Source organism: Streptomyces sp. SID13031 (genome assembly GCF_010548305.1).
Taxonomy (GTDB): Bacteria; Actinomycetota; Actinomycetes; order Propionibacteriales; family Kribbellaceae; genus Kribbella.
On sequence record NZ_JAAGLV010000030.1, the window covers coordinates 1 to 56607 of the forward strand.

Genomic DNA, 56607 nt, shown 5'->3' on the forward strand with positions numbered 1-56607 from the left:
AAGCCCTACTGCTGCATTTTGCTGCTGCACTCGACGACAAAGGCCCTCCCCGATTACTCGGAAAGGGCCTCTGACCTGGGTGGAGCTGAGGGGATTCGAACCCCTGGCCTCCTCGTTGCGAACGAGGCGCGCTACCAACTGCGCCACAGCCCCAGGTTGTCGCTGTGTTTCCTTGCGACCGCGAAACTCTAACACGCGATCGGTCGCTGTCTGAAACCGGGATCACCCCGGCCCGGGAAGGGGCTTGCGAGCTGCTCTGGCAGGTAAAAGGACGCAGCCCCGAGGCTGGCTCGGGGCTGCGGTCGAGCGATGGGCAGGCGATAGTCCAGCGGTCGATCAGTCGCCTACGGCGCGGCGGATTTCGGGTTCTTCGATCGGGGCCGGGGCGGGCTCCGGTACGACGGGGGCCGCTTCCGGCTCGGGGTCTGCGGTGCGGGCTGAGGAGAAGACCTCGGGGCCGGACAGGCTGATCGTGCGGACCGTCCGGTCGGGGGCCTTCTCCTTCATCACGTACGTCGGCAGGGTGACGGGCACCGGGTCCCACAGGCCGTCGGTGCGGGGCTCGGGCCTTGACGGCGCGACCTCGGGCTCCGGGGCGACCGGGAGCTTCACCTCGATCGTCAGCTCATGGTCCTGGGCCGCGAGCGATGGTGCTGTCGCGGGGCCGCGATCGTGGTGGGCATCCGCCCGGGCCCGGGCCTCGGCAGCGACCGACGCACGCTCGCGGGCCTGGCGACGGAGTTGCACCCGGGTGAGTACGACGAAGCCGACGATCAGTGTCGCCGGTACTGCGAGAGTCCACCACCCGACCATCTGGAAGCTCGCCAGCGCCGTGACTGTCAACAGTGAAAGGGTCAGGATCGACAGCACCCGCCGGCGGCGCATAGCGGCCACCCGGCGGGCTCGGTTCGGGACGTGCCGCGCAGGCGGCGACGGATCCTCAGTCCCTATCTCAGAAGGCACCGTGTCAGTGCCTGTGTCAGGCGACGCTGTGCCAGGCGAGCCTGGGGGTCGTACGACGTACCGCGAGCGCGCCTGTACGTCCGACTGCCGCGACAGCACGCGGGCAGCCGACGACGAGTACTTCTCCGCCGAGCGGCGCGCGCTCGCCTCGTCGTTGCGCTTCAAAAGCATCGGGACGAGGTATGCGGCCCACGCGGCGACGATCGCCACGTAGATCAGCCCTGTCGTCCCCATGCGACGACGCTAAGACCCCGGGCGGGTCAGGTCCGGTACGTGAGCCGGTGTGTCGCAAGAAGACTCGTGTGACTGGTGTGAATAAGCACGCAGCGTGATCAGGGCAGACGTGCTACCAGGCCGGGACCGACTTCTTCGGCGTTGAGGGCGAAGATCCGATGGTCGCGCCACTCGCCGTCGATGTGCAGGAAGCGCGGCCGGTCTCCTTCATAGCGGAAGCCGAGCTTCTCCACCACCCGCAGACTCGCCTTGTTCTCGGGGCGGATCGCGACCTCGAGGCGATGCAGCCCGAGGGTGAACCAGCAATGATCGGCAGCGAGAGCAACAGCGGCCGGTACGATCCCACGGCCGGCGTACTGCTCGTCGACCCAGTAGCCGAGGTTCGCCCAACGCGCTGAGCCGTAGGTGATACCCGACACCGTCAACTGGCCGACCAGCGGCCGCTTCGCGCGAGCACCAGCGCCCGCGGCACCGGCGTACGTGATGACAAAGGGCAGCATGCGCCCGTACCGCGCCTGCCGATTCCAGTCGCGTGCCATGGCCCGGAAGGTGCGAGCACCGTCGTCTGCACCGGGCGGCTGCGTCGCATCCCAGCGCCGGAGCCAGCTGATGTTCCGCTGGCGGGCGGCGCTCCACTCGGGGCCGTCAGTGGCCTTGAGGGGTCTGAGCCCTACCTGCCCGTGCTGGAGTTCCACGGGCCAGTGCACGACGGCCATCAGTCCTGGTCCGTCCGAGGGTGGTCTCCACCGCGTACCTGGTCGACCGCATGCCGCAGTAGTGGCTCCAGCACCGTCAGGCCGTCCTTGACGCCACCACGCGAGCCCGGCAGGTTCACGATCACGGTCTTGCCGGCCAGCCCGGCCAGTCCTCGCGACAGCGCCGCAGTAGGCACGCCCTGCGCTATTCCATAAGCACGGATGGCCTCGGCGATACCTGGGATCTCTGTCTCCAGTACTGCGCGCGTCCGCTCGGGCGTCTCGTCCGTAGGAGAGATGCCCGTGCCACCAGTCGTCACTACGACCTCGTACGCCGCAGCGACCGCCTTCACCAGCGCCTCACCGACAGGAGCCCCATCGGGCACGACCTGCGGCCCGTCGACGGTGAAACCCCAGCTAGCGAGTCGCTCAGCGATCAGTGGTCCAGTGGTGTCCTCGTAGACGCCAGCGGCGGCGCGGTTCGAGATGCTGACGACCAGAGCCCTCACGGCCGCTCCCAGTGCCCGGTCTTGCCGCCCTCTTTCAGCTCCACCCGCACGTCGGACAGCACAGCCGCCGGATCGAGTGCCTTCACCATGTCGATGAGGGCGAGCCCAGCCACCGCGACGGCGGTCAGGGCCTCCATCTCCACCCCGGTCCGGTCAGTGGTCTTGACGGTGGCAACGATCAGTACTGCGTCGTCCACCACCTCCAGGTCGACCTTGGCACCGGTGATGGCGATCGGGTGGCACAGCGGCACGAGGTCGGGCGTCCGCTTCGCGCCCATGATCCCGGCGATCCGGGCGACCGCCAGCGCATCACCCTTCGGTACGCCGTCGCCGCGGAGCGCCGCGACAACCTCGGCCGACACGAAGACCTTGCCAGAGGCAACGGCCCGCCGGGCGCCGGCCGACTTGTCCGAGACGTCGACCATCCGGGCGGCACCGGAGGCGTCCACGTGGGTCAGCCCCCCGGCAGGTTCCGTCATCCGGTCTCCTCGTCCAGCAGCCAGAGCTCCGCTTGGTCGCCGGCCCGGACGGCGGTGACGTCCTCGGGCACCACGATCAGCGCGTTCGAGCGGCTCAACCCACCCAGCAGGTGCGAGCCGTGGCCGCCGACTGTACTGGCCATCCAGCCCTCATCGCCGGAGGTGGCCGCTGCCCGGACGAACTGCCGCCGCCCGGCCGGGGACGAGAACCCGTCCAGTACGACGCCACGGACCGTCGAGCGGCGGTACGGCATCACACCCATCAGCTTGCGCAGCGCGGGCCGGACGAACACCTCGAACGACACGTACGCCGACACCGGGTTGCCCGGCAGCGTGAAGATCGGCACCTCGTCATCACCCATCACGCCGAAGCCCTGCGGCTTGCCCGGCTGCATGGCGACCTCGGGGAAGTCGATGGTGCCGAGCTTGGTCAGCACCTCCTTGACCACGTCGTACACACCCTTGCTGACGCCGCCTGAGGTGATCACCAGGTCAGCACGGACCAGCTGGTCCGACAGGGTGTCCATGATCTTCTTCGGGTCGTCGTCGACGATCCCCACGCGGTAGACGATCGCACCGGCTTGCCTGGCGGCCGCTGCAAGCGTGTAGCTGTTGGAGTCGTAGATCTGCCCGTCCCCCAGCCGCGTGCCTGGCTCGCGGAGCTCGGCGCCAGTGGAGACGACTACTACTCGCGGCCGCGGGCGGACAGTCACACGGGCGCGGCCGACTGCGGCTAGTACGGCGATCTGGCGCGGCCCGAGCACGGTGTCGCGGTCCATCACCTTGTCGCCGGCCTCCAGGTCCTCGCCAGCACGGCGTACAGAGGCTCCTAGCGCCGGCTCCTGCGCGATCCGGACGGTGGCGGTTCCCCCGTCGGTCCACTCGACCGGTACGACGCTGTCGGCGCCGCGGGGCATCGGTGCGCCCGTCATGATCCGCACACAGGTCCCTGGAGTCACCACGATCGGCCCACTCCGCCCGGCGGCGATCTCGCCGACCACAGGCAGGGCAATCGGGTTCTCCTGCGAGGCACCGGCCAGGTCGGCGGCCTGCACTGCGTACCCGTCCATGGCGGAGTTGTCGAAACCAGGGAGGCTCACTGGCGAGACAACGTCCTCACAGAGCACCAGCCCGAGCGCCTCCATCAGCGGCTGCTCGAACGGCGGCAGCGGCCTCACTCTGCCGAGTACTGCTTCTAAATGCTCGTCAACGCTCCGTCTCACGCAGGCGACTCTAGTCGCTTGGCGCAGCCGTCCTGGACGACGCACAGGTTCGTCAGTGCAGGAGGAACTCCGCGACGGTCTGCCGAACAGTGCCCGCTCCGTTGACCTGCAGCGAATGACCACCGTCCGGTACTACGACCAGCCGCGACCCCGGGATGTCCCGTTGAGCCTCACGCGCCCAGACCAGTGGCGTACCGAGATCGCGCTCGCCGTGCAGCAGCAGAGCGTTGACACCGCACAGTGACAGCCCGCGGACCTCGGGGTCCTTCACCTTGGGCCAGTTCTCGCACATCACCATCTCGCCGTTCCCCCGCGCCGCTGCGGCGTTGTAGGGCCACAGCTGCTCGGGAGACATCCTGCTGACGGCCAGATCGGCCTTGCGGGCCCTGCTGTGCTCAGCTGACTGGGCACCACCCCACGGGAAGTCCAGATCGAGGCAGAGGGTCGCCGCCTGGATTCCCTGGCTGTACTGCGATGCCGGCGCGCCGCTGAACTGGTCGACCAGCGCAAAGAGGTCGCGCAGCCGGGTGTTGTCGCCGCCAGCCGCCGCATGTAGTGCCTCAGGGGTGAACAGGAAGCGGGCCGGGTCGACGTAGCTCACCATCGTGACAGCCTCAAGCAGCTTCGGTCCCAGGGCGGGGTCTTGTCGCACTACTGAGGCCAGGTCCGCGGCCGGGTCGCCGGGGCAGTTGCGGCCGGGGGCGGCGCAGACGTCGCGTAGTACTCGCGCGTGGTCGCCGAAGGTCTCCACCAGCTCTCCTCGGAAGGAGCCAACCGGTACTACTGAGTCGAGCACGAGGTGGGTGACTCTGGCCCGGTGCGCGGCGGCGTACCGCTGGGCTGTGTAGGTGCCGTAGGAGACGCCGTTGACCGCCCACTGGTCGACCTTGAGTGCTCGCCGCAGGTCCTCGAAGTCGGCGACCGAGTCGGTCGTCGCGTAGTGCTCACGGTCGGCGCCGAGCGTCGCTGCGCACGCCAATACTGCGGCTCGGCTCGGTACGCGGAGATCGTTGCCGCCGCGCTCGTCCTGCAGCTCAGGGCAATTCAGCGCGTTGGCACCGGTTCCCCGTTGGTCGAGCATCACGATGCGGTAGTCGTTCTTGATCCCCTCGAACGCCCGCAGCACTCGCGGCGCCAGAATCGGGCCTGGCTGGCCAGGTCCTCCGGTGAGCATCAGCATCGTGCGCTGCGCCTGCGGATTGCCTGCCACGAGCACCGGCAGGTCAAGAGTCCTACTCCGGCGGTCAGCTCGATCCAGCCTGACTGTCAAGTCCCCGCACAGATAGGCGGTCAGCTCAGGCTGCACACACGGGCTCAGCCCGGTCCACCCCGGACCACTGGCCTGGGCTGTACTTCCGCCGAGCAGGCCGGCGATCAGCGTCGCCGCCGTCAGCAGGATGGATGTGCGGTGTCGGCGCATCGTTGGGCTCCAAACCGGTCGGCGCTGTTGGCACACCTCACCCCGCCTGCGGCTCCGACCGCCATCTATTCGAGACTTTCGAACTCTCCCGGCCGACCCCACCACGAGCGATGATGTAGCGCGGGAGGACTGAGATGATCCGGCTCGGCCTTAACGACCACCAGTTGTCCACATTGCGTTTCACGGTGTCACCGCTGATGCAGCTCATCCACGCCGTGCTGTGGATCCAGCAGCGCCCACACCTGCCACCGACGTGGCTGCCACAGCGCTGGTCGCGGGTCTCACCAGCGAGCCGCACGCTGCTCCTCGACCTGATCGACCCTGCGACTCACTCCATCCCGGACTTCCTCCTTCCACTCACCGACCGGTACCGCCCGACTATCGAGACCGAACTGGCGGTCATCGCCGCCACCCCGCTCAACGACCTCCGTGCGCATCTACGCCTCACCTACCGCCTAGGCCCGGTCGACGAAGCGTTCGCAGGCCACCTGGGCGTAGTACCGGCTGTAGCGGACAGTTGGCGCAAGGAGCCGACAGAGCTTGTCGAAGCGGCTTGGGCAGGCCAGTGCGATCCGTTGCTGGATGCCGTCCAGCAAGCTCTGGCAGAAGCGTGGCAGGTGCTTCTAGCGCCAACCTGGCCGGTGATCCGAGCAGTGACCGAGACCGACGTCATGTACCGCCTGCATCTCGTGAAGACGGCCGGAATGTCCTCTGCGGCCCTCGAACTCGTCGACGGTGAGGCGTGGGACGGCCAGGCCGCACAGCTCGATTCCCCGCTCGAACTCGATCTGACCCGCTTGCGCCATCGCATCGTGCTGGCACCCGCGGTACTACTCGACCGTGGCCGGGCTGTCATCGTCTCCGGCGACGATCTGGTGGTCGGCTACCCCTGCCGCGGCCGCGCTGTCGTCGTCGGCCCCCACTCAACGGGCGACTCTCCCGAGGAGACCACGTCCGAAGGGCTAGGCACTCGCCACCGACTGATCGCCGCCCTGGAGATCCCCCAACCGGGCCACAGCCTGGCCGCCCGTCTCGGCCTGTCCAAAGCGACCGTGTCCTACCACCTAGGACGACTACACAGCAGCGGCCTGGTAGAGCGCCGCCGTCTCGGCCGCGAGGTGTACTACGCCAGGACCCCCGCCGCTGACCGGCTCACGCCGTCGCTTCGGGATGTGCGCCCCACACCATCCTGATGTCAGGCACCCGCTCCTCGTTGTCCGCGCCGTCGGTACGCCGTACCTCCGTGAACCCGTGCCGGCGGTAGAACTCCTGGGCCTGGGTGTTGCTCTGGAAAGTCCACAACGCGAGTCCACCGGGCCGCAGGTCCTTGGCCAGGTCGACCAGCGTCGAGCCGACTCCCTGGCCGGCCAGCTCCGGCTCGACGTACAGCTGGTCGAGGTCGTCACCGTCCAGCGTGAGTACGGCGACGATCCGCCCGTCGTCCATCGCTACCCAGGTCTGCCCGTCCGGTAGCAGCACCTCGGCGAACCAGCCGCGCACCTGTTCTTCAGAGTGGATCGCCGGTGGCAACTGCGAACCCTCAACATGCCGGGAGCGCCACCAAACCGCTGCGGCCTCGTCCGTGTCGTACGGCTCCAACGGCCGGATCCAGACATCATCCACGGAGCTCGGTCCCGTCGGGGATCTCCCGCCGTTCACCGGCGGGCGCCTCGACCTCGACCTCGCCGACCACCACCACATCCTTGCCGAAGGCAACATCGCCGCGGACCTCGAGCCGGTCGGCCCGGAGCAGCGACGGCGGTCCGGCCGGGAAGTGCTTCTCGAAGTCGGCCAGGATCCTGAAATGCTCCGGGTCGAGGTCGACGTACGGTTCGTCGCCCTCGTGGTTCGTGGTCAGGTCGCCCGAAGCGCTCAGGTCGTACACGTCGGAGCGCAGGACGAGCAGGTCGTTGGTCGTCTTCACCGGCTTGAACCGGCTCCGGTCGACGATCACGGCCTGCGAGCCCTCGAAGGTCTCGATCGCCGTCCCCATCGCCGTCTCCAGCTGGATCACCTTCGGCGAGGACGAGTCGGCCGGGTCGACGGTCTTGCGGTTGACGATGATCGGCAGCCCGAGCACGCCGTCGTGGCCGTCCATCAGCTCGGCGAGCCGGTCGAGATCGATCCACAGGTTGTTCGTGTTGAACGTCTTGTGCCGGGCGACGTCCTGGAAGAACTTGTCGTCGTCGGCGTGCACCTGAGCGCTGTCCCGCAGGATCAGCCGGCCGTCGGCCTTGCGGACGGCGACGTGGCCGCCCTTGCGGTCCGACCTGGTCCGGCGGCAGACCTCCATCCCGAACGGGACGTCGTGCTCGGCCATCCAGGCGGCGATCCGGCCGTCCGGGGTGGCGCCGAGGTTGTCCGCGTTGGAGATGAACGCGTGCCGGAAACCCTTCTCGCGCAGCGCGTCGAGGGTGCCGGACGCGACCAGCGCGGTGAACAGGTCACCATGGCCGGGCGGGCACCAGGCGAGCTCCGGGTCCTCGGGCCACTCGGCCGGAGTGAGGTCGCCGGCGAGGAGCTTCGGCTCCATGTTCTGCTGGAAGTCGAGCGGGATCCCGTCCACCGGCAGGTCGGAGTACTCGCCGAGGATCGCCAGCGACTCCTTCTTGGTGCGGAAGGAGTTCATCAACACGAGCGGCAGCGGTACGTCGTACGCCCTGCGGGTGGCCAGGATCTGCCGGGCGATGATGTCGAGGAAGCTCAGCCCGTCCTTGACCGGCAGCGCCGACTTCGGCCCGGTGACACCCATCGACGTCCCGAGGCCGCCGTTGAGCTTGATCACCACGGTCTCGGCGAGGGCCGCCCGCCGCGACTCCTGGTCGGCGTCGAGGTGTTCCAGATGGGGCAGCTCACCCACCGGCTCGATGTCGTCCTCGCGGATCGTGCCCTGCTGCCCCGACTCGAGCAACCGGTAGTAGTGCGAGAAGACTTTGATGGCGACGTCGGCGGCGCCGGCCGCGCGCATCTTGTCCTGTGCTTGTTGAAGACCTGCCTCACTCATGACCCAACACTAGGGTAGGTCCCATCACCGCGACGTTAGCTGCGTCACTATGCGTCTCTAGGATCACGCTGTGTTCTATTCCAAGGCGGCATTGCGTTCGCAGCTGTTGGCCGCCCGGCAAGCCTCGACCGCTTTGTCCGGACCTGGGTTGCTCGCGGTGGCCCGCGAGCAGGTCGAGGTGGTCACGGCGCGGACGATCGCGGTCTACGTCTCGATGGGCAGGGAACCGCAGACCGGCCCGCTGATCGACTGGCTGCTGGCCTCCGGCCGCGAGGTGCTCCTGCCGGTCCTGTACGCCGACAACGACCTCGGCTGGGGTATCGCGCCAGGCGCGGCCGACCTGGTTCCGGGGCGGCTCGGCCTGTCGGAGCCGCCCGTGGATCTCGGCGCGGACGCGATCGCCGACGCGGAACTGGTGATCTGCCCCGCGCTCGCGGTCGACCTGCACGGAGTACGACTGGGTCGTGGAGGTGGTTCGTACGATCGGGCGCTCGCCCGCGTCTCCCCCGGTACGCCGACCTGGGCCGTCGTCCACGACTCCGAGATCCTCGACTCGATCCCGGCCGATCCGCACGACCAGCCGGTCAGCGCAGCCCTCACCCCGACCCGACTGGTCCAGCTCGGCGGCTGAGGTTCTTGCTTGCACTCCCCCGATTCGGTTAGTTCTCGGGTTTGGTGAAGGTCTGGGTGTGTTCGCGCTTCGCCTCGACCGCGCCCCGGGTGAAGGCCCAGGGCAGCGTCTCGCCGCGCGCCCACAGCTCGGTCTGGTCGGTGTAGTTCGAGCTGAACGCGTGCCCGGAGATCCCGGTCAGGTTGATCCAGCGCGACTTGTCGAAGTCGGACAGGTCGACCACCATCCGCATCGACGGCGCCGACGTCACCGTGTAGTCCTCCGCCGCGTTCCACGAGGTCGCGTCGACCAGCGACGATCCACCGCCCAGCTCGTACGGGCCGCGGTTGAACAGCTTGTCCACCGCGCCGATCCCGGACTTGCCCAGCGTCTGGTTGGTCAGCGTCAGCTTGTGCAGCCGGCCCCACTGCCAGTTCGAGGGCTCGCGGGCCATCTTGGTGGTGATCTCGGACCGGGCGTTGACCAGCGCCTCGCGCAGGATGTCGTCGCGGCTCTCCCGCTGGGTGGTGTTCAGGTTGTCCCACCAGGTGCTGTTCGGCTGCATGATCAACTTGCGCATCACCTCGAACCAGCGTGATCCACCGTCCGGCCAGGCGCTCTCCGGCAGCTGGTCCCGGAAAGTGAGCTCCAGCAGGTTGCGCCAGACGACGTTGAAGTACGCCGCCGGGGCCGAATCGGCCGGCTGGGTGAAGTCCCAGTTGCGCAGCGTGTCCTGGCCCTGCCGGTCGAACTCGTCGTTGATCTGGACCTGCAGCAGGTACGGGACGAGCACCTCGGCGTTGCGGTTCTTGGTGTCGAGCTGGATCGAGGCCATCGCGTTGGCGTCCAGCTTGCCCGCGGCGCGGATCCGGTCGAGGATCTGCTGCGACCGGTAGCCGTAGTCCCAGTCGTCGGTCAGGTGGTACGGATAGGTCTCCGGTACGACCGCCTGGTTCGCCGTCACGATCACGCCGTCGTCGGGGTCGGCCTCGGTCGGCATCGCCTCGAACGGAACGTAGCCCGTCCAGCGGTACCGCGCGTCCCAGCCCGGTACCGGCCAGTCGCCGTCGCCGACGTTGCGGATCGGGACGCGACCGGGGGCCTGGTAGCCGATGTGGCCCTCGCGGTCGGCGTAGACGAGGTTCTGCGAGGGGACCTCGAACAGCGACGCGGCCGCGCGGAACTCCTTCCAGTTCTGCGCCCGGTTGATCGCGAACAGCGCGTCGGCGGTCCGGCCCGGGGTCAGCGCGGTCCATTGGAGGGCGACGCCGTACGCCTCGGTGCTCTTCAGCCGAGTCGCCGCCAGCTCGCCGGTCTCGCGCTCGTCGTCGCCGACGTCGGAGATGATCGGGCCGTGCCGGGACTCCCGGACGGTGATCTTCTCCTCGTTGTCCTGACCGGCGACCTTGAACGTCTCCTCGCGCTTGGACAGCGCACGGACCTTGTTGTCGTAGACGACGGCGTCCGGACCGCTGAACTTCTCCAGGTACAGGTCCATCACGTCCGGGTTGAGGTTGGTGAAACCCCAGGAGATCGAGCCGTTGTGGCCGATCACCACGCCGGGCAGACCGGAGAAGCTGAACCCGGACACGTCGTACGGGCAGTTGGTGCCGACGTTGTTGCAGTGCAGGCCGACCTGGGTCCAGACGCCCGGCATGGTCGCACCCAGGTGCGGATCGTTGGCCAGCAGCGGCTTACCGGTGGTCGTGTGATCGCCCGAGACGACCCACGCGTTCGAGCCGATGCCGTCACCGCGGCCGAGCAGCTCGGGCAGGCCCTTGGCCACCTTGTCGACGGTGTCGAGCGACTTGAGCAGATCCTTGGTCAGCATGCCCCGGCGCGCTTCCTCGTCGACCGGTGTGGCAGTGGTGAACGTGCCGCCCTTGGTCACCGCAGCGGTCGCGATGATCGGCTCGTTGCGGTCGTACGGGTAGTCCGGGTAGAGGCTCTCGATGTTGGAGACCGGGTACTTCGCGGCGAGCTTGGTGCGGGTGATCTCGTCGTCCATGTTGCCGCCGAGGTCCCACGCCATCGCCTTCAGCCAGGCCAGCGAGTCGGCCGCGGTCCACGGCTCGGGGCGATAGTCCGAGCCACCCAGGTCCTTCAGCGACAGTACGGCGTACTCGAGGCTGAGGCCGGAGCCGGCGTGCGTGCTCAGGTAGGCATTGACGCCGCGGGCGTAGTCCTCCAGGTACTGCCGAGTGCTCGGCGTGAGGAGCCCGAGCTCCTGCTCCGCGACCCGGCGCCAGCCGAGCGTGCGGACGAACTTGTCCGTCTCCAGCGCATCCTTGCCGAACAGCTCGGCCAGCCGGCCGGACGTGACGTGGCGGCGGAAGTCCATCTCGAAGAAGCGGTCCTGGGCGTGCACATAGCCCTGGGCGGCGAACAGATCACCCGGTTTGTCGGCGTAGATCTGTGGGATGCCGTTGCCGTCGCGGACCACCTCCACGTCCGCGTCGAGCCCGGTCAACTCCACCGTCCCGCCGTACCCGGGGATGGAGTGGCGGACGACGAAGACGCCGGTCCCGGCCACCACCAGGAGCAAGGCGGCGAACACGATTCCGGACAGGATGATGACACGCAGCAGGCGACGCACGGACCAAACCTAGAGAATGCGGACGCACACCCCAAATGCCGCTCCCCCCGGCTGTGGACAAACCCTCACGAATTCAGCACCGTCTGCGTTCAATACGCATGATCACCGAGCCCAGGTTCGGTCGGTGACTGTGTTCACTCGGGCACGGAACGTGATCGCCGGGGTGCTTGGGCTTCCTTGCGTGGCACAGAGTGGCCTAGACCGGGCGGCCGCCAGGCTGGAGTTGGAATACTTCGGGCCCGTGACGCATTATTAGCAGTCGTGTAGTAAGAGTGCCAGCGGCCTGAAGGGGAATCACGTGCCGACGTACCAGTACAGGTGCACCGAGTGTGGTAACTCGCTCGAGGTCCGCCAGAGCTTCACCGACGATGCGCTGACGGTCTGCCCGGAGTGCCAGGGCGCCTTGCGCAAGGTGTTCAACGCCGTCGGTGTCGTCTTCAAGGGCTCGGGCTTCTACCGGACCGACAGCCGCGCGTCCAACAGCAGCACGGTGCCGGCGAAGAGCGAGTCTTCGTCCTCGTCGTCTTCTTCGCCGTCGGATTCTTCGTCGTCTTCGAAGTCGGACTCCTCGAACGGGTCCTCGTCGTCGGGCTCGTCTTCCTCGGGATCCGGGTCGTCCGGGTCTGGGTCGTCCGGGTCCTCTGGGTCTGGCTCCGGGTCGTCTGGGTCGTCGTCGAGCAGCAAGTCCAGCGCTGCCTGAATCTTTCCTTCGATCTGGCTGGATTCCCTTGTGGACAACGAGGGAACAGCCCTCGAAGGCTCGTACTTTCTCTGGTATGAGCCGACCTTTTCTCCGTGACCTGCTGAAAGCCGTCCGCCGGCACCGCCGCCTCCTGGCCGGGATGTCCGCGGCGGCAGCCGTGTACTGCGGGATGACCGCCCTTTCCCCACCGGCACCACCGACCGTGGCCGTCTTGGCCGCCGCCCGCGACCTGGCCGGCGGCTCACCGCCGACGGCGCGCGACCTTCGAACCGTGCGACTACCCGCAGCGGTCGTGCCCGTGGGCGCTCTCCAGCCGGGCAGCGACCTCACTCGACGCGTCCTCACCGGGCCAGTGCGCTCCGGCGAGCCACTGACGGACGCCCGCTTCCTGACCCCTGGGGCACTTCCGGCCGGGCAATTCGCCTACCCCGTGCGCATCGACGACGCCGACTTCACCAGCCTCCTCCAGCCCGGCGACCGAATCGACCTGTACGCCGCCACGAGTACACCCGGCGACCCCGCGACCCCTTTGGCGAGCGGGGTGCGGGTGATCGCGTTGCCCACCTCAAGCGCGTCCGCCGCCGGATCCTCGGGTGCCTTGGTCGTGATCGGCGCCGGCCGCGACGTGATCGGCAGAATCGCCCAGGCCGCGGCGAACACCCGCATCAGTTTCGCCCTGACCCCCGACACGAGCTGACCGCCTGCCGCCGAGGCACTGACCGGCTGGCCACTGATCGACTGGTCACTTGTCGGACGGGACTGGCAGCGATCCGTGGTGCTGCGGCGCGGTCCCTCGCCATCCGCCGAGCTGGGTCCTACGTTTTGCGGGTAACCCAGCCGAGGGTCCGTCCGGGCCCCGCATCGTGGAGGCAACGCAAAATGCTCGAGGGCTTCAAGAAATTCCTTATGCGAGGCAACGTCCTCGACCTCGCCATCGCGGTCGTGATCGGCACTGCCTTCGCCACCGTGGTGAAGACCGTCGTCGACAACCTCGTGTCCCCGCTGATCGCAGCGATCGGAGGCTCGAACGTCAACGGCCTGGCGGTCCAACTCAACGACAAGAACGACAAGACGATCATCGACTTCGGTGCCATGATCAACGCCCTTGTGGTGTTCTTCCTGACCGCAGTCGTCGTCTACTTCGTCCTGGTCGTCCCGATGAAGAAGCTCCAGGACCGCCGCGCAGCCAAGCTCGGCACCGCCGAAGCGGAGCCCGAGCCCCTCACCATGGACCAAGAAATCCTCATCGAGATCCGCGACGCCCTCCGAGCCCGCCAGTAACCACAGCCTGTTGCCCCGGTCGGCTGCGTCATCTCCACCAGCAGCCGGCCGGCCTGGCCCCAGCCAGGCAGCCGGCCAACCAATCGAGAGCAGACACCTGCCTTGGTACCAGCCGAGAGCAGACCGCTGCCTTGGTACTGGCACCAGGTTGGGTCAGGGCTGGGGTTGGGTTGGGTATTGGAGCCAGGTGTAGTCGATGGGTTGGGGTTCGTTCCATTCGGCTGCGAGGGCTTCGGGGACTGGCTGGAAGCCTGCTCGGAGGTAGGCGCGGATGGCTGGGGTGTTGTCGGGGCGGACTCGGAGGAAGATGTCGGCGTAGCCCGCGGAGAGGGCCGGAGCTAGTAGAGCTCGAACGAAATCGGTGCCGATGCCCTTGCCTCGCAGGTCGGGCGTGACGATGAGCCGGGCGAGTTCCACTTCGTCCTCTTCGCCGTCGAGCCAGAGTTCGCCGTACGCGATCGGGGTGTCGCCGTCGAAGTACAGGAACGCCTGGATGTCGGCGGAGATCGCACGCCAACTGCTGAGGATGTCCGCGGGGAACGGGTGCTCGTCGCGTCCGGTCAGCAACAAGACCTCTTGGGCCGAGCTCGCCCAGCCCGCCACGGCCGCTGTGTACTCGTCCTCGAAGGACCGTAGCTCCATCAGATTCCCTTCAACACCGACACTGACACCGACCGACATCCTGAGCGGTACCACCCACCGTCGCCACCACACCGAGTCCGACGAGCTTCAGTACGCCGTACTTTCCCCGGCTGGATCGAGGAAGGTGGCCAGTGTCGCGACCAGGTCGTTCTTGTGGGGTGGAAAGTGTGGGGTGGGTGGTTCCGGGCAGCCGGAGAGTTCGCGGCTGCGCGGGATGAGGGTCAGCAAGGCATCGACTGTTTTGCGTTGGTGGGAAGGATTCTCCGGCAGCGACGGGAGCACGGCTACCGGCATGCCCAACCGGGCAAGGTCTTCGTCCCGCACGCCGCGCAGGGTCCCGGCGGCCAGCAATTCGTCAGCCACACCCTCCGACGCACCCCTGGAGATGAGGCCGGCCCGGGCGCGACCGTCCACCACAGGATCAGCGCCAGTTGCCGGCCAGGCCAGGACAAGTCGCTCCACCGAGTGCGGGTACGCGACTGCTAGCAGGGCAGCACCCGAGCAGCCGTTGGAGGCGCCGACCAGCATGACGGGCTCGGCCGGGAGGAGCTTGCGCAGTACGGCGACTTCTTCGGACCAGCTCGCCGGCGTCGGCGGGCGGTCGGGTGCGAGGACGGTGAAGCCGCGCAACTCGAGGCCTGCGACGATTCCCGGGGTACGCCAGAAGCGTTGCGCGTTCATCGGGTCCCACAAACCACCGTGGACCAGGAAAACGGTGCCCACCGGACGGTCAGTGGTGTGGCGGAACCTCGCGCAGGATCCGCTCGTCGTCGTCGCTGCTGTCGTTCTCGCCCCAGCTGCGGGGGTCGTCGTCCCGGGTCTGTTCCGGCAGCAGCGGCTCGTCGTCTTCGTACGGGCTCGTCATGCTTCCAGATTACCGAGCCCCGGGGGCAAACCGGAACGGCCCGCGGATCGCCGCGTTCCGGCCGGCAGAACAGGCCGCACGCGTTACAGGATTGCCACTTTTGCGCCTCGATCCGGCTCGTGACCAGATAGACGCCGTGCCGTGACAGTTCTGCCACGACCAGTGAGATCCTCCTCGACCATGATGGGTGTCCTTGCCCAACCGGAAGGACCGAGTCGTGAGTGCATCAAGGACACGGGGCTTCATCGGGGCGACGCTCGTCGTGACAGTGCTCGGATTTACCGCCGCCTGCGGTAACGAGGACTCCACCGGCGCCGGCGCCCAGCCCAGCCAGACGCCGACCCCCACCGGCACAACGCCCGATCAGCCCACCCCCACACCGAGCGGCACCCCCAGCGGTACTCCGAGCATGGACTGCCCGGAGACGATCACCGCAGTCCGCACCGCAGTCGGCAAGGCCGTCTGGGGCAAGGGGACCGCGAAGTCCCTGTTCCAGCCGGTCAGCGTGACGATCTGCCAGTACGACGCGCAGGCGACCGGCCAGGACTATGCGACCGTCACCACCAAGCGGACCGCCCAGCAGGCGACCGACCTGTTCGCCCTGGTGAACAGCGCCACGCCGGTGGCCAAGAAGCCGAACATGTGCACCAAGGAACTGGGGCCGACCTACGTTCTGCGGTTCACCGACAATGACCGCGGTGTGCTCTCGTACACCGCCGAGGTGTTCGGCTGCCGCCAACTGGTGGCGACCTCCCTCGAAGGAGCGGGCAAGCCCGGCGAGCTCGCCGCACCTCGACAGGTTTCTCCCGAGCTCGTGAAGGCGCTCGGCCTGCGCTGACCCTGCCCCGGGCGAGCCCCCGAAGCCGTCCGGGCCGGGGTCACCCCGCCCGTCTTGCGAGTCACCTCCGGGTTCGACCCGCAAGACGGGTGGCAGGGCCTGCCGATCTCAGCAGCGTCCCGCGCCCGCGCAGCCGCTTTGGCGGCCGTAGTACGGGCTCGGCAGCCTCCCGCGCAGCGTTCTCGCCGCGGTGAGATGGAACTGTGTGTGAATCTCTGCAGCACCCTGGGTAGCACACTGCGTCTAATAGGTGTGAGGTGTTGTACGCCCAGTTGGGGAGTTGCGAGTGGAGTTCGAGGAGTACGCGTCCGCGCGCGGGCAGGAACTGGTGCGCCTCGGTTTCACCGTCTCAGGCGACTACCAACGGGCGGAGGATCTGGCCCAGATCGCGCTGATGCAGGCGTTCCGGTCCTGGCGCAAGGTGCAGCGGGCCGACGACCCGCATCACTATGTGCGCCGGATCCTGATCAATTCCTACCTGTCGATGACGCGTCGCCGGTCCTTCACCGAGGCCCCGGCGGCCGACCTCGACACCGATCGCACGGTGCCGGATCCGGCCACGGACATCGTGAACTCCGACGACCTCTGGCGAGCCCTCGCCACGCTGTCGGCCCGGGAAAGGGTCGTCCTGGTGCTGCGCTACTACCAGGACATGGACGACCGGACGATCGCCGACCTGCTCGGCATCAAACCGTCCTCGGTGCGCGCGACCGCGAGTAGAGCCCTCGCCGCGCTCCGCAGGACGAGGCAGTCCCACCGTGTTGATGAGAGGTTGTCGTGAGCAAGACAGAGCTAGAGGCAGTGTTAGAACTAGAGGACGGCCTACGCGCCACCTTCGAGCGCGCCGCGGCTTCTGTACCGCCGACCGCCGACCTGGCCGACCGGGCCACCACAGGCGTGCAACAGGCACAACGCCGTACGTGGCTGGTCTCCGGCGCTGCGGCTGCCGCGGTGGCCGTGATCGCCGCCGTCGGCTTCAGCCTGCACGGCGCCTCACCGTCGACGCCACAACCGGCTGCGGGCAATAACCCTGCGTCTACTGTCGCGACGGCCGAGGCTCGCGCGGCCACGGCGCAAACAGTGGTCGGGAGCTGGCGTCCGGTGCGGCTCAGCGGCTTCACCACGCTCAAGACGGCGCGCCCGGACGATCCGATCATCACCTTCAATGCCGACGGCACCTGGATCGGCTCCGACGGCTGCAACGGCCTGAGCGGCACCTACTCGATCGGCCAGCGCGGCGAGTTCACCAGCAAGTCGAACGGCCAGCGCGAGGCCGGCTGCGAAAACGTCCCGCACACCGCGGTACTGGCGGCCGCCAAGCGGATCACAAGCACCAAGACAGACCTGACCTTCTACGCCGGCGACGGGCGAGAAGTTGCGAGATACGCTCGCGCACGGTAGTCAAATTTGCTTGCGGACGGTGATCGGCTATTGACTATGAGCAGTCCCTAACCGGACGATTCACGGAGGCCGTCCACCGATTGGGGAGCTCAGTGCGACTCTCAGCTACCGTTCCGCTGCTCGCTCTTAGCTCAGTGTCACTGGTTGCCGCATCACTGTCAGCGTTGCCGTCGATGGCTGCACCGACGGCTGTGACAAAGGTCACGGTCTGCAATCACGCGGACCCGACGACGACGTCCTCGGACGCCACGCGACTGTCCCAACCCGTCTCGTCGAAGGACTCCCGGCCACTCGGCCAGGCGATCGGCGAGGGCGTGACGACCGCAGTACGGACGATCGAGGCGCTCGATGCGACCGGGCGGCCGACGTCGGGTCTTCCGTACGGACTGAGCCAGGGCATCGTCGGCGTACTGGGGTCGCCGCAGACCGGCTACAAGGTCGTCGTCGACGACTCGGTGGTCGACGAGAAGAAGTACCAGGCCGCCGTCTCCAAGAACGTTCCGGCCGCGGGCCTGAAGATGCTCGGCCTCGAGCGCAGCTGCCGCTCCGCGCGTTCCATCGCGGACGCCTGGAACCGGGTCGGCGCGCGCTCATGGACCGACGCCGCCAAGACGACCTACAGCGCTGATCTGGACCCGGCTTCCGAAGACGTCGTCGTCGAGTACGACAAGGCGACCACCTCGGACGCCTCGGTCGAGGCGCTGGAGTCGCTGGACGGCGTACGGGCGTCGGCGGGCAGTCTGCAGCGGACGTCACGGGTGAACGACACCCCGACCGGCGGCCACTGGGGTGGCGCAATGATCAAGTCTGCGTCCAAGTACTGCACGGCCGGCTTCTCCGTCGTCAGGCGGTCGGACGGCAGGCGCGGCGCGGTGACCGCCGGCCACTGCGGCGGCGTCGGCACAGTCTGGAATTCAGGCACGAACTACTACGGCACCACGACAGGCCGCACCAACTACCCCGACTACGACCAGTCGCTGCTGACCGGCAGCTCGTACGGCTCGAAGATCTGGACCGATGGCCCCGGCGACTCGCTGGACACCCGTACCGTCAAGGCCGCCGGCGACCCGTCGCTCGGCTCGTTCATCTGCCAGTCCGGCTACAAAAGCCTCTCGATGTGCGGCCTGACGGTCAAATCCCTGAGCGCCAAGTACTGCGACACAGACGGCTGCACCACCTACGTCATCCGCGCCACCCGAGGCAACGCAATCGCCATCCGCGGCGGCGACTCCGGCGGCCCCATGTACACCACCTCATCCTCAGGCGGAGCCACCATCCGAGGCCTGGCCTTCGCCGGCGGCGGCTGCACAGCCTCCAACTGCACCACCCTCTACGCCGAGCGCTACGCCTCCATAGCCGGCCACCTAGGCGTCACCGCAATCACCGGCTAACGTCCGCTACGCTTACCCCGGTCCACAACGTGCGCCCCCGTAGCTCAGGGGATAGAGCGTCGGTTTCCTAAACCGTGCGTCGCAGGTTCGAATCCTGCCGGGGGCACAAACGGCCGCTGACCTGGGATAGACAGACTGTTTCCAGGTCAGGGCCGGACTCCCTCGGCTAGTAACCAAGGCCATGCACACACATTTTCGGGTAAGCGGATCGGTCCGCCGAGACCCGAGGAGCACCAGCGCATGAGCACCGTTCCAAGCCGCGCACCGCACCGACCAGCGCGCACTCTGCGAGCCGTCACCGACACTGCGGGCCAGGCATCCACCCGGCGCTGACCTTTTGGCCGAGCCTGTACGACCTACTTGAAGTCCACGGTCATCTCGGGGCGTCCGAAGTCCGCTGGCTCGACCCGGACCCGTTCGAGGATCCTGCCGGCTCCACGGCCGAGACTTCGCAGTGCCACCACCTGCGCGGCGTGATCGTGAAGGCAGGCAGGCGGCCCATCTAGACCGGCGTGGCTGACGTGCCGGTGCCTTGTAGCCCGCGTCAGCCGCGCCTTCCAACCAATGTTCAGCGGCAGTTCTGGTTGTACTCGATGGCCGCGTCGGTCTGCTCCGACGCGACGTTACCGTTGTTGTTGGCTACCAGCAGTAGCGCGGTGCACGCCTCTGGCGTGTATGTGTCGTCCGGCCCGCTGCTGCTGGACCCCCCAAAACAGGAGCCGATGAGCGCGAGCACGCCAACTCCGATGACAATCAATTTCCACATGACGGTTCCCCCCGTTTGATGAGTCCCCCGGTCTCAGCCTCCCCAACGGCACCAGGGGGCTTGGTGTGGCTGCTAGCGCGGGCAGAACATCGGCCCGACCTGGCAGTTGTAGTTGTCCTGCTCCTGCTGCTGCCGCGCTCGCTCCTCGGCTTGCAGCTGGCGCATCCGCTCCTGCTGGTCATACTGCTGCTGGTTGGAACCGGAGGTGTCTCCACCCTGGTCGTCGGTGACACCCTGCGCCTCGAAGGTCGCGCATGCCTCCACGCTCTGCTGTGCCCAGTCAGGCGCACCCGCACCACACCCCGCGTAACCATCCGACCCGCCCGCATGGTGCTGCACGACCATGCCGGTCATGAAGACGGCGACCGCCGCCACCAGCACCAGGCCATACCGGATCAGTACCGACCGATCCATGAACCAAGCCCTCATCGCGATTCTTCCCCCGTTACTCCCCCCGCGTGTCGCGGCGTGCCATCCCTCGACTGTGAATCGGATCTGACCACGGAGCGTTACAAGGATCGGCTCACGAACGCATCACGATTACGGTGTGACGGTGACCTGCCGGATACCCTTCGTCGGATTCGGCACCCCGAACCCTCGTTGATCCACTGCGCCCCGGACATGCCGGTAATGGTCCGGAACACCGCATTGGTGTTGCCGGGATACACCTCGGCCGGGAACTGCCCCTCGAAAGGCGAGGTCGTCACTACGGCTGGCATGGCTGAAAGTCCTTACGTGCAAGGCAAAACGCTTGCCCTGCACGTGGCTGTACAGCACACCGCTCCGGCCGGTCGGCTCTGTCAGCGCCACCTGTCAGCCATCATGGCAGACAACTCCACGGCCCGATTGCGCTCAAGTACGGGATCCTCGTCGGCCAACAGTCCGAAGTCGTCACTGCACCGCAGCAGCAGGACCGCTACCGCGACGATCGCCGTACGCCGGTACCAATCCCGCTCGGCGCTCACGCGGTGCGCCTGGCGTCTATACCGGCCTTCTCGCCCGTCCGGCGCCTCAGACATCGTCGCCCTCCGCGTCGAAGTGGCCGGTGCTGTCGAGGTGGTGCAGGTTCTCGGCACGGCCATCCGGGTCCACCACCACGATGACGCAGGGGTAGCGATTCGCAGTCATGTTGCCCTGAGCATCGACCTCGATCTCGGTAACGGTTGCCGTCGGCGTTCGGCTCGATGTGGGTTGTCAGCACCTTGGGCTCGTCGCCGGTCACGGTGTCTCCTCGATCATCCGTAGGGGGTGTGTCCCATCTGTCCCATGTGCCCCTTTCGGGCTCATGCCCTCGTCCATTGGGATAGGGGCGTATAGACCGCGTGCCGGCTTCCGGATCGCCCCGCTTTCCTCGGCGCGGCTGAGGTACCGGCGTACGTCGCCGGTCTCCCCGAGTGCCTCCTCCACCTGCTTCAGGCTGATGCCGTCCGGGTGCTGGTTGACCAAGGCGACGATCGCTGCCATCCGGTCGCCCCGGTTCGCGTCGATCACCGGGCCGTCTTACATCTGCCAGCAGGGGCCGAACCGGGTCAAGCCAATCTCGCGCTCCTCGGCCTCGCGGCTGGTCAGGTGCAGAACCGCATCAGCCTGGCCACGAGCACGGCGCAGCGACATGACCACATCTGCCGATCCGGCGAGCCCGTTCGTGCCGGCCACGTCGTCCACGAAGTCCTCACCAACAGCCTTGCGGGTGTGGTGGCAAACCAGGATCGCCACACCATGGTGGGCGAACTCCTGCAAGCTGCCGAGCAGCCGGTAGTCCTCGTCATACCGGTTCTGGCCCGGTGCCCCTCGCGGCCGAATCTTGCCCAGAGTGTCGATACAAATCAGGCCGCACGTCTGGGTAGCGCTCGATGTAGGCCGCCATGAAGCCGAGCACGCTGGTGCCCTTCGGCAAGCGGGTCCCGTAGCAGAACTCCGGGGGCAGCGCCTCGTCGTCGTACACCAACCGAGTCCGTGCCTTCATCCGTCAGTCGCCGTCTTCCAGGGCCAGGTACAGGACCGACCCTTCTCCACCGGCTGGTTGCCCAGAGCAAGACCACCACGAGCCACGGCCCACTCGGAACGGGCCACGATAGACCGGCGAGGCCGGGCGATGCGGGGGCGTCGAGGTCGAAGAAGTAGCTGCGTTGCCGGACCAGGAAGTAGACGGACTCATAGGTCAGGCTGAAGCGGTCGGACACGGAGCTGGGCAGCGAATTGGTCTTGGCCCAGACCAGGTTGTTGCGCACGATTCAGCCATCGTCGGCGAGCGCCAATAGCAAGCGTTCTGGAGCCAGTAGCAAGCCCTTGGCTGGCGCGCCGTACTTCGGATGGCGAGAGAAGCTGTCACCGAGGTTAGGGAACAGGGAGCCGCTGGGGACCAGGACGCGGGCACCTCTTGCATGACCGCCTGGAGGTTGGCGACCCATCCGCCTACATCCGACTCCATGCCGAGCTGACCATCGGCGTGGTAGTCGCGCAGGGCTAGTACGGAGGCGAGGTGACCACGCAATCGACGCTGGAGCTTGCTAGCTGACTCAACTGGTCGCGGGCGTCCCTGATGAGGATGGTGTTTCGAGGTGTCGCCGTCATACATGCGCCCCCTGGGCGATGCGCGACACCGCCTCGTCAACAGGGCGACTCTGAACAGCGACCAACTGACGGCGGGCTACGTCGATGATGGCGTCTTTGCGCCTCTCAGACGGCCACGATTCACGTCGTTCTGCTCGCTCTCGTAAGCGGGCATCTCATATTGGAAACCCGATGAATTTCCCACTCCAAAAACACTTACGACCGCCCATCTGACAGAGCATGATAATCCGCTACCCCCAGCCATCCTGGCTAAGGGTAACGGATTAGAAGTGTGAGCACAAACGCGGCGGGAAATATTGCAAGAGGAGTCGCGGCGACTAGCAGTATGACCTCTAGGCCAATGAATAGAGCTACACCATAGCCAACATCAATTGGCCTCGATGATAGGGCAGCTCTTGCACCGGAGTTACCATAGAAAGTTGCGCTTGATATCTTACCGCACACGCATGCCCTAATAGACCTATCTGCAGTTTTCAACCTTCTTACCTCGCCTTATCGCTTCTTGACGAAGCTTTTAATCAAATACCTGCTTACATTATATAGTCCCCTTGGTCGAGATCTAAGAGGAACTTGCCAGAGTAGGCTGCCGCGCGCGGGGCTTATAAAGCCAGTGATCCCGCAACCCGTTCCTATGACCACTCCACACAGCGCCCCAGATGCAGCGTTCCTAGTAGATCTACCGGCCCATGAGATAGCGCTTCTGGACTTGTAACTTGCATTGCTCGATCCTTTCTGCGCCAATCCGTAATGTGCGGCAGTTCCCGCAACAGCAATTGTCGTCACCGCGAGAATTCCCACTCCAACTCCACATGCTACAGATGCGATACACGCTACTGTTGCCGCTGCAGCTCCTACCCCAATTGCCTTGTCGATGCCTTTATGTGCCCAGCCCTGAACCTTGTCGCTATTCCATAGGTATTTCCACGCCGATCTTCCATCCAAATCGAATTCATTAACTGGATCCGTGACATAGACGTAGTTATTAGGAGTCCCACCCTCCACTGGGTCAACAGATAGGAACCGGCCAATGCTTGCGATATAGACTCTCGCGCCCATCTGGGTTGGGGCGAGAGCTAAGGCCGACTCGGTGTCCTTCTCGTGTTGACCTACCCAGCCGTAGGTGGAGCCGGTAGCGGTGTTGTTGGGGCTGGTTGCTACAGGGTTGCCAAACGGGTCGTAGGTAAAGGTGCCGGTCTGAGCGCCGGAGGCGTCGGTGGTGGCCATGACGTCACCGTGGACGTTGACGAGGGAGAAGACTGTGCTAGCGGATCGCTTGGTGAGGAGGACGCCACCGGGGAGCTGGAAGTACTTCTCGGTGATATTCCAGTTGGAGTCGCGAGTGAAGTCCGGGGTATCGCCTGCACCAGTGAAGCCGTACCAGGTGGAGCTGGTGTTGGTGCCGCTAGTGAACCGAGAGATGATGCGGTTCTGGACGTCGCGGTTGTAGTCGACCTGCTCCTGGCCCCAGTTTTGGCTGATGCGGCTGTTGCGGTCGGACGAGTCGTAGGTGAACTGAGTGACAGTCCCGCCGCCCCAGCTGGTACCAAGTTGGGTGGTGTTGCCGTGGGCGTCGTAGACCGGCACATCGATCTTATTGGTGGAGCTTTGGGCTAGCTGGTCGGCCTGGTCGTAGCAGTAGGTGGTGGTAGCACCGTTGATGGTCTGGCTGGTGCGATTCGAGTTCTTGCCTGCGTTGGCGTTGTAGGCGCCCGAGCAAGCCGTTGGCGTACCAAAGGCGTAGGCGTAGCTATTGGCGCCAATCGTGGCAGCGGTCAGACGACCGGCCTTGTCGTAGCTATAGGCCTTGCTAGCGCCAAGCTCAGTACCAGAGATGATCTGGCCAGACTGGCTGCGGGTGATCGTGTCGGTTAGATGCGTTGTGCCGTTGCCCAGCGTGTAGTCGGTGCCAGTGGTACGGCCAAGGGCGTCCCGAGAGATGGTCAGCGCCTGGGACCCGGCGGTTGGGTATGTGACGCCCGACAGCCGCCCGTAGGCGTCGTAGCCAGGGGTGGCGATCACTACCGAGTCGAGCTTCTGGCTGGTGAGTCGGTTGAAGTTGTCGTAGACGAACACTTCTGCGCCGAGCGGACCGGAGCGGGAGCTGAGGCGTCCGAGTGTGTCGTAGCTGGTCGTGGTGGTGTTGCCCTGGGCGTCGGTGTAGCTAGTAGTGCGGCCCAAGAGATCGCTGGTGGTAGTGATGGTGCCGTTGGCGTCGCTGGAGCTAACCACGAACGGGTTGGCGCCGACCAACCAGTTGTTGGTGACGGTGCGAGCAGGAGCGCCATTGAAGGCCGGGATAGCAACCGTAGTGACGCGGCCGCGGGTGTCGTAAGTGGTGCAAGTCCAGGAGTCTGCGTTGTAGCGGGTAGCTACGACCCGGCCGGCGTCGTCATAGATGGTCTCGGTGGTGCGACCGGTCTGGGCACCAGCCCCGTCCGGGTCAGCTTCAGTCTTGAGCTTGAGCATTCCGGCTTGTCTGTAGGCCTCAGTGGTGCCGGTGGTGCAGGGGTTGTCCTTCGTATCGGTGGCGACGTAGTAGGCGTAGTTGGTGACCGTGCCACCAGGGAGAGTCTTGGACAGCTGGCGGAGATAGCTGCCCGGTCCCGGAGTCTCGTAGGTGCTCGAGCTGGTGTAGTTGAGACCAGTCGAATCGAGCGTGCTGGATTGGGCTAGGCCGAGCTCAGGGTTGGCGCCGTAGTTAGTGGTGGCGGTGACGTTGGTTCCTCCGCCGACGGCCGTGCTTGAGTCATACGTTGTTTGGCTGGTAGCCAAGCCATAGTGCGGCTTCAGGAACTGGCCAATGGGGATGTTGGAACCGCCAGGCGGAATGATGTTGACGTCGATGTGAGCATCGGTCTCGGAGGCTAGCTTGTTGTAGTAGTCGACCCGGATGCGGTGATACGAGTCGCCCTGCGTGTTCACGTAGGTGTGCGAGCCGGGGTTGTTGCGGAGGACGCCATCGTTCCAGTCGCCGACCACGAGCGTGTCATCGACGAAGAGCCTCAGACCGTCGTCTGATGCCGTCGGGAAGGTGTACGTGCCGTTGGCTGTCAGGTGAACATCCGCGGTGATGGTCATACCCCAGCCTTTGCCGGCGTCGACCGTGACGGGACTGGTTGTCCAAGACTTGTTGAGGTCGCCGTTTGCTACGCCGATGCCGGTGGCATGTAGCTTGGGCGCTCCCTCCAATACCTTGGTGGCGACGCCGGTACCATTAGTGGCGGTGCCAACTTGGAAGTACGCGACGGCTGCGGCTTGGATCGATCCGTCATAGCCGGTCTGGGTGTGTGGCATTTGAGCGTCGTTAGCCGCCAACGGCTTCCGGTCTGCGCCGAACCACGCACTGGGGGCCGGACCATACTGATCAGTCGGACGGTCGGCGTAGTCGTAGAGCGTGGCGGATTTGAGGCCAGTCGGATCCGTAGACGACAGCACCAGGTCCTTGCGCGGTGCACCATTGGCATCCACGTCCCAGGCCGTCGTAGAGGTCAAGTTAGCTATGTCGGTATCGGCAGTGGTACGGAACGTGCTGTCGTACGCCACCATCCGACTAAACCCGTTAGGCTCCGTGGCATTTGCAACATGGGTCTTGGTGGAGCCAATTTGGTAATCGTAGGTGTGTGCCTGCCGGGTCGCGGATGCCGTGGCCGCAGGCATAGTGATGCTGGTGGTCCGACCAAGCGCGTCGTAAACGATGTCGGTTTTCTCGTCGGTGTTTTGCGTTCTCAAGCCCGCCGCTATGGCGTCATTGGCCAGAGAGTCACGCATGCTGCTGAGGCAGCCAGGGCAAGAGTTCGTGCCGTTATCGGGTAGGTAGCCGTAGTCGGTGATCTCGCCGCCAGGAAGCTCTACCCGATATAGCCGCGGAATATTGGAGGGGTCGTTGGCGTAAAGGAACTTGGTGTACTGGCCGTCTGAGGTAGAAGCTCCACAGATCATGCCCGCCGGCGGGGCAACGAAGCCGCTTGGCACGCTCGGGCAGCTCGCGTCACCCGAATACCACAGCTTGGCCCATCGGTTTGGATCGACCTGATCGGTGATTTGCGTCAGGTGTGCCGGAGACCCACTGTAGGCGTATTGGAGCGCCGCGGGAGTGCGATCGTCTGCCGGGTTGGTGCTGAGCTTGAGAGTGCCATCGGAGTTAAAGACGTAGGTCCGGCCATCGCTGTCTTGCAGGGTAACCGTGCCATCGCCATTGCGGACCATCTGGCCGCTCTCGTTGACAGGTGGAGTGAACCCGCCATTAGCAAACTTATACTCGTGGGTCTCACCCGTTGAGTCGTTCAATACCACACTGTTCTGACCGATGACGGCGAAGTCGTAGCCCAGGTCGCCATCGGCGTCGATGCCCAAGTTCCAGCCGTCTGGCAACACCTGGGCCTTCGGCAGAAGCCAAGCACTCGGCACCGGAAGGGCCTTGTCGATACCTGGTCCATCGACGTGCAGACCGAGGTTGGCCGCACCGCCAACCTCCTTGAACTCAACGGTGATCGGAATCGTTTGCCCGGCGGTCATCGAGATACCACTGGCCGCCCAGACAGGGCTGGAGGTATTGGTCGACCAGCTGTCCACCTGGGTGCCGCCGTTGTTGGGCGCAATGATCTTGATGCCATCATCTGCCCACCCGCCAAACTTGTAGCTTCCGGCCTGAGGAGCCTTGAAGTACCCCTTCCACCGCACCACGAAGTTGTCCTTGGGACCGTTTGGTACGGGCGAATCGCCACCCCAGTTTGCCGAAGGTGTCGGGTCCGTGCGTGACAAGAACTGGGTGCTTACGTCCGTATCACTGGCCGGGAAGGTGCTGCCGGTGTAGTAGCGGCCGATCAGACCATGAGGCGTAGCGACTGGACGGACACCGGTCTGGAGCCAGTCGGTTGGAATCACCCTCGACGTGATCGAGCCGTCCGTAGTTTTTACCAACATCTGGGTACTTGAGTTGCCCGTCGCTTCGAAGTATTCAAAGGTGACTGGGACTACCTGGCCGGCGGACAGTGCTACCCCCGTGCCAAACGCGTTCGTCTGCGAGCCAGCCCAACCATCGTAGTTGAGTGTGTTGTTCACGTAGATGCGTGAGCCGTCATCGGAAGTCGCACCAAATTGGTAGGTCCCAGCTTGCGGTGCGACGAAGTAGCCGCTCCAGCGCGTCAAGAAGTTGTCTGTGGAGACGACACCGGTGTATGGGCTATTGCTGCCCCAGTTGAAATCAACATTGGGGTCAGCCCGCGTAATGGCTGGCGCTGTGCTCGGGAAGACGCGCGTCGCTCCCGGGTCGTTCCAATACTGACCGACGAGACCGGGCCGTGAACGCTGAGGCGAGTTGTAGTCCAGGCTGACACCAAGACTGCCGCCAAGTGCTGCGATGGAATGGGTCTTTGCGCTCGTCGTCAGGTTGCCCGTTGCCAGATCAACACTAACCGGCCCCATGCCGTCAAAAGCCTGGGTGCTGTCTTTGCCGTTACGCAGGTCGACCTTGAAGGAGTAGACCGGACTAAACGTCGTCGCCGCTCCAGGGTAACCATCTGACGTTTCAACCTGCCAATAGTAAGTGGTCCCGTCCTGGAGGACATTATCCGGCGCAGTCCAGCTCGGTGTGGTCGTAAATCCTGAGTTGGCCAGCTGGCCTCCTAGGCTCGTGCTGGTCCCACCTCCGGTGCCGGTCTTACTCGTGGCGATGGTGTAGCGGTAATTGATCGGCCCAATTCCTTCAGCGTCGGTATCTGTAGCAACCGTCGACTTGAGAGTTGGCTGGTTGGTGACAGAGATCCCGTCATTGGCCGGAGACACAACCGTGCTGGGGTTCGGCAGGCCCTCATAATTGAACCATACCTGGGTACGGTCGTAGGCAAACAACTTATATGAGTAGTAGTTGTTGTAGGCTTCTTCACCGCGCACGATTTGCCAGTTGCTGAGGTCGTTACCCTGGACCAAGTAGCGATACAGCGAGCTGAGGTTGATGTCGTAGCTCGATCCGTTCCACTGGTTAGTCGATGGAGCGTTGGGGTCGATACACCAAAAGCCCATGCAGTTGCCGCGGTTGACCTCAATGTAGTGACCGCTACAATTGCCGTAGCTAGGGGTCGAGCAGTTGGGCATCTCAACGTGGAAATTGGCTTCCACGACGTACTTGTTGGCCATGGGACTCAGATCGACGTGGTACATGAATCGCCACCACTTGTTGCTGACGCTGCCGGTGCTATTCCCGCAGCCTTGTCCCGGCCAGCAAACAAAGCCGTCCGACTTGTAGTTCACGTAGGAACTACTCGGGCCGCTTTGCGATACATAGGTTGGATCAACGATCACAGGGAACTCATCTGTTTTGAGCTCGCTCAACCACTTCTGACGGACGGCAATAGTCAATCGGTTGCCACTCAGTGATTGGATGACATATGGATCGGCTCCTACAACTCCCTGCTTCTGCGTGGCGACGGTTGGGGCAGCGATAGAGAAATCACTCAACTCGCCCGTCAGCTTAAACCAGCCGGGGCGATCAGGATCCGACACAATGCCAGTGCCGCTCATGTCGAAGCTGAAACTAGTGGCGGCAGCCCGGCTCTTAATGATGATCGCTTCTTTTAGTTCGGATCCGGTCACGGTGTAGGCCAGGTCGATGCCTTGCCAGACGTTGCGATAGGTGACTATCTGATCCTTGCCCTCGCCCGACACCACCGGCTTCACCGACTGCCCGCCGACCGGCTTAAAGCTCAATCGCTGCGCGGCCTTGATTAGTTCTACGCTGGCGTCGTCGCCGAATTTGCCCTGCCAAGCATTGGCTTTGCTCTTCCAGGTGCCATCAGCCGTATCCCGCACCAGGGTACTATCAATGTCTTTCCAGTGGCCGTTTTCCCGGTAGCTAGTAGCTTCCTCCAGGCTGTACTCCAGGGTCTTGGTTCCGTCTGCATTGAGATAGGTCTTTCGATTCCCGGTACGGTTTTCGTCTAGCGTTCTTACGTGACGCTTATCTCCAACCTTGCCATTCCGAGAGAGCTGACGATCCAGATCGAGTTGCTTCGCCAGTGCATCCGTGACCGGACTGGCCTTGGTGCCCACATCGACCGACGCATCGGCAGCCGGAGCGCCGGTCACCTGGACATCGCTAGCCAGAGGGCGCGGAATTCGCGCCTGCTGCTCATTGTAGGCACCACTAAGATAAGGAGGACCCAAGGCGAGGGTATGAAGCATAAGGGCGCCGACCATAAACGAATGTAACGAGCGACTGTTGATCGCGCGCCTTACGGCTTTGACAACCATTTGAACCCCCACGATGCAATATTGAACGCTACATGAGACCTACTGCCGAACCGCGGATGATGCTCCCGTCGCTCAATGTCCCGTGGTACGGGGGTTGCCAGCGTGATCCACGGACACGGTGCAGCGCTAGTAGACAGAGGTGGATCTTGAAGCACGGCAGACCTACAACAAAGTCGTATCTCGACGTGGATAGGCGGTCCGAGAAGTCGATGTCAGGCAGTGTGCTGATGTACAGCGACCAAGCCTGGACCGGCCCGGCGACTCGGAACTAGCCGTATGGACGGAGTTTGGCTGCCACCGCTGCGCGCTGCCGTACCCCAAACTTGTCCAGGACGTGAGTTACGTGGGTCTTCACTGTTGGCACCGTGATTCCCAGCTCATTCGCGATCTCCTCATTGGTGAGGTCGTCGGCCATGAGAAGCGCGACCTCCTGCTCGCGTGATGTGAGCTTGTCCAAGAAGATCTGAGCTTCAACTGACGGCCTCATCAACAGCTCGTTCATCTCGCTCTGCGCGCGCTCGCACATGTCCCGCAAGCCGCTGACCTCACGCAGTACAGCCTCCTGGTCGGATAGGTCGTTCTCTGTGATGCCGATGATCTTGCTGCGCAGCTGCTCCAGCCGGTGGCCAAACGCTTCGACGACATCTACGACAGACATAGGCCCAACGCTCAGGTCGCCACCGCCAAACAACCTGGTCTCCTGAGCGACATCCTCCCGTTCTCGCGCTAGTGCCCTGACCACACTCTCGGCTAGCCACTGAAAGGCTCGGGCGATCTCCTCGTTGTAGACGCCAGACTGGTAGCACTGCATCGAGGCGAGCCCGATAACAGTTGGTCCGTCGACGGACGGCTCAAGCAGAGGAACCGCGATGGCGTCACGGGACAGTCGTTCCTGATCGCCGAACGAGTGGCCCCGGTTGAGTAGCTGTCCGTCGTCCATGCCGTACAGATAGGGCTTCGCGTTCTTCTTTATCCAGGCTGCAAGCCGATCCGGTCCATATGTCTGATGCCCTGGAGGTTCCTCTTTCGGCGTGTCGAAAATATAGGGCAGGACCAGGTACTGGTTGTCACGGAAGAACGCCACGTAGAAGCTATCGACTGGCGCAATGGTCCCCATCGTCACCCGCCACTGGTTGTAGAGCTTGCGACGCTGGCCTGCAGGCAGGTAGCTCACCGTCCGGTATGCGTCACGGAGGATCTCGGCCAGTTGCGGCGAGAACTGATTGAGGTCAGACATCGACACCTTCCTCGACGCGCTCGAGGGGCCCGCCGCTGCGGCCCTTCTAGACACTGTGGGGGTGCAAATGGGAGCTGTATGTCAGATCATCCGCCAATGCAGCCGCCGGCGACAGCCCACGGGCACATCGCGGATGCTCAGAGGTCGGTAGCGTCGATGAAGTCTGGCTCATCGAAGTCGAAGGCCTGCGTGCGCTCAGAGCTGCGACTGAAGCGCTGTCTCAAGATCTTCGCGTGCGATGCCTGGCCAATCCTTGGCGGGAGTGTTTTTGGCGTCTACAGGCTTTTTCTGGAGCTTTGGCGCTGCTGGGCGCGCCATACGTTGTAGTGCCCTTGACTGGCGAACTTGCGCCCATGGCCCAGGCTGCGACCACAGCCGCACTGGAAGACAGGGACTTCCGGGCCAGCCGACGCCTCCCTGCCCGAACGAAGGGAAGCCTTGGCGCACGCTCTGTCCAGATCTGACCGGAATTGGGGTGTTCGTAAGACGTTCGGCTAGGGGCACCCACCGCGATGAACCTCTCCATGTAGCTCCTCTGTGGGTGCTCTTGGTCTTTCGGCGTGGTTGCTGCGGCTCAGGTGTGAGGGCCGGGGTCAGAGTGGTTGTCGGGGTGTTGGGGCAGAATTGGGGTGTGAAGAAGCCTGAGGCTGAGCCTGTGGTGGCGCGTAATCGCAAGGCTGCGCACGAGTACCACCTGGGCGAGTCCTGGGAGGCGGGGATCGTGTTGCAGGGGATGGAGGTGAAGGCGCTTCGTGCCGGGCGGGCGTCGCTGGTTGGCGGCTTCGCTCAGGTCGAGAACCGGGAGATCTGGCTGCACGGCGTGCACATCCCGCAGTACTCCCAGGCCCGCTGGTTCAACGACGGCTCACGCCGCAAGCGGAAGCTGCTGCTGCATCGGGCGCAGATCGACAAGATCGAGCGCAAGGTCAACGAGAGCGGGCTGACGATCGTCCCGGTGGTCCTCTACTTCAAGGACGGTCGCGCGAAGGTGGAGATCGCCCTGGGACGCGGCAAGAAGACCTGGGACAAGCGGGACGCGCTCGCCGAGCGCGAGGCGACCCGGGAGACCGAGCGTGCGGTCAGCCGCCGATTGAAGGGTCACCGGGACTGATCAGCGGTGCGCGCGGTCTGCGACAGCTGCGGAAGCGGCGAGTTGCTCACTGGACAGCGGGACGGTGAGCGCCGGCGGAGACCATCTGCTGCGGACGGTGATCTCGCACGTGCCGCGGAGGGCGACCACGTCCGGTGAAGTCGCGGGCGGCGCTTTCGAGCCTGGGCAGGTGAAGCTCAGCAGCTCGATGGTGGTTCGGGCATGGCCGGTCGAAGGACCTGGCGCCGAAGGGTCCAGCCTGACCGGCGACCTCATCATCGGAGACGGGCTGTACTGGACCCACTACGTGTCGGCAGGCACCGGCGCGGCGGGCCCCGACCCGATACGGATCGGGGGTGGTGGGGAAACATAATCGCGTTGGAGGAGGCCGATTACCAAGGCTCGGGCCAGACGCACACGTCACCCGGCGCAACCTCTACGCACTGTGCAACGATGGCGTCCTGCTGCGCTGGACCGTCGTCAAGGGCAAGTTGCTGAACAAGGTGTCCGCTCCCGGGTTCGCCTCGATGAAGCCGATCGTCAAACTGGTCCGCAGCACCGGCTGGCAAGGGTTCGAGGCGATGCACGCCCAGAAGTGCGGCCAGCTCGGCACCATCCTGCTCGGCATCGACCGCGACACCAAGTCCAGCTACCTGTACGCCCTCGGCCACGCCAACGGCAAGGGCACCGTCATCCAGTCCCTCGGCAAGGTCCCCGCCGGCTACACCTTCCCCGGCCCGGTCTACTTCCGCTGGAAGGGTCTCGGCACCCCACTCACCGGAGAGTGAAACAAACGGCGCCACCGGACCTGGGTGGCGCCGTACGCGCGGGAGGCCGCATCGCGGTGACTGGCGACGGTTCGGGAAGATGAGCACATGAACGTAGACAAGGACTCCCTGGCTGAGCAGGCGCGTCTCAGGGAAGCCGAGGCCGAGGCCGAACGCATTCGGCAGGAAGTCGAAGGTGCCGTCTCCGACCCGGCGACCCAGGAGGAATGGATTCGTCAGTCCAACCTGGTCTACGGCGGACTGGCGGCTGCCGGGCTGGTGGTGGTGCAGCCGTTCCTGACTGAGGACTCGCTCGACCCGGCGGCGATGGTTTGTGTCGTTGCGTTCGCCGTCTCTATACCGTTACTCGCCGCGCTTCTGGTGCTGAATCGGCAGGAGGCGTTTCGTCGTCGGGCGAGCAAGTCACCGTTCGTCGGGGTGGCCAAGGCAGTCGCACAGGGCTCGGCGTTCGTCGGCATCACGGCGGCCTTCTGGCACATCTCCCTCGTTGCGGGGATCGTGTTCCTGACGATGGGGTTCGTCGCGGTGGGAGTGCACTCCTCGGGATTCGTGCAGCTGGAGTACGACTCGAAGTTCCGCTCGAGATTTCGTCGCGGCAAGTCACCCGGGGAGTAGCCAACGCTGACGCCACGGATTTAGGTGGCGGGGGTCTTCTTGCGGGTGCGGGAGGCCCGGAGGTTTGTGATGTTGCCGCAGGTGCGGACGTTGTGCCAGACGCCGCTGCCGTTGCGGGAGGTGTCGTAGAAGGCGGAGCGGCAGCCGGGCTCGCGGCACAGCTTGACGCGGGGCCAGGTGCCGGTGCGCTGGGCCAGCAGGATCTCCGACCAGACGGCTGACGCGAGCCAGTCTGCGCCGGTGCCGACGGGGATCATGGCGACCCGGTCGAGTTCGTCGGTGACGAGTTGGACCTGGGCGCGACGGGTGACAACCGATGGTGCGGCGGCCGCGTCGGCGGCGCGCTCGTCGGGAGGGATCGCGAGCATTTCCTGCACACTCGCCTGGAGCTCACGCAGCGCCTGCAGGTCGGACTCGGGCAGGGTCGAGTCGGGTGATTCCAGGCCGCGATCGGCGGCCCACTGGCGACTGGCCTCCCGTAGCCAGCGCTGTGCAGTCGCGTGATCGGCGAGCAGGTCGGCTCCGTCGCGTTCGACGGCATGGGTGTTGACCAGATCCTGTACCAGCGCGAGGCCGCCCGGGCCTGAGCGTGCCTCGAACCTCTCGGTCGCCGTCCATGACATAGCCAAAGACTACTTGACTTCAGTCAAGGAAGCCAGCATGCTTGACAGAGGCAAATAGCCTTACGCCTCGGTCACAATGGGCCGAGCGCGCTCATCGAACGGAGTACGAGATGGCAACCGTCAGCGGAGCGACCGTCCTGGTCACGGGTGGACAGCGAGGCCTGGGCAAGGAGATCGCGCAGGAGCTGCTGCGGGCGGGAGCCGCGAAGGTGTACGTCACCTCGCGCACGCCGTCACCGGACACCGACCCGAGGATCGTCCCGCTGGCGTTCGAGCTGGAGGACCCGCAGGCCGCCGCTGAGCTCGCCCGGGTCGCTACCGACGTCAGCGTCGTCGTCAACAACGCCGGCATCATGACGTTCGGACCGCTGCTGCAGGACGATCAGCAGGAGGTCGAGCGCGTCTTCGGGATCGTGGCGTTCGGGCCGCTGCGCGTCGCGAAAGCCTTCGCGCCCGTGCTGGCCGCCAACGGCGGTGGCGCGCTCGTCAACCTCCACTCACTGACGGCATGGATCGCCGGCTTCCCCGGGTCCGGCGTGTACGGCGCCGCGAAGGCCGCCCTGATCTCGATCACCAACACGCTGCGGGCGGAACTCACCGCACAGGGCACGCAGGTACTCGGCGTTCAGCTCGGCCTGACCGACACCGAGCTGGTCAGTCAGATCGACGGCGCCAAGAACGATCCGCGCATTGTGGCCGCGGATATCGTTGCGGCACTGGAGAAGGGCGACTCCGAGCTGATCGCGGATGACTCCAGCCGGCACTTCAAGGCCGCGCTCTCCGGCCCGGTCGAAGCGCTCAACGTCTCGAGCTGAAACGGCATGCGCAGTACTAGTACGCAGGAGCGCCTGCTGGCCGCTGCTGACGAACTCTTCTACAGCGAGGGCGTCCAGACAGTCGGCGTCGATCGCATCGCCAAGCGTGCCGGCGCTTCCAAGAAGTCCCTCTATACGGTCTTCGGCAGCAAGGAAGCGCTAGTGCTCGCCTACCTCGGGGCACGGCGGACCGCCATCGAAGCTGCCATCACCCAAGGGCTGTCCCGCTTCGGTACTCCGCGCGAGCGGCTGCTGGGGATCTTCGAGGTACAAGGCGACGTGTTCGCCACACCGGGCTACAACGGCTGCCCCTTCCTCGCCGCCAGCGCGGAGGCGGCACCCGGAAGTCTTGTCGAGCGTGCACACGCCGACTACCGCACGTGGGTTCGCGCTCTGTTCACGGAGCTGGCCGCCGAGGCCGGCGTACCGGATCACGAAACGGTCGGGCGCGAACTACATCTGCTGTACGACGCCGCGAGCGTGGCGGCGAGTGCGGACCACGATCCCTCGGCGGCGACTGTCGCTCGCACTGCAGCCGCCGCCATCCTGGCTAGTTCTGGCCGGGCTTGAACTGGTCCGTTGCCTGGTCGACGACGCCCTCCGTGGGGACGTCGATGCCGGTGGTGCCGGCGAGTTGGTCGCCGGCCGTGTCGGCATAGCCCTGGGCGGATTCCGTGAGGCCCTCGGCGGATTCGGTGGCCTGGTCGGCCACGCCGCCGAGGTCCACGCCGGTGGCTTCGGTGACCTTGTCGGTGACGCCGCCGAGGTCTACGCCGGTCGCGTCGGTGACCTTTTCGGTGGCGGTTTGCAGTAGTTCGGACGCCTTGTCTTTCAGGCTGTCGAAGATGCCCATCAGATGACCCTTCAGTCGTCGTCGGCTAGGAGGGAATTACCCACCGTAACAAAGCGCTCCAAACGGTCGGCAAAGAAGTTGCCAACAGCAACGGATTCGGAAGCTTCGGCTGACGGGGAAACTGAGAGTCGGCTAAGGGTTCCGGCCGGAGGTTGCAGGTCCTTGGGTGGTGGGCGTTCGCGATATATCGTCGGATTATCGTGATGGCTCGGTGAGGAGTGATTGGGATGGGTGGATCGGCGTACGTCGGTGGCTGGCCCGGGTTCGGGCGTGGATGTGTGGGATTCGAGGAAATCAAGGAAGAGTTGCGGGCCGCGATGACCGGGCGGCGCGGCGGCGGGCAGCAAACGTTCGGTGGGCAGCATCCCTGGGGCATGTTCGGCGGTCCTGGGTTCGGTGGGCCGCCGTGGGGTGGGCCGCGCGGGTTCAGGGCTCCGAAGGCGCGGCGGGGCGACGTACGGGCGGCGATCCTCGCAGTACTGGCGGAGCAGCCGATGAATGGTTACCAGATCATTCAGGAGGTGGCCGAGCGCAGCGGTGGGGTCTGGAAGCCCAGCCCTGGTTCGATCTATCCGACGTTGCAGCAGCTCGAGGACGAGGGGCTGGTGACGGCCGACGCGGCGACCGGTCGGCGGACGTTCACGTTGACCGACGAGGGTCGCTCCTATGTCGCCGAGCACGCCGACGAGGTTTCGGCTCCCTGGGAAGCGATGTCGGCGCCAGAGGAGGACGAGAACGGCATCAAGCCGATCCTCGGGCAGGTGGCGACGGCGATGTGGCAGATCATGGCCGCGGGCTCGCCCGAGCAGCAGGCGAAGGCGCGCGACGCGCTGATCACCCTGCGGCGCTCGCTGTACTCGATCCTCGCCGATGACGATGACGACACCGGTACGGATGCCCGGGGCCGGTCATGAGCGAACACCTACCGGAGCGACGCGACCCCGCTTGGGGTGGTCCCGTCCAAGGCGGTTCGCTGCGGATCGGTGATGCCGAGCGCGATACGGCCGTCGAGGAGCTGAGTGAGCACTTCGTAGCCGGGCGGTTGACGCAGGACGAGTTCGAGGAGCGCAGCGACCAGGCCACCAGAGCCCGGTACGCCGATGAGGTCGAGCTGCTGTTCGCCGACCTCCCGGAGTTGGTGGCGAAGCAGCAAGGCCGAGGGCGGCGCCATCCCCGCACCCGGGCCGGCGCACCGCCGCCGTTCCTGTGGATCATCCCGGTACTGATGCTCGGGCTGGTCGTGTCGTCCGTGCTCCTGGTCGCTCCCTGGCTGCTGTGGATGGTGTTCTGGGTCGCCATGTTCAGCGGGCCGGTACGCAACGGTCGCTGGCAGCAGGGCGGCCGCCGTGGTTAGGGACGGCGGCTAGGCTCTGCCTGCATGAGCTCCAGAAGACCACGCCGGGCACTCCGTGCGCTGATCGTCATCCTGCTGATCGTGGCCGGCCTCGGTGTCGCCGCCGACCGGATCGGCGAGTCGTTCGCCGAGGACCGGCTGGCGACCGCCGCGGCCGACGAGGCAGCGCAGTACGACGTGCGCGCGGCCGACACGTCGGTGGAGATCGGCGGTTTCGGCTTCCTGCCGCAGGTGGCCAGGAGCGAGTTCGACCAGGTCACGATGACGATGAAGGAGCCGACGATCGAGAAGGTCGCGGCCGAGGACCTGACCGTCCAGATGCACAAGATCCACGTACCGCGGGAGCTGCTGACGGGTGGCACCGGCGCGGCGGTCACGGTGGAGAAGGCCGATCTCAGACTGCGCCTCTCGCCGGCCGCCCTGGCGAAGCTCACCGCCAACACCAGAGGTATCGACGCGCTCACGCTGCAGATCGTCGGCGGGAAGCTGCTGGCGAAGGCCACCATCCAGGGCATCGACGTCTCTGCGACGGTCCGCCCGGAGGCGCGCGACGGCCGGATCGGGCTCGTCGCCGACCAGTCCACCCTGGAGGAGATCCCCGAGGCCCTCCGCGGCGCGGTCAGCGCGGTGCTGGCCCGCGGCATCGTCGTACCGGAGCTGCCGTTCAAGGCGACCATCCAGCAGGTCGCCATCGAGGGCCAGTCGGTCGTCCTCACCGCCGTCGCATCCAACCTGGAACTGTCCGCCTGACGATGATCCTCAAGAACAGCTGAACCACTTCGCGAAAGTGCACGTGAGCTTGTGTATCGGGGGTACGGCGGGCATACGCCGGCCCATGGAAGATGGAGACACAAGTGGCACTTTTCATGGATTCACACACGATCGAGGGTGGCGTCTCGGCGGCCGATGTGGCCGCCGCCCACCAGGCCGATCTGGCCACCCAGGGGGATCACGGGGTGAACTACCTGAAGTACTGGGTGGATGAGGCGGCGGGCAAGATCTTCTGCCTGGTCGACGCGCCTGACGCGGAGGCGGCCAACACCGTCCACCGCGAGGCGCACGGCCTGGTGGCGCAGGAGATCTTCCCGGTCACCGAGCACGAGTGAGTAGCCTGCTGGGAGAGATGCGCAGCTCTCCCAGCAGCGCCAACAACACCAGTAAGGCCCAAGTCAGCTGCGAGCCGCGAGGGCGTCGACCGCAGTGGCGATCTCGCCCGGGTTGGAGATCGGCGTCAGATGATTGGCACCAGGGATGATCGTCGGAGCCGGCGCACCGATCCGGGTGGCCGTCTCGTCCGCGTTGCCACCCTGCGTATCCAAAGCACCGAAGACCACAGCAGTAGCAACCGGTACGTCGCGCAGCCGCGCCAGCCGATCAGCCGGTACTGCGGGGATCCCGTGAGCCGTCATCTCCCAGACAGCCTTCTCGGCGCCGGGCTGACGGAACGGCCGGACCCATTGGTCGACGTCCATCGCCGGGCACGACGGCCCACACGTCGCCTTGTAGATCCGCCGGAGCAGCCAGTCGGAGCCGAGCACCATCCGGAACAAGGTCGTCCGATACGGCGGAACGATCAACGCCGTAGGAGGACCGCCACCCGGAAGCGGCAACCCGTCGCCATCCAGGAACATCAGCCCGCCGACCCGCGCCGGCGCTTCCAAGGTCGCCTCGGCCGCGATACCGGCGCCGAGTGAATGCCCGACCAGGATCGGACGTGGTTGCCCAGGGCCCCCTAAGTGCATGGCATCCAGGAAGCCCAGCAGTTGCGCGGCGAGATGCTCTACCGTGTACGGCGCCTTGCGCTCGCTGTACCCGTATCCCGTGATGTCGTACGCGTAGACCCGATGCTTCGCGGCCAGCAACGGCACGAGTCGCGACCAGGTATCGACCGACTCCACCGAACCGTGCACCAGGACCACCGGCGTACCGGTCGTACCCCAGGTCTCGTAGCGAGTCCTGACGTCTCCCGCCTGCACGAACTTGAGCCCGTCCGGCGCTGAGGCCGTGCCACTGGTGAAGGCGTTGTAGCCGAACGACCCCGCGGTGATCACCACCAGGAACACGACGACCACGATCAGGACCCGCCGGAGGAACCGTTTCACCGGCCAAGTCTGACCGACGCGTCCAAGGCGATCGCCGACGGCCTTCCCGAAGTACCGGCCCAGGGGCGATGCTGACCGGATGGGGATTGTCGGGCGGGGGCGGGAACTCGAAGCGTTGCGTGGCTGGCTGGTCGAGGCGCAGGCGGGCCGGGGCCGGGTGGTGGTCTGTGCCGGCGAGGCCGGGATCGGCAAGACGCGGCTGGCTCAGGAGTTCGCCGGCAACGCGCTGGCGGCCGGCGTCGCCGTCGTCTGGGGGCGTTGCGTCGAGGGTGAAGGAGCGCCCGCGTACTGGCCCTGGCGGCAAGTGCTGCGGGGCCTGAAGGCCGATGCCGACGAGGTACTCGGGGCCGGCGACCGGTTCCGGTTGTTCGAGGCGGTCACCGAGGTGATCGCCGGGGCCGCGGGCGCCAACGGCCTGCTGATCCTGCTGGACGATATCCATCGCTGCGACGAGTCATCCCTGCTGGTACTACGCCACCTGGCCGACCAGGTGGCCGGGCTGCCGGTCCTCGTCGTGGCGACCTGCCGGCCCGCCGAGCCCGGGAGTTCGCGCCGGCTCGCCGAGCTGCACCGGTCGACGGATCGGCTGGAGCTGCACAGCCTCGACCTGGACGCCGTCCGGGAACAGTTGCCCACAGCAACGGCTGAGCAGGTCCAGCACGTCTTCGGCGTCACCGGCGGCAACCCGCTGTTCGTGACCGAGGTGGCCAGGGCGATCGCCGACGGCTCCTGGCAGCCGGACCGGCCGCCGCGGACGGTGCTCGACATCGTCACCAGCCGCCTCGAACGCGTCTCCGGCAACTGCCGGCGGATGGTCCAGGCAGCGGCGATCGTCGGCCGGGACTTCCAGCTCACCACCGTCGCCGCAGCGCTGGGCACCGCGCTCGACGAGTGTCTGCCGCTGGTCGACGAAGCCGTCGCGCACGGATTCGTGGACCAGTCCGGCGGCAGTCTGCGGTTTGTCCACGCGCTCACCCGGGACGCCGTCGCAGCCTCGCTCGGCACCGCTGAGCGAGCTACTCTCCACCGCCGCATTGCGGAGGTACTCGAACAGCAATACGCAGGCGACCTGACCGAACACCTGGCCGACATCGCCCGGCACTGGGCCGAGCTGGCGCCGTACGGCGAAGGCGCGACGGCTCAGCGCTGGCTGCTGCTCGCCGCCGACGACGCCGTCCAGCGCCTGGCTTATGAGGAAGGCGTGCGACTCCAGGAGGCAGCGTGGAAGATCGCGCCGACAGCACCGGAAGAACGTTGCTCCAGGCAAGTAGCGCTCGGCCGCGCAGCCTATCTGGCCGGTGATCTGCAGACCTGCGTGAAGGCTGCGGACGCCGCGGCGGCGGCCGCCCTGACTCCCGAAGACCAAGCGGCGGCAGCCCTCGTCCTCGAGGCCGTCCCCGACCCCGGAATCAACGCGATCGCCAAACGTCTCTGTGCGCAGGCCCTGGCCGGCCAGGTTGACGACGCTCTGCGAGCCAGGCTGAAAGCCCAGCGCAGCCACCTCGCCTTCTACGACGGTGAGCAGGACCGGATCGAGGGGCTCAGCCAGGAGGCGCTCGACCTGGCCCGGCGTAGCGGCGACGACCAAGCCCTCGCCGCCGCGCTCGAAGCCCGGCAGGAGGCCTGCCCCGGACCGAAGGGCCGCGCCGAAAGACTCCTACTGGCAACCGAGATGCTCGAGCTGGCTCAACGGACCGGCAGCCCCCGCGCGGCGATGTGGGGCGAGCTGTGGCGACTCGATGCGCTGATCGAGAGCGGCAGACTCGCCGCCGCGGCCGAGGAACTCCCTGCCCTGGCAGTCGCCGTCGACCGCGTCGGTGGCCCGGTCAGCGCCTGGCACCACGATCGCGTCGCCGCCTGTATCGCCCAGGCGCGCGGCCGGTACGCCGAGGCGGCCGCGATCGCACAGCGAGGTTTCGACCGGATGCGCCCGATCGAGCGAGCGCCCGCAACCGGAGCCCACTTCGCCCTGTTGGCTGCCCTGGCGGGCCACGTCGGCGTCAGCGACGAGGTGGCCAGGCAAGTGTTCGACCCGCCGCCACGTTTCGCCACGATGGCCCACTTGTCCCGCGCCTACCTGCAGAGTTGCCTCGGCCTCAACCAGGAGGCGACAGCCGCGTACCGGCGAGCAGGCCCGATCGAGACCTGGTCGCTGCCCGCGTTCTTCATCCTGCCCGGCTACGTGTACGCCGCTCTCGCGTGTGCCGGCATCGGCCGGTACGACGACCTGGAAGAACTCCTGCGACGGCTGGAGCCGTTCCGGGGTGAGCACGCCGTCGGCAACGGAGTCGCCTATCTCGGCCCGGTCGAGCTGACTCTCGGCCGCGGCGCCGCAGTACTGGGTCGCCTGGACGACGCCATCGAGGACCTGGCCACGGCTGTCCAGCAGGCCGACCGTGCGGGTGCACCTGGGTTCGTCGCCGAAGCGCAGTACCACCTCGCACGGGCGCTCCTCGATCGCAACGAACCAGGCGACCGAGCCAGAGCCGAACCCCACGCCCAGGAGGCGGCGCGGCTGTTCGACTCCCTCAACATGACCGCCTACCTCAGCCGGTCCGGCCCGAAGACCGTCCTGAGCGTGCGCGAGACCGAGGTCGCCGCGCTGGTCGCCGACGGCCTCACCAACCGGCAGATCGCGGGCCGGCTCGTCATCTCCGAGCGCACCGCGCAGAACCACGTCCAGCACATCCTCACCAAACTCGGTTTCGCCACCCGGGCCCAGATCGCCACCTGGGCGACCCGCGAACAGCTGAGTACCGCCATGAGTGATTCGGCGGATTCGCGCTCGCAGGCTGGTACCTAGCGTTGTTCCTGCGGCCGGAAGAGGTCGTCCGAACAGAGGAGACAGTCATGCAATGGATCGCGATCGCCACCCCGCCGTTCGCCTCGATCGACCAGTTCGACCGGGTGATGGACAACCTCGGCACCGAGCCGGACGGCCTCGAGGCCCGGTACGTCGGTTCGGCGGCGGACGGCCTCCGGGTCGTCACCTTGTGGGAGTCGAAGGCACACGCCGACCGCTTCTTCGCCGAACGCCTCGGACCGGCGCTGGCCAAGGCCCTCGGTCCCGAACCGGCCGGCAGCCCTGCCGTCATCGGTATCGACGTGGCCCGCACCTATACCCGGTGATCAGAAGACGAGGGTGATGCCTTCCTCGGCGGCCTGCTCCTTCGTGTAGGAGATGCCGTCGACCTTGAGGCCGGCTGGGTCCAGCAGCGTCAGCGTCCCGCCGCGATTGCCCAGCTGGATAGGGGCTGTGAGGGGGATCCGTACAGCCTCACCGGCCGGCAGGTCCAGAGCAGTGAGCGGCATGCGCTGTCCAAGGCGGTCCAGCAGCGACCAGCCGTCCAGATCGATCAGTGCCGAGCCCGGGTTGAGCAGAGTGACCGTCTCGGGCTCCGGCGAAGGCCCGACCGGGTTCACCAGTGCAGCGACGATGCGGAGCGTGCGGTGCGGGTCGGTCGGGCTGGGGACCGGCCCCGGCTCACCGGGCAGCGCATGGCCGGTGGCGTCATCGGTGTGCCAGGCCTGGCTCTGGAAGGCGAGGAAGATCGCCACCCATTGGTCGCCGAACCGGAATAGCAGCCCGCCGTCCTGCCACACCCCGTCGTCCTTCTTGAAGGGGCCGTTGTTGCCCTGGTTCATGTGGATGTCGTGCACGCCGTTGCCAGGCGAGAACCCGAAGATCTTGTCCGGTACGCCGCTCTCCGGCCCCCACCGCTCGCCGATCGCATAGATCCGCGCGGTGGGGTCGGCGAGCGCCCGAGCGGTGAAATGCTCCAGCTTGTCGGCCAGATCGTTGTCGGGCCCCGGCACCGTCGACGGCATCGGCCGCAGCTCGGACCGGTCGAACAGATTCCCCCGGATGTAGTCGAGCGCCGCTCCCCCGCTGGCACTGTCCACATCGCTGAACCCATCCGGCACAGCCCGCAGCGACTCCAGCACTGGGTGCTTGAAGTCCTCCACCGCCAGATAGAGCAGCTCCGACGGCGCCTGCTGCGACAACACGTTCACAGCCACCCGGTACTCCGTACCGCCGCCGCGCACGTGCAACTGAAAGTGCGGCGACTCCATCCCGCCCTCGGCCCGCCGCCCCACCACGGTCCCCACCAATACGCCGTACCGCTTCAACGCCATCGCGATCCCCTCCCCTTGGCAGCGTGGCCTCGGAAGGCGAACGGCACAAGGGTCAGTCGGTGAAACCGTTGGAGAACAGCATCGCCGTCGTACCAGCGTCGACGAACAGCTCGATGCCGGTGATCGCCCGCGCCTCGGCAGAGACCAGGAAGGCGACCGCATTGCCGATGTCGATCGCCTCAACGGCAGCCGGCAGCATCTGTCGGGTGGCGACGAACTCGTCGAGCAGGTGCTCGTTGCCCCGGACCTCGACCGCGCCCGGATGGACGATGTTGCAGCGAATGCCCCGCCGCCCGTAGTCCCGCGCGGTCCCCTTGGTCAACGCGGCCAGCGCCGCCTTGGTCGCCGCGTACAGGGTGAACGTCTCGGCCGCACCGGCCGCATGCACCGAGCCGATGTTGACGATGCTGCCACCGCCGTTCGCGAGCATGACCGGCAGTACTTCCTTGATGCACGTCCACGGCCCCCGGTAGTTGATCGCGTGCACCCGATCGAACTCCTCAGGAGTCGCCTCAGCCCCAGGCTTTCGCAGCCCGACACCAGCACTGTTGACGAGCGCATCGAGCCCCCCGAACTCGGCAACCGTCGCGGCCACGACCCGCCGAACCGAATCCGCGTCGGTCACATCAAGCACCATCGGTACTGCGCTGCCGCCCGCCGCTCGTACTTCGTCGGCGACGGCCGTCGCAGCCGCCAGGTTCTGGTCGGCGACCACGACCGTCCATCCCTTCACCGCGAGCGCACGGCAGATCCCGCTCCCGATCCGCGGACCGCCGCCGCCCGTGACGATGCAGACCGAATCCTCAGTCATCCCGGCCACCCTCTCCATCGATTGTCTCGATGGAGAGGGTGCCATCAGGTGCCGCCGGGGGAACTACTGGCCCGTGAAGGTGAAGCTCGAGCCTGGTTCCTTGAAGATGTCGCCGTCGCGGGAGTTGGTGACCGTGACGTTGGTGAGGTTGGCGTTACCGCGGGCGCCGCCCATCGCGAGGATGCCGGAGCCGTTGTTGGACTTGTCGATCTTGACGTTGGTGATGGCGACGTTCGGCATCTCGCCACCGCCGGTCTTGAACTGGATTCCGTCGTAGGTCGAGTCGTAGATGTCGGTGTCGCGGATGGTGACACCTGGGATCGGCAGGTTGGACGGGAACAAGGTGATCGCGCCGAACTCCTGGTCCTCGTTCCAGAACGCGCCACCGCAGCGGTACAGGCCGTTGTTCGCGATCAGCGTCGTGCCCGAGAACGGCAGCGGGTCGTGGTCGGTCGCGAGCATGATGCCCGGGTAGTTCATCGTGTCGTAGATCAGGTTGTTCTCGATCTTGTTGCCGTACCCGCCGTAGATCGCGATGCCGTTCGCGCGCCAGGGCAGCTGGACGGTGTTGTTGGTGAACGAGTTGTCGTGGCCGACATCGACCGCCTGGTCCTTCACGTACTTGTTCGCCCAGACGGCCAGCGCGTCGTCCCCGGTGGTCCGGAAGGACGAGTTGAAGACCTTCGAGTTGCGCGAACCGTTGCTGAAGTTGATGCCGTCGGCGTAGGTGTCGCGGATGCGCATCCCGCTGAACTCCAGCCCGTCGGCCGGACCCCACAGAGCGGGGATGTTGTCGTAGTCGCGGCCGACCCAGACACCGACGTTGGCGTGCTCGATCCAGACGTTGGTGATCTTCGTACCGGTACCGAACCGGCCGTTGAGCCCGACGCCGCCTTCCGCGTTGCCGTCACCGCCCCTGATCCGGCCGGAACCGAAGATCGCGATATCCGAGATCTGCGTGTTCTTGTCGATGTCGAAGCCGAAGTTGCCCTCGTGCGGATGGTTGATGCCATTGGCGTTCTGCGGCTCGATCGTGGAGTAGAGCTGCGAGTACCACATGCCGGCACCCCGGATGGTGACGTTGCTGATCCCGACCTGGTTGTACTGACCCCGGTTCAGCGGGTCGTCGGTGAGGATCTTCTTCTCCTGCCGCCACTGGCCGGCCGGGATCCAGACGCAGCTGATCACGCCGTTCTGGTCGTCGGTGACGGCCCGCTGGATGGCGTCCGCGTCATCGATCCCGTCACCGGCGACAGCACCGTACTGCGTGATGCTGGTACAGCCCGCGGGCTGGCTCGAGGGTGCTGCCACCTGCTCGAGGTCGATCGTGTCGATGATGTAGAACGACGCGGAGTCGCCCGAGTCGCGCTGCAACTTGAACTTCGTGCCCGGCGGGTAGGACTGGGACAGCAGTGCGTGCGACTCGTCGAAGAGCCGGCGCGCGTCGCCACCGGGGGTGTTGGTCAGGGCTTCCGGTCCGTCGCTGCTGCCGTAGAGCCAGCTGTAGTGCGAGGACAGGTTGAGCTTCTGCGCGAAGGTGCCGTTGACGTAGAGGCTGATCGTCGCGTCCAGACCCTGGCCGTTGGCCGAGTCCGGGATCGAGTTGCGGACGACGATCGAGTTGGACTGGTTGGTCGAGGTGAACTCGACGAACTGGCCCTGGCTGTTCAGCCGCACCGACGAGCGGCCCGAGGACTCGGTCGCGAAGTTGGTGTGGCCGAAGGTCCGCAGCGCGTCCGTGGTCAGCAACGTGCCTTGGTAGTTGGCGGCCTCGGCCTCGTAGGAGACCCACGGGACCGCTGCTCCCCGTCCGACCACGATCGACCGGGCCAGCGAGTTGTTCGTCTCGTTCGTCTCGGCGATCACGTTGCCCGAGTCGGCCGTCGCGGTCAGAGTCGCTCCACCGCTGGTGGCGGTCCAGCTACCACTGATGGCGACGTTGGCGGTGGCACCGGCGGCGATCGCGCCAGTGGCTCCGGTGAGCGTGGTGCTGCCGACCACGAGCCGCGTAGTACTGGCTGCGGCTGAGGACGTACCCCGGTTGTTGACCGCGACGCTGAAGGTGACCTGGGCTCCGACGGCCGGGTTCGGCGGGTTGGAGGTGATGCTCAGGACCTGCAGATCGGGACCGGGAGCCTGCGCAATCACCAGTTGCGTAGGTGCGGTGAAGGTGTTGTTGGCGTCGTTCTGCTCGACGACGGTGTTGGTCGGGTCGATCACCGCGGACACGCTGTACGTGCCTTCGGCGCGCGTACCGGCGTTGAAGGAGACCGTGGCCGAGGCGCCGGCGGCGAGTGCGCCCACCGGGACGGTGCCGACGACGGTACCGCCGAGGTTGAAGTTGAGCGTGGTCGCGCCCGCTGCTGCCGAGCCGATGTTCTGGACGGTCGCGGAGAGCGTGATCGGGGTGGACTCGCTGGGCGAGGCCGGGGTCCAGCTGGCCGAGGTGACGACCAGGTCCGGGTTCGGCGCCGGCGTACCGATCACCTGGAACTCGGCGGCCTGCCCACCGGGAGCACCGGTGTTACTGAAGACCTGCAGCCGTACGTCGGCGACGCGGCCGGCGACCGGGATCTCGATGCTGTTACCCGAGGCCGGGCTGAAGTCGTAGTTGGCGCGCGCCTTCAGGGTGGTGAAGGTGGTGGCGCCCTGGTCGCGGCCGAGCACCTCGATGCTCTGCGTGCGCGGACCCCAGGCCTGGTCGGGGTTGAGCTTGACGACGACCGAGCTGATATCGGCGTTGGAGCCGAGCTTGACCGTCAGCGTGGACGGGAAGCCGTTGGACTCCCAGTAGGTGGCGGTGTTGTTGTCGTTGGCGTTCGTCGCGACGAAACCGAAGACCGCGGACGATGCCTCGATCGGCTTGCCGTTGGCGAGGTTGGAACCGCCGCCCTGGCCGTTGCGCCGGACCCGGTTGCTGTCGGCCGACTCGTTGCCGGCGGCGTCGCGGGCGCGGACGTAGTACTCGACCGTCGCCGTGGCAGGCTGCGACTCGGTGAAGGTGAGGACGCTGCCGGCGACCGTGGTGACGGCGGCGTTGTTGCGGTAGACGGTGTAGCCGGTGACGCCGATGTTGTCGGTCGACGCGGTCCAGGCGAGCCGGATCTGGCCGGCGGCGGGCTCGGTCAGCGCGAGGTTGCCAGGGACGGTCGGCGCCTGGGTGTCACCGCCGGTGTCCGGGCCGTAGAGCTCGAACTCGGACAGCTGACCCGCGGCCCAGCCGGTGTTGCCGGTGATGTTCAGCCGGATGTAGCGGGCGGTCGCCGGCGCGAAGGTGATGGTGACGGTGTTGCTGCTCGCGGGCGCGAAGTTGTAGCCGGCGCTCGCGACGACATCGGAGTACGTCGTGCCGTTGGTGCTGGTCTGGACGGCGAGCGTCTGGGTCCGTGCACCCCAGCCGGCCGGGAGCTTGAGGACGACGCGGTCGACCGTCTTGGCACTGCCGAGGTCGGCGCGGATCCACTGCGGGAAGGCGTTGTTGGTGCTCTCCCAGTAGGTGTTCTGGTTGCCGTCGCCGGCGTTGCCGACCGGGTAGTCCCCCAGCGAACTGTTGGCGGTCAGCGTCTTGGTCAGGACCGCCGTGGCGGCGGCGGAGGCGACGGTCGGCACGAGGCCGGTGACGATCAGGGCGGCCGCGAGAAGGCCGCCGAGCAGGCCTGCGACCAGCCGCGGGCGTGGCTGCTTTCGTTTCATGAGAGTCCTCAGGGCGGAGGGACGATGGACCTAACCACCGCCTCGAACCTGCAGGCAACTCTTTGTAACTTGCGTCGTTTCTGCAAGCTTTTTGCGAGACGGTAGCCAAAGGTTGCAGCCCCAACAGCTGTTCGTCAACGGCTCGTCACTGATGGAAAAGGGAGGTTGGCGCCAGGAAAAGGGAGGTGGGCGCCAGGTACGGACGGACGAGGGAGGTCAGATACGGGTCGGCGCGGTGGCGGAGTTCGGCCGTGGCGAGGTGGCGGGCGGCACCGGCGAGAAGGTCGGCCAGCTGAATCCTGGGATCGGTCCGCGAGTCCAGCATCGTCAGACCGAGCAGGGGCTCCGGGGCCGGCGACGCGGTCCGAAGGAGGGCTTGCACCTGCGCGACCCGATGGGGAGTCAGCGCACTTTGCTCGTCATGGAGGATCGTGATCGTGGCGCCGTCGGCCGTCCACAGGCGAGCGGTTTCGAAGAGCGCCGGGATGAGCGGTTCCAGCGGCGGCGGCACCATCGAGCGATCGTCCTGCAGTTCGGTGAGTACCTGGAACAACTGCGGGCGCGCATCGCGGAGCGTCTGCAGGATGGGATCGAGCCGCTCCGACCGCATCCCGTCCAGGGTCTGCAGGAAGCCGGCGACCCAGGGACCGTCGATCCCGCGATACCGCTTGTGCCGCATCATCGCGACGAATGTGGCAAGGAACGCGCGCCACCTCGGCGTACCGAAGACCACTGGTCCGGCGCGATGCAGGGTGCGGGCGACCGGGCGCAGGTCGAGCGCGAGGCTGGTACCGGCGGCGTAAGTCGGTTCGCCGATGAGCAGGTCGACCAGGCGGGTCACCGTGAAGTAGGTCTTGTCGGTGAGGTGCACGGTGGCGCGGCCGGACAGCGTTCCGAGCAGCCACTCGACCGCTAGGCGATTGCGGAGGAGCTGACCGGCTTTGTACTCCGTGGCCGAGTAGCGGTGGAACCGCTGGTGGATGACGGCGACGTACTCCGTCGCCGTCTCGTGGTCGAGGTTCAGGCCGACGTGGGTGATGAGCTCGAAGTCGGGATCGAGCATGTTCGTGCCGGTGAAGCCGGACTCGTCACACGCGATCTCGAGGGGTCGAGACATGCGGCCATCATCGACCGCCAGGGCGGGGATCCGCCACCGGTTTACTCAGGGCTTGCGGGCGAGACCGGCCAGGATCAGGTGGCTGGCGCCGGTGGCCGTCGCGGTCGGGGCGGGCCACCAGTCGCCGAGGCTGACCAGGCCCGGATCGAGCAGCTCGAGGCCGTCGAAGAGTGAGGCGATCTCGTCCGGCGTCCGGAAGGTGACGGCCTCGAAGCCGATCCGCAGCTTCTCCTCCACGCCGGTCGCGAACTCGGCCCGCCGGCTCCCGTCGCGCGGGTTGCACGGGTGGGTCAGCGCCAGGTATGACCCCGAGGGCAGCGCGTCGAGGTAGCCGGTCACGATCTCGCGGGCGCGTTTGGTGTCGCGGATGTGGTGCAGTACGAGGCACTGGATCACGGCGACCGGCTGGTCGAGGTCGAGCGCCTCGGTGACGACCGGATCGGCGAGCACCGCGGCCGGGTCGGTCAGGTCGCCGGCGGCGAAGAAGCTGTGCCTCTCGTCGGCGAGCAGCGCCTGGCCGTGCCGGATCACCGTCGGGTCTTTGTCGAGATAGACGACGGTCGCCTTCGGGTTCACCCGGCCCGCGATCTCGTGCGTGTTGTCCACCGTCGGCAGACCGGAGCCGAGATCGAGGAACTGGACCACGGCCGCCTCGCGCAGCAGCCGCTCGACCACCTCTGCGAGCCAGCGCCGGTTCGCCTGGAGCAGCTCGGGCATCTCCGGAGCGACCTTGAGGACCTGTTGGGCGAGCTGGCGGTCGATCTCGAAGTTGTCCTTGCCGCCCAGCAGGAGGTCGTACACGCGGGCGTCGTTCGGCCGCTGCATGTCGACGTCTGGCGCGGTTCTGCGCCGGCCGTCAGCCCCCTCGTCCATCTCCACCGCCCGTAATCCGAAAATCGCGATTACCGGAGGCTATCGCAGCAATTCGCTCCGTACACCGTCAGCACACCCTTACCTGCGATCTGCCCTTGAACTGCCCCGCGCTGCCCCGGTCTCCTACCTGACGGAACGATGATGGAACCAGGTTCCGGCCCACGGGACATCCCTCGCCGACACCCCGGCAAGCGCTTGCCGAGACGCCTGGCGCCGCCGCAGACTGAGCCACCAGCCGGGCCAACCGGCTGCTCAGTTCGTGACACCCGGATCACCGCCCCGACCGGAGGACACCATGGATCGAAGGACCTTTCTCACCAGCACTGTGCTGACCGGTACCGCGCTCGCCGCGCTACCGACCGGCTTGGCCAACGCCTCTCCAACCTTGACGAGAGCCCGCGCCGTCCGCGCCACCACGCTCGACGGCCTGCGGCAGGCGATCGCGGCGGCCAAGCCCGGCGACACGGTCATCCTGGCCAACGGCACTTACGCCGTACCGTCCGGACGGCCGATCGCGATCCAGGGCAAGCACGGCAGCGACGGCGCGTCGATCATCGTGCAGGCCGAGTCGGTCGGCGGCGTGACGCTCACCGGCAGCCAGGGCTTCACGTTCGCCGACTCGTCCTGGGTGACGGTCAGTGGGTTCAAGTTCCGGCAGAGCACGATGATCGACCTGACGACCAGCTGCAACCACCTCCGGATCAGCCGCAACGACTTCCAGCTCGCCAACACCGAGGGCCTGAACTGGCTGATGGTGCGGGCGGAGTACTCGAAGGTGGACCACAACCACTTCCACAACAAGTCGTCGCTCGGCGTCTTCCTGTGCGTCGAGGGACCGGGCTCCGCCGGGATGTCGCGCGGTGTGCACATCGTGCGCAACTACTTCTCCGACCACACCTTCGGTGGCTCCAACGGCGGCGAGCCGATCCGGCTCGGCCTGAGCGGGCGGTCGCTGAGCGACGCCGGCGCGATCGTCGAGCAGAACCTGTTCGAGCGCGCCAACGGCGACCCGGAGGCGATCTCGGTCAAGTCGTGCAGCAACACGATCCGGGACAACACGGTCCGCAACAGCCTCGGCGGGATCGTCCTGCGGCACGGCAGCAGGTCCCGGGTCGAGGGCAACTTCATCCTCAATGGCACCAATGGAATCCGGATGTACGGCAACGACCACCTGGTGGTGAACAACTATGTGGAGAAGGTGACCGGCGCCGGGATCGTGCTCGGCAGCGGATCGGTCCGCGACGACAAGCCGTCGGACTCGCCGGAGAGCCGCAAGGGCAACGACGCTCCGGACCGGGTCACGATCGCGCTCAACACCGTACTGTCCTGCGGTACTGCGATCGCGGGCGAGACGATGCGCACGCTGCCCCCGCTGGGCTGCACGATCTCCGACAATCTCCTGGTGGGTGACTCGGGTCGTCAGCTCGTCGACATGCCGTTCCAGCAGGGCATCACCTGGTCGGGCAACCTCCTCTGGGGCGCTGCCGGCAACGGCAACATCCCCGCCTCGGGCTTCACCCGCAAGGACCCGCTGCTGGCCACCGGCTCCGACGGGGTCCGCCGATTGACCTCCGGCAGCCCCGGGATCAACGCCGCCAGCAAGACCTACTCCACCGTCACCCGCGACCTGGACGGCAACACCCGCTCAGGCAAGGCAGATGTCGGCGCCGACGAATACAGCACGACCGCGCCCGTCAACCGCCCACTCACTCCCGGTGATGTGGGGCCGCAGTCTGCTTGAGCAGCAGTCTGCGTGAGCTGCTCCCGACCCGCTCCCGCCCCGCTTCGGGCCGGGAGCAGCCCGCGGGCCGCGATGACTTTTCCCGGGCTCGCTCGCACCGATCATGCTCGGCGACGGCGTCCGCCTCTTCGACCACCCGGGCGGCCACCTGGTCGAGCTGGAACGCCTCAGCGCCACTTCGGTGCCCTTAGCAACCAATCTGTGGTTCCGGGTTGCCTGAAAAGGTAAAGCGGGCGACTCGGCACCGCCCTGCCGGGTAGCGCGCGCTATCGTCGGACCGGGCCGGTCGACTCCCTGACGACCAACTGCGGCACGAGGGACACCTGCCGGCGCGGGGCCTCGGGGTCGGCGAGTCTCGCCCTGAGCAGCTCGACCGCGGTCCGCCCGACCTCAAGTTTTGCTGGGGAAACCGCGGTCAGCGGTACTTCGGACAGGTCGGCGACCTCGTCGTCGTAGCTGATCACCGACAACTCCCCCGGTACTTCGATACCTCGGGCCAGCGCCGCATTGAGCAGCAGCGTCGCCTCGCGGTCGGCGAAGCAGAGGACCGCGGTCGCCTTCTGGCGCAGTACTTCGTCGAGGAACTCGTCGGCGCCCGCGGTCGTCCAGCGGTCGCGCGACTCCATCAGGACGGGTACGTCGCCGAGCCCGGCTCGAAGCTGCGGGGCGGTGTGCGGGCTGCTGCGTTCGAGGTACGCGATGCGCGTATGACCCAAGCCGCGCAGGTGTTTGAGGGCGGCGCGCGCCCCTGCCGCATGATTGGTGCCGACGAACTCGTGCAGCGTCGCGGGATCCTCCAGGCCGCGCTCGACCAGCACGATCGGGAGCTCCAGGTCCTCCAATTCCGCGAGCCCTGACGGCCCGTCGGGTGCGAGGATGAGCCCGGCCACCCCCGCGCCGATCAGCCCGTCGACGGCCAGCCGCTCTTCGGCCGAGTCCCACTCCGTACTGCGCAACAACATCTGCGCACCCTGCTTGGCCAGCTCGCGCTCGATCCCGACGATGATCCGCGGGTAGTAATACGTCATCGACGGCACCGCGACGCCGATCAGCGGGCCGGTCTCGTTGTTGGCGATGTACATCCCGGAGCCCTGCCGCCGGTAGACCAGTCCGTCCTGGACCAGCAGATCGACCGCCCGGCGCACGGTGTTCAGGCTGACGCCCTGCTCGCCGGCCAACTGCTGCTCGGTCGGCAACTTCCCGCCCGGCCAGCGCAACTCGGCGATCCCCCGCCGCAACTCCGCGGCAAGATGCCGGGCCTTCTGCCCCCGGACCGCCTCCGACGCGCTCATGCAGGGACTCTACCTGGAAAGTCATTCGCATGAATCTCTTGAATTAGAGAATGACTTGCCACAAACTCATCCGAACAGCCCCTCCTCAGTGATCCGCCTCTCTGAAGGAACCCGCCATGCTGAAACGTCGCACCTTCCTGGCCGCCGGTACCGCTACCGTCGCGGCGATGCACCTCGGACTCCCGACCACTGCCGCAGCCGCACCTGCCGACTTCGCCGCGCTGCGGGCCAAGTGGGCCGCCGATCTGACCGGTGGCGAGTCCCTCGACCCCGCCGACCCCGACTACGCCGCCGCACTGACCCGGCTCGACAACGGCGTCAAAGCGTCCCTCGCCAAGCTCGACCGCTCGCCGACGCGCAACGCGGTCTTCACCGACTACCCGCTGGCACAGGACCCGTCGATTGCCAACACCTACGTGCGACTCGAGCAACTGGCGACGGCCTGGGCCACCCCCGGTTCGGCGTACCACTCGGACCCTGCCCTGCTCGCCGACCTGCAGGCCGCGCTGGAGTCGATGGACCAGCTGATCTACAAGCCCGGCACTGTCGAGTTCGGCAACTGGTGGTCATGGGAGATCGGCGCGACCCGCCCGCTCGCCAACACGATGATCCTCCTGTACGCCGAACTGGCGCCGGCCGCGCGCGAACGGTACTGCGCAGCCATCGACCACTTCGTCTCGGACCCGTACTGGATGTTCCCGCCCGAGCGCGGCAAGGTGCTCTCCACCGGGGCGAACCGGGTCGATCTTTGCCAGGCGATCATCGTGCGGGCGCTCGTCACCGACGACGAGGCGAAGCTGACCCACGCGCGGGACGGTCTCAGCGACACCTGGCAGTACGTGACGACCGGCGACGGCTTCTACCGCGACGGCTCGTTCGTGCAGCACACCTGGGTCGCCTATACCGGAACCTACGGCCACGTCCTGCTCAGTGGCATCGGCAAACTCCTTGCCCTGTTGGCGAACTCGCCCTGGCAGGTGACCGACCCCAAGCGGCAGATCCTGTTCGACTCGGTCGCGAAGGCCTACCTGCCCGTCGTCCACGACGCCCGGATGATGGACTTCGTCCGCGGCCGCGCCGTCTCCCGCTTCAACGCCTCCGACCACAACGACGGTTACACCGCGGCCGAGGCGATCCTGCGCCTCGCCCAGGGCGTCGACCCTTTACTGGCGGCACAGTGGCGGTCGGCGGTGGCCGGCTGGCTGCAGCGCGACACCTTCGGGAACATGTTGTCGGGGGCAACAATCCCGCGAGTGGCACTGGTGAAGTCGCTGCGCGGCGTGACGGCGGCTCCCGAGCGCGACGGCCACACGCTGCTCGCGAGCATGGATCGCTCGGTGCATCGCCGCTCCGGCTGGGCGTACTCGATCTCGATGGCCAGCAGCCGGATCGCGTACTACGAATCAGGCAACGGCGAGAACGAGCAGGGCTACCACAGCGGCTCCGGGATGACGTATCTCTACGACAGGGACAACGGCCAGTACGCCGATGCCTTCTGGCCGACAGTCGACCGTACCCGGCTTCCCGGCACGACAGTGGACAAGCTCCCCCTTCCACCGAAGGCAGGTGGCGAGTGGGGCGCCGCCCGCCCGACAGCGACCTGGGTCGGCGGCAGTACCCTCGACGGCTACGCAGCGATCGGCCAAGACCTCCATGGCCCGGTGTCGCCCATGCGGGCTCGCAAGTCCTGGTTCTGCCTCGACCAGTACGTCGTAGCGCTGGGTGCCGGCATCACGGGCACCAGCGGCCACCCAGTGGAGACAGTGATCGAGAACCGCAACCTGCACAGCGACGGGGTCAATGCACTGACCGTGGACGACGTACGTCGCGTCCCCGCGCTAGGCGACTCAGCAACGGTCGACAACGCCCGCTGGGCTCACCTGGACGGCGTCGGCGGCTACATCTTCCCCACTGGCTCGCGTCTGCAGCTCCGGCGCGAAGTACGGACCGGCTCCTGGCGTGACATCAACACCGGCGGCCCCACCACCCCGATCACTCGTCGCTACTTGACCATGTGGCAAGACCACGGCGTCAACCCCAGCGGATCGGCGTACAACTACGTGGTGGCACCCGGAGCCTCGCTGGCGCAGACCAAGCAGCTCGCCCGTTTCCCCAGCTACCTCGTACTACGGAACACCGCTGCGGCTCAGGCAGTGCTCAATGTGCCGCAAGGCCTGACCCTGGCCAACTTCTGGCAGCCCGACCGGATCGCGGAGCTCCAGGCGGAAACCCCGTGCTCGGTGATCGGCCGGCTCCGTGGGCGCGAGTTCGACCTGGCGATCTCCGACCCGACCCAGCTGGCAACCACTGTCCAGCTGACCGTCCTGCTGCCCGGCCTGCGGGTAGTGGACGCCGACCCAGGCATCACCACCGTCCGGACGCTCCTCAGCACCAAGATCACTGTCGACGTCACCGGCGCCGCCGGTGCTACGCGTCGGCTCACTCTGCGGTTCAGATAACGCCGAGGGGACCCGCGCCACACATCACCGGGCGGATCTCCACCGCAAGGCCGTCGATCCGTACGTCGGGGAGCAGGCCGGCCAGTTCGAGGGCGCGCTCCAAGTCGTCCACGTCGACGAGGTAGTAGCCACCCATGTACTGATCGACCGCCCGGGTCGGCCCGGTCGACACCACGGGCCGACCGCCCCGGCTGCGGACCACCGTGCTCCTCGAAGGATCGGCGAGCGCCTGCGTACTGATCAGCTCCCCCGCCTCGGACGCGATCCGCTGGAACTCCCGGTGCCCGGCACTCACTGCCTCGCGCTGCTCGGTCGTCAACTGTTCCAGCGCCCCGTCATCGACCAGCAGAATCAACATGTACTTCATCGCCCTCCTCCGCCCTGGCCGCTCATCGCGACCCTCACCACAGGTACGCGGCAGACCTGCCCTTCTTGACATCGTGTGGCGCGATACTGGGTGGATGATCACCACCGAACGACTGGAGATCCGCCGCTTCCGGCCCGAGGACGCCGAAGCCTTCGCCGCCTACCGGTCGATACCGGAGGTCGCTCGCTACCAGTCCTGGGACGTGCCGGTCACCCTGGACTCGGCCCGGACGTCGGTGGCCCGCTTCGCGGCCGGGGATCCGTTGCAGGCGGGCTGGTTCCAGTACGCGATCGCCCTCGACGGTCTGCTCATCGGCGATGTCGCGCTGAACACCTTCGACAACCTGATGCAGGCAGACCTGGGCTTCACCCTGGCACCGGCGTACCAGGGCAAGGGCTACGCCACCGAAGCGGTCGGCGCGCTGCTCGAACACGTCTTCACCGAACGCGACCTGCACCGCGTCTCGGCCGAATGCGATGCGCGCAATACGTCGTCAGCTCAGTTGCTGGAGCGGCTCGGCTTTCAGCAGGAGGGGTTCCGGCCGTTGAACACCTGGTTCAAGAACGAGTGGACCGACGATCTCCTGTTCGGCCTGCTGCAGAGCAACTGGCGGTCAGCTCGTACCGCGAGCTGACCAGGCACGAGCGGTCAACTCGATCGAGCCGTCGGCCTTGGTCGGCAACCGCGACTTGACCAGCGCCCTGAGCTGCTCCTGAGCATCAGCGTCGAGACTGCGCAGGTAAGCAGGCGCAACCCCTTGCCCACCGAGGAACGGCGTCCAGTACGCGTCGAATGACTCGAACACGGTCGGTACGACGATCGCGCCGGTCTCGATGTCGCTGAAGCCCGCCTGGGCGAAGAGCCCTTCGAGCCCGGCGGGATTGCAGAACGGGAACGTCTTGCCCTCGTCGAGCTCCCGGTCCTGCGGCCGAACGTCTGCGGCCGCATCCCAGAAGTACTTCATCAACTGCATGCCCTCGGCGTAGTCCCAGACGTAGACGGCGACGGTCGTGCCGATCTCCCGCATCGAACGCAGCGCCTCGATCCGCTCCGGAACGAAGTTGAGCACCAGCCCGGACACCACCACGTCGAACTCCCCGCCGAACGTCTCCCGGAACGTTTCGCCGCCCAACTCGGCCGCCGACAGCACCCCGAACCGCACGCGCTCGTCCGTCACCGCGCCCCGAGCGAACCCGAC

At 66.4% G+C, this 56607-nt stretch carries 54 protein-coding genes and 2 tRNA genes (1 of these 56 only partly in view); 25 read left to right on the forward strand and 31 right to left on the reverse strand.

Annotation, left to right across the window (positions count from 1 at the left end; all coding sequences use genetic code 11):
• Positions 1–80: 80 nt before the first annotated feature.
• The 7 genes from G3I17_RS37395 to G3I17_RS37425 all read right to left on the reverse strand — a co-directional run bounded on the left by G3I17_RS37395 (position 81) and on the right by G3I17_RS37425 (position 5523).
• Positions 81–153: transfer RNA gene (locus G3I17_RS37395), tRNA-Ala, on the reverse strand.
• A gap of 183 nt (positions 154–336) precedes the next feature.
• On the reverse strand, positions 337–1197 hold the full coding sequence (locus tag G3I17_RS37400; RefSeq protein ID WP_164603805.1) for a hypothetical protein: 861 nt from the start codon (positions 1195–1197) through the stop codon (positions 337–339).
• A gap of 98 nt (positions 1198–1295) precedes the next feature.
• Positions 1296–1913, reverse strand: a complete 618-nt coding sequence (locus G3I17_RS37405; protein ID WP_164603807.1) for a GNAT family protein — start codon at positions 1911–1913, stop codon at positions 1296–1298.
• Entirely contained in the window at positions 1913–2413 is a 501-nt protein-coding gene (locus G3I17_RS37410; protein ID WP_203591298.1) for a MogA/MoaB family molybdenum cofactor biosynthesis protein, read from the reverse strand. The genes G3I17_RS37405 and G3I17_RS37410 overlap by 1 nt, the downstream gene beginning before the upstream one ends.
• Complete coding sequence (gene moaC / locus G3I17_RS37415) at positions 2398–2880, reverse strand: cyclic pyranopterin monophosphate synthase MoaC (protein ID WP_164603810.1); 483 nt, start codon at positions 2878–2880, stop codon at positions 2398–2400. The genes G3I17_RS37410 and moaC overlap by 16 nt, the downstream gene beginning before the upstream one ends.
• A complete protein-coding gene (gene glp / locus G3I17_RS37420; protein WP_164603813.1) occupies positions 2877–4103 on the reverse strand; it encodes a gephyrin-like molybdotransferase Glp in 1227 nt (408 codons plus the stop codon). The genes moaC and glp overlap by 4 nt, the downstream gene beginning before the upstream one ends.
• A 52-nt stretch (positions 4104–4155) precedes the next feature.
• Positions 4156–5523: an alpha/beta hydrolase gene (locus G3I17_RS37425; RefSeq protein WP_164603815.1), complete on the reverse strand. Its 1368-nt coding sequence runs from the start codon at positions 5521–5523 to the stop codon at positions 4156–4158.
• 164 nt (positions 5524–5687) lie between these two features.
• Between G3I17_RS37425 and G3I17_RS37430 the strand changes: the two genes are divergently transcribed.
• Complete coding sequence (locus G3I17_RS37430; protein ID WP_203591293.1) at positions 5688–6716, forward strand: helix-turn-helix domain-containing protein; 1029 nt, start codon at positions 5688–5690, stop codon at positions 6714–6716.
• Here G3I17_RS37430 and G3I17_RS37435 read toward each other — a convergent pair.
• Positions 6676–7146: a GNAT family N-acetyltransferase gene (locus G3I17_RS37435; RefSeq protein ID WP_164603819.1), complete on the reverse strand. Its 471-nt coding sequence runs from the start codon at positions 7144–7146 to the stop codon at positions 6676–6678. The two genes, G3I17_RS37430 and G3I17_RS37435, sit on opposite strands and share 41 nt — an antisense overlap.
• A complete protein-coding gene (locus G3I17_RS37440; protein ID WP_164603821.1) occupies positions 7139–8527 on the reverse strand; it encodes a UTP--glucose-1-phosphate uridylyltransferase in 1389 nt (462 codons plus the stop codon). Before G3I17_RS37440 ends, G3I17_RS37435 begins: the two co-directional genes overlap by 8 nt.
• A 70-nt stretch (positions 8528–8597) precedes the next feature.
• On the opposite strand from G3I17_RS37440, the gene G3I17_RS37445 reads away from it, so the two are divergent.
• Positions 8598–9158 carry a 5-formyltetrahydrofolate cyclo-ligase gene (locus G3I17_RS37445; protein WP_164603823.1) on the forward strand — a complete coding sequence of 187 codons (561 nt, stop codon included), beginning with the start codon at positions 8598–8600 and terminating at the stop codon, positions 9156–9158.
• Positions 9159–9186: 28 nt separating this feature from the next.
• Here G3I17_RS37445 and G3I17_RS37450 read toward each other — a convergent pair whose 3' ends face one another.
• Entirely contained in the window at positions 9187–11733 is a 2547-nt protein-coding gene (locus tag G3I17_RS37450) for a penicillin acylase family protein (protein WP_164603825.1), read from the reverse strand.
• A gap of 298 nt (positions 11734–12031) precedes the next feature.
• On the opposite strand from G3I17_RS37450, the gene G3I17_RS37455 reads away from it, so the two are divergent.
• The 3 genes from G3I17_RS37455 to mscL all read left to right on the forward strand — a co-directional run bounded on the left by G3I17_RS37455 (position 12032) and on the right by mscL (position 13717).
• The gene (locus G3I17_RS37455) at positions 12032–12433 is read left to right on the forward strand and encodes an FmdB family zinc ribbon protein (protein ID WP_164603827.1); all 402 of its coding nucleotides are present in this window, start codon (positions 12032–12034) and stop codon (positions 12431–12433) included.
• Positions 12434–12509: 76 nt separating this feature from the next.
• Positions 12510–13133: an SAF domain-containing protein gene (locus G3I17_RS37460; RefSeq protein WP_164603829.1), complete on the forward strand. Its 624-nt coding sequence runs from the start codon at positions 12510–12512 to the stop codon at positions 13131–13133.
• 182 nt (positions 13134–13315) lie between these two features.
• Complete coding sequence (gene mscL, locus G3I17_RS37465) at positions 13316–13717, forward strand: large conductance mechanosensitive channel protein MscL (RefSeq protein ID WP_164603831.1); 402 nt, start codon at positions 13316–13318, stop codon at positions 13715–13717.
• A 153-nt stretch (positions 13718–13870) separates the two neighbouring features.
• Here mscL and G3I17_RS37470 read toward each other — a convergent pair whose 3' ends face one another.
• From G3I17_RS37470 to G3I17_RS41915, 3 genes are all read right to left on the reverse strand, one after another.
• Positions 13871–14359, reverse strand: a complete 489-nt coding sequence (locus G3I17_RS37470; protein WP_164603832.1) for a GNAT family N-acetyltransferase — start codon at positions 14357–14359, stop codon at positions 13871–13873.
• 87 nt (positions 14360–14446) lie between these two features.
• Positions 14447–15082 (reverse strand): alpha/beta hydrolase, encoded by a 636-nt coding sequence (locus G3I17_RS37475; RefSeq protein WP_343238548.1) that lies wholly within the window; start codon positions 15080–15082, stop codon positions 14447–14449.
• Between the two features lie 7 nt (positions 15083–15089).
• The gene (locus G3I17_RS41915) at positions 15090–15224 is read right to left on the reverse strand and encodes a hypothetical protein (protein ID WP_275402656.1); all 135 of its coding nucleotides are present in this window, start codon (positions 15222–15224) and stop codon (positions 15090–15092) included.
• Between the two features lie 217 nt (positions 15225–15441).
• Between G3I17_RS41915 and G3I17_RS37480 the strand changes: the two genes are divergently transcribed.
• From G3I17_RS37480 to G3I17_RS37500, 5 genes are all read left to right on the forward strand, one after another.
• Positions 15442–16062, forward strand: coding sequence for a hypothetical protein (locus tag G3I17_RS37480; protein ID WP_203591294.1), 621 nt, complete (start codon positions 15442–15444; stop codon positions 16060–16062).
• A 286-nt stretch (positions 16063–16348) separates the two neighbouring features.
• Positions 16349–16843, forward strand: coding sequence for a SigE family RNA polymerase sigma factor (locus G3I17_RS37485; RefSeq protein WP_164603834.1), 495 nt, complete (start codon positions 16349–16351; stop codon positions 16841–16843).
• Entirely contained in the window at positions 16840–17463 is a 624-nt protein-coding gene (locus G3I17_RS37490) for an META domain-containing protein (protein WP_164603836.1), read from the forward strand. The genes G3I17_RS37485 and G3I17_RS37490 overlap by 4 nt, the downstream gene beginning before the upstream one ends.
• Before the next feature lie 173 nt (positions 17464–17636).
• Positions 17637–18854 (forward strand): hypothetical protein, encoded by a 1218-nt coding sequence (locus G3I17_RS37495; RefSeq protein WP_203591295.1) that lies wholly within the window; start codon positions 17637–17639, stop codon positions 18852–18854.
• Positions 18855–18887: 33 nt separating this feature from the next.
• Positions 18888–18960, forward strand: a tRNA-Arg gene (locus G3I17_RS37500).
• A gap of 462 nt (positions 18961–19422) precedes the next feature.
• On the opposite strand, the gene G3I17_RS37505 is transcribed toward G3I17_RS37500, so the two are convergent.
• The 7 genes from G3I17_RS37505 to G3I17_RS40190 form a co-directional block, all read right to left on the reverse strand.
• A complete protein-coding gene (locus G3I17_RS37505; RefSeq protein ID WP_164603838.1) occupies positions 19423–19620 on the reverse strand; it encodes a hypothetical protein in 198 nt (65 codons plus the stop codon).
• 72 nt (positions 19621–19692) lie between these two features.
• Positions 19693–20034: a hypothetical protein gene (locus G3I17_RS37510; protein ID WP_164603840.1), complete on the reverse strand. Its 342-nt coding sequence runs from the start codon at positions 20032–20034 to the stop codon at positions 19693–19695.
• Between the two features lie 386 nt (positions 20035–20420).
• Positions 20421–20639: a hypothetical protein gene (locus G3I17_RS37515; protein ID WP_164603842.1), complete on the reverse strand. Its 219-nt coding sequence runs from the start codon at positions 20637–20639 to the stop codon at positions 20421–20423.
• Positions 20640–20838: 199 nt separating this feature from the next.
• Positions 20839–21111 carry a type IV toxin-antitoxin system AbiEi family antitoxin domain-containing protein gene (locus G3I17_RS37520; RefSeq protein ID WP_164603844.1) on the reverse strand — a complete coding sequence of 91 codons (273 nt, stop codon included), beginning with the start codon at positions 21109–21111 and terminating at the stop codon, positions 20839–20841.
• A gap of 9 nt (positions 21112–21120) precedes the next feature.
• Entirely contained in the window at positions 21121–21360 is a 240-nt protein-coding gene (locus tag G3I17_RS37525) for a hypothetical protein (protein ID WP_164603846.1), read from the reverse strand.
• A gap of 1326 nt (positions 21361–22686) precedes the next feature.
• Positions 22687–29277, reverse strand: a complete 6591-nt coding sequence (locus G3I17_RS37530; protein ID WP_164603848.1) for a PA14 domain-containing protein — start codon at positions 29275–29277, stop codon at positions 22687–22689.
• Positions 29278–29710: 433 nt separating this feature from the next.
• On the reverse strand, positions 29711–30679 hold the full coding sequence (locus G3I17_RS40190) for a LuxR C-terminal-related transcriptional regulator (protein ID WP_203591296.1): 969 nt from the start codon (positions 30677–30679) through the stop codon (positions 29711–29713).
• Positions 30680–31310: 631 nt separating this feature from the next.
• On the opposite strand from G3I17_RS40190, the gene smpB reads away from it, so the two are divergent.
• The 4 genes from smpB (at position 31311) to G3I17_RS37555 (ending at position 33172) form a co-directional block, all read left to right on the forward strand.
• Positions 31311–31790: an SsrA-binding protein SmpB gene (smpB, locus tag G3I17_RS41405; protein WP_164603858.1), complete on the forward strand. Its 480-nt coding sequence runs from the start codon at positions 31311–31313 to the stop codon at positions 31788–31790.
• A gap of 64 nt (positions 31791–31854) precedes the next feature.
• Positions 31855–32142, forward strand: a complete 288-nt coding sequence (locus G3I17_RS37545; protein ID WP_164603860.1) for a hypothetical protein — start codon at positions 31855–31857, stop codon at positions 32140–32142.
• On the forward strand, positions 32129–32557 hold the full coding sequence (locus G3I17_RS37550; RefSeq protein WP_164603862.1) for a hypothetical protein: 429 nt from the start codon (positions 32129–32131) through the stop codon (positions 32555–32557). The genes G3I17_RS37545 and G3I17_RS37550 overlap by 14 nt, the downstream gene beginning before the upstream one ends.
• An 87-nt stretch (positions 32558–32644) precedes the next feature.
• Entirely contained in the window at positions 32645–33172 is a 528-nt protein-coding gene (locus tag G3I17_RS37555) for a hypothetical protein (RefSeq protein WP_164603864.1), read from the forward strand.
• 20 nt (positions 33173–33192) lie between these two features.
• Here G3I17_RS37555 and G3I17_RS37560 read toward each other — a convergent pair whose 3' ends face one another.
• Complete coding sequence (locus G3I17_RS37560; RefSeq protein ID WP_164603866.1) at positions 33193–33795, reverse strand: CGNR zinc finger domain-containing protein; 603 nt, start codon at positions 33793–33795, stop codon at positions 33193–33195.
• 110 nt (positions 33796–33905) lie between these two features.
• Between G3I17_RS37560 and G3I17_RS37565 the strand changes: the two genes are divergently transcribed.
• Complete coding sequence (locus tag G3I17_RS37565; protein ID WP_164603868.1) at positions 33906–34610, forward strand: SDR family oxidoreductase; 705 nt, start codon at positions 33906–33908, stop codon at positions 34608–34610.
• A gap of 6 nt (positions 34611–34616) precedes the next feature.
• Positions 34617–35180 carry a TetR/AcrR family transcriptional regulator gene (locus G3I17_RS37570; RefSeq protein ID WP_164603870.1) on the forward strand — a complete coding sequence of 188 codons (564 nt, stop codon included), beginning with the start codon at positions 34617–34619 and terminating at the stop codon, positions 35178–35180.
• Here G3I17_RS37570 and G3I17_RS37575 read toward each other — a convergent pair.
• Positions 35161–35463 (reverse strand): hypothetical protein, encoded by a 303-nt coding sequence (locus G3I17_RS37575; RefSeq protein ID WP_164603872.1) that lies wholly within the window; start codon positions 35461–35463, stop codon positions 35161–35163. The genes G3I17_RS37570 and G3I17_RS37575 overlap by 20 nt on opposite strands.
• A 227-nt stretch (positions 35464–35690) precedes the next feature.
• Here G3I17_RS37575 and G3I17_RS37580 point away from each other — a divergent pair, with 227 nt between their 5' ends.
• From G3I17_RS37580 to G3I17_RS37595, 4 genes are all read left to right on the forward strand, one after another.
• Positions 35691–36377, forward strand: a complete 687-nt coding sequence (locus G3I17_RS37580) for a PadR family transcriptional regulator (protein WP_164603874.1) — start codon at positions 35691–35693, stop codon at positions 36375–36377.
• A complete protein-coding gene (locus G3I17_RS37585) occupies positions 36374–36817 on the forward strand; it encodes a DUF1707 domain-containing protein (RefSeq protein WP_164603876.1) in 444 nt (147 codons plus the stop codon). Before G3I17_RS37580 ends, G3I17_RS37585 begins: the two co-directional genes overlap by 4 nt.
• A gap of 24 nt (positions 36818–36841) precedes the next feature.
• Positions 36842–37567 carry a DUF2993 domain-containing protein gene (locus G3I17_RS37590; RefSeq protein WP_164603878.1) on the forward strand — a complete coding sequence of 242 codons (726 nt, stop codon included), beginning with the start codon at positions 36842–36844 and terminating at the stop codon, positions 37565–37567.
• A gap of 104 nt (positions 37568–37671) precedes the next feature.
• Complete coding sequence (locus tag G3I17_RS37595; RefSeq protein ID WP_164603880.1) at positions 37672–37923, forward strand: DUF4242 domain-containing protein; 252 nt, start codon at positions 37672–37674, stop codon at positions 37921–37923.
• A gap of 63 nt (positions 37924–37986) precedes the next feature.
• Here G3I17_RS37595 and G3I17_RS41920 read toward each other — a convergent pair whose 3' ends face one another.
• Complete coding sequence (locus G3I17_RS41920; protein ID WP_164603882.1) at positions 37987–38919, reverse strand: alpha/beta hydrolase; 933 nt, start codon at positions 38917–38919, stop codon at positions 37987–37989.
• 79 nt (positions 38920–38998) lie between these two features.
• Between G3I17_RS41920 and G3I17_RS37605 the strand changes: the two genes are divergently transcribed.
• Both G3I17_RS37605 and G3I17_RS37610 read left to right on the forward strand, forming a co-directional pair.
• On the forward strand, positions 38999–41722 hold the full coding sequence (locus G3I17_RS37605; protein ID WP_164603884.1) for an AAA family ATPase: 2724 nt from the start codon (positions 38999–39001) through the stop codon (positions 41720–41722).
• Positions 41723–41769: 47 nt separating this feature from the next.
• Positions 41770–42048 carry a hypothetical protein gene (locus G3I17_RS37610; protein ID WP_164603886.1) on the forward strand — a complete coding sequence of 93 codons (279 nt, stop codon included), beginning with the start codon at positions 41770–41772 and terminating at the stop codon, positions 42046–42048.
• On the opposite strand, the gene G3I17_RS37615 is transcribed toward G3I17_RS37610, so the two are convergent.
• The 5 genes from G3I17_RS37615 to G3I17_RS37635 all read right to left on the reverse strand — a co-directional run bounded on the left by G3I17_RS37615 (position 42049) and on the right by G3I17_RS37635 (position 49550).
• On the reverse strand, positions 42049–43056 hold the full coding sequence (locus tag G3I17_RS37615; protein ID WP_164603888.1) for a DUF2278 family protein: 1008 nt from the start codon (positions 43054–43056) through the stop codon (positions 42049–42051).
• A 52-nt stretch (positions 43057–43108) separates the two neighbouring features.
• Positions 43109–43867: an SDR family oxidoreductase gene (locus tag G3I17_RS37620; protein ID WP_164603890.1), complete on the reverse strand. Its 759-nt coding sequence runs from the start codon at positions 43865–43867 to the stop codon at positions 43109–43111.
• 63 nt (positions 43868–43930) lie between these two features.
• Positions 43931–47560 carry a CARDB domain-containing protein gene (locus tag G3I17_RS37625; RefSeq protein WP_164603892.1) on the reverse strand — a complete coding sequence of 1210 codons (3630 nt, stop codon included), beginning with the start codon at positions 47558–47560 and terminating at the stop codon, positions 43931–43933.
• 145 nt (positions 47561–47705) lie between these two features.
• On the reverse strand, positions 47706–48677 hold the full coding sequence (locus G3I17_RS37630) for a hypothetical protein (protein WP_164603894.1): 972 nt from the start codon (positions 48675–48677) through the stop codon (positions 47706–47708).
• Between the two features lie 45 nt (positions 48678–48722).
• Positions 48723–49550, reverse strand: coding sequence for an SAM-dependent methyltransferase (locus G3I17_RS37635; RefSeq protein WP_164603896.1), 828 nt, complete (start codon positions 49548–49550; stop codon positions 48723–48725).
• A gap of 295 nt (positions 49551–49845) precedes the next feature.
• Here G3I17_RS37635 and G3I17_RS37640 point away from each other — a divergent pair, with 295 nt between their 5' ends.
• On the forward strand, positions 49846–51291 hold the full coding sequence (locus G3I17_RS37640) for a polysaccharide lyase 6 family protein (RefSeq protein ID WP_164603898.1): 1446 nt from the start codon (positions 49846–49848) through the stop codon (positions 51289–51291).
• Between the two features lie 266 nt (positions 51292–51557).
• Here G3I17_RS37640 and G3I17_RS37645 read toward each other — a convergent pair whose 3' ends face one another.
• Entirely contained in the window at positions 51558–52583 is a 1026-nt protein-coding gene (locus G3I17_RS37645) for a substrate-binding domain-containing protein (RefSeq protein ID WP_164603900.1), read from the reverse strand.
• Positions 52584–52699: 116 nt separating this feature from the next.
• Between G3I17_RS37645 and G3I17_RS37650 the strand changes: the two genes are divergently transcribed.
• Positions 52700–55042, forward strand: a complete 2343-nt coding sequence (locus tag G3I17_RS37650) for a polysaccharide lyase 8 family protein (RefSeq protein ID WP_164603902.1) — start codon at positions 52700–52702, stop codon at positions 55040–55042.
• Here the strand turns inward: G3I17_RS37650 and G3I17_RS37655 are convergent.
• Positions 55035–55409 carry a YciI family protein gene (locus G3I17_RS37655; protein ID WP_164603904.1) on the reverse strand — a complete coding sequence of 125 codons (375 nt, stop codon included), beginning with the start codon at positions 55407–55409 and terminating at the stop codon, positions 55035–55037. The two genes, G3I17_RS37650 and G3I17_RS37655, sit on opposite strands and share 8 nt — an antisense overlap.
• Positions 55410–55503: 94 nt before the next feature.
• Here G3I17_RS37655 and G3I17_RS37660 point away from each other — a divergent pair, with 94 nt between their 5' ends.
• Positions 55504–56043 carry a GNAT family protein gene (locus tag G3I17_RS37660; protein WP_164603906.1) on the forward strand — a complete coding sequence of 180 codons (540 nt, stop codon included), beginning with the start codon at positions 55504–55506 and terminating at the stop codon, positions 56041–56043.
• Here G3I17_RS37660 and G3I17_RS37665 read toward each other — a convergent pair.
• Positions 56023–56607, reverse strand: partial view of a class I SAM-dependent methyltransferase gene (locus G3I17_RS37665; protein ID WP_164603908.1) — the 3' portion only. The gene runs 207 nt beyond the window's last position; only the last 585 of its 792 coding nucleotides appear in the window; its start codon lies off the right edge, out of view — the gene reads right to left on this strand; the stop codon is at positions 56023–56025. The two genes, G3I17_RS37660 and G3I17_RS37665, sit on opposite strands and share 21 nt — an antisense overlap.

Excerpts from the sequence above, each read along its gene's own strand:
- G3I17_RS37400 (WP_164603805.1), bottom strand. The coding sequence starts at position 1,197 with ATGGGGACGACAGGGCTGATCTACGTGGCGATCGTCGCCGCGTGGGCC.
- G3I17_RS37405 (WP_164603807.1), bottom strand. The coding sequence starts at position 1,913 with ATGGCCGTCGTGCACTGGCCCGTGGAACTCCAGCACGGGCAGGTAGGG.
- moaC (WP_164603810.1), bottom strand. The coding sequence starts at position 2,880 with ATGACGGAACCTGCCGGGGGGCTGACCCACGTGGACGCCTCCGGTGCC.
- G3I17_RS37425 (WP_164603815.1), bottom strand. The coding sequence starts at position 5,523 with ATGCGCCGACACCGCACATCCATCCTGCTGACGGCGGCGACGCTGATC.
- G3I17_RS37440 (WP_164603821.1), bottom strand. The coding sequence starts at position 8,527 with ATGAGTGAGGCAGGTCTTCAACAAGCACAGGACAAGATGCGCGCGGCC.
- G3I17_RS37460 (WP_164603829.1), top strand. The coding sequence starts at position 12,510 with ATGAGCCGACCTTTTCTCCGTGACCTGCTGAAAGCCGTCCGCCGGCAC.
- mscL (WP_164603831.1), top strand. The coding sequence starts at position 13,316 with ATGCTCGAGGGCTTCAAGAAATTCCTTATGCGAGGCAACGTCCTCGAC.
- G3I17_RS37470 (WP_164603832.1), bottom strand. The coding sequence starts at position 14,359 with ATGGAGCTACGGTCCTTCGAGGACGAGTACACAGCGGCCGTGGCGGGC.
- G3I17_RS41915 (WP_275402656.1), bottom strand. The coding sequence starts at position 15,224 with ATGACGAGCCCGTACGAAGACGACGAGCCGCTGCTGCCGGAACAGACC.
- G3I17_RS37495 (WP_203591295.1), top strand. The coding sequence starts at position 17,637 with ATGGCTGCACCGACGGCTGTGACAAAGGTCACGGTCTGCAATCACGCG.
- G3I17_RS37505 (WP_164603838.1), bottom strand. The coding sequence starts at position 19,620 with ATGTGGAAATTGATTGTCATCGGAGTTGGCGTGCTCGCGCTCATCGGC.
- G3I17_RS37510 (WP_164603840.1), bottom strand. The coding sequence starts at position 20,034 with ATGGATCGGTCGGTACTGATCCGGTATGGCCTGGTGCTGGTGGCGGCG.
- G3I17_RS37515 (WP_164603842.1), bottom strand. The coding sequence starts at position 20,639 with ATGTCTGAGGCGCCGGACGGGCGAGAAGGCCGGTATAGACGCCAGGCG.
- G3I17_RS40190 (WP_203591296.1), bottom strand. The coding sequence starts at position 30,679 with ATGTCTGACCTCAATCAGTTCTCGCCGCAACTGGCCGAGATCCTCCGT.
- G3I17_RS37555 (WP_164603864.1), top strand. The coding sequence starts at position 32,645 with ATGAACGTAGACAAGGACTCCCTGGCTGAGCAGGCGCGTCTCAGGGAA.
- G3I17_RS37560 (WP_164603866.1), bottom strand. The coding sequence starts at position 33,795 with ATGTCATGGACGGCGACCGAGAGGTTCGAGGCACGCTCAGGCCCGGGC.
- G3I17_RS37565 (WP_164603868.1), top strand. The coding sequence starts at position 33,906 with ATGGCAACCGTCAGCGGAGCGACCGTCCTGGTCACGGGTGGACAGCGA.
- G3I17_RS37570 (WP_164603870.1), top strand. The coding sequence starts at position 34,617 with ATGCGCAGTACTAGTACGCAGGAGCGCCTGCTGGCCGCTGCTGACGAA.
- G3I17_RS37575 (WP_164603872.1), bottom strand. The coding sequence starts at position 35,463 with ATGGGCATCTTCGACAGCCTGAAAGACAAGGCGTCCGAACTACTGCAA.
- G3I17_RS37580 (WP_164603874.1), top strand. The coding sequence starts at position 35,691 with ATGGGTGGATCGGCGTACGTCGGTGGCTGGCCCGGGTTCGGGCGTGGA.
- G3I17_RS37585 (WP_164603876.1), top strand. The coding sequence starts at position 36,374 with ATGAGCGAACACCTACCGGAGCGACGCGACCCCGCTTGGGGTGGTCCC.
- G3I17_RS37590 (WP_164603878.1), top strand. The coding sequence starts at position 36,842 with ATGAGCTCCAGAAGACCACGCCGGGCACTCCGTGCGCTGATCGTCATC.
- G3I17_RS37605 (WP_164603884.1), top strand. The coding sequence starts at position 38,999 with ATGGGGATTGTCGGGCGGGGGCGGGAACTCGAAGCGTTGCGTGGCTGG.
- G3I17_RS37610 (WP_164603886.1), top strand. The coding sequence starts at position 41,770 with ATGCAATGGATCGCGATCGCCACCCCGCCGTTCGCCTCGATCGACCAG.
- G3I17_RS37615 (WP_164603888.1), bottom strand. The coding sequence starts at position 43,056 with ATGGCGTTGAAGCGGTACGGCGTATTGGTGGGGACCGTGGTGGGGCGG.
- G3I17_RS37620 (WP_164603890.1), bottom strand. The coding sequence starts at position 43,867 with ATGACTGAGGATTCGGTCTGCATCGTCACGGGCGGCGGCGGTCCGCGG.
- G3I17_RS37625 (WP_164603892.1), bottom strand. The coding sequence starts at position 47,560 with ATGAAACGAAAGCAGCCACGCCCGCGGCTGGTCGCAGGCCTGCTCGGC.
- G3I17_RS37630 (WP_164603894.1), bottom strand. The coding sequence starts at position 48,677 with ATGTCTCGACCCCTCGAGATCGCGTGTGACGAGTCCGGCTTCACCGGC.
- G3I17_RS37635 (WP_164603896.1), bottom strand. The coding sequence starts at position 49,550 with ATGGACGAGGGGGCTGACGGCCGGCGCAGAACCGCGCCAGACGTCGAC.
- G3I17_RS37640 (WP_164603898.1), top strand. The coding sequence starts at position 49,846 with ATGGATCGAAGGACCTTTCTCACCAGCACTGTGCTGACCGGTACCGCG.
- G3I17_RS37645 (WP_164603900.1), bottom strand. The coding sequence starts at position 52,583 with ATGAGCGCGTCGGAGGCGGTCCGGGGGCAGAAGGCCCGGCATCTTGCC.
- G3I17_RS37650 (WP_164603902.1), top strand. The coding sequence starts at position 52,700 with ATGCTGAAACGTCGCACCTTCCTGGCCGCCGGTACCGCTACCGTCGCG.
- G3I17_RS37655 (WP_164603904.1), bottom strand. The coding sequence starts at position 55,409 with ATGAAGTACATGTTGATTCTGCTGGTCGATGACGGGGCGCTGGAACAG.
- G3I17_RS37660 (WP_164603906.1), top strand. The coding sequence starts at position 55,504 with ATGATCACCACCGAACGACTGGAGATCCGCCGCTTCCGGCCCGAGGAC.